Source organism: Mycobacterium celatum, from assembly GCF_002101595.1.
GTDB lineage: Bacteria > Actinomycetota > Actinomycetes > Mycobacteriales > Mycobacteriaceae > Mycobacterium > Mycobacterium celatum.
Map to the genome: position 1 here is coordinate 57502 of NZ_LQOM01000022.1, position 56464 is coordinate 113965.

General features: G+C 68.3%; 58 protein-coding genes and 1 pseudogene (2 of these 59 running past the window's edge). 17 read left to right on the forward strand and 42 right to left on the reverse strand.

Annotation, left to right across the window (positions count from 1 at the left end):
• The 6 genes from carB to pyrR all read right to left on the reverse strand — a co-directional run.
• Positions 1-1245, reverse strand: the beginning of a protein-coding gene (gene carB / locus AWB95_RS07250; RefSeq protein WP_062538727.1) for a carbamoyl-phosphate synthase large subunit. 2103 nt of this gene lie to the left of the window's left edge; 1245 of the gene's 3348 nt are visible here — the first part of the coding sequence; its start codon is at positions 1243-1245; its stop codon lies beyond the left edge, outside the window.
• 86 nt (positions 1246-1331) lie between these two features.
• Complete coding sequence (carA, locus tag AWB95_RS07255) at positions 1332-2450, reverse strand: glutamine-hydrolyzing carbamoyl-phosphate synthase small subunit (protein WP_062538728.1); 1119 nt, start codon at positions 2448-2450, stop codon at positions 1332-1334.
• Positions 2450-2950 carry a PH-like domain-containing protein gene (locus AWB95_RS07260; RefSeq protein WP_062538729.1) on the reverse strand — a complete coding sequence of 167 codons (501 nt, stop codon included), beginning with the start codon at positions 2948-2950 and terminating at the stop codon, positions 2450-2452. The genes carA and AWB95_RS07260 overlap by 1 nt, the downstream gene beginning before the upstream one ends.
• A complete protein-coding gene (locus AWB95_RS07265; protein WP_062538730.1) occupies positions 2947-4239 on the reverse strand; it encodes a dihydroorotase in 1293 nt (430 codons plus the stop codon). The genes AWB95_RS07260 and AWB95_RS07265 overlap by 4 nt, the downstream gene beginning before the upstream one ends.
• On the reverse strand, positions 4236-5183 hold the full coding sequence (locus AWB95_RS07270; protein WP_062538731.1) for an aspartate carbamoyltransferase catalytic subunit: 948 nt from the start codon (positions 5181-5183) through the stop codon (positions 4236-4238). Before AWB95_RS07270 ends, AWB95_RS07265 begins: the two co-directional genes overlap by 4 nt.
• A complete protein-coding gene (gene pyrR / locus AWB95_RS07275; RefSeq protein WP_085167884.1) occupies positions 5180-5743 on the reverse strand; it encodes a bifunctional pyr operon transcriptional regulator/uracil phosphoribosyltransferase PyrR in 564 nt (187 codons plus the stop codon). Before pyrR ends, AWB95_RS07270 begins: the two co-directional genes overlap by 4 nt.
• Positions 5744-5930: 187 nt before the next feature.
• Here pyrR and AWB95_RS07280 point away from each other — a divergent pair, with 187 nt between their 5' ends.
• Positions 5931-7214 carry an HNH endonuclease gene (locus AWB95_RS07280; RefSeq protein WP_062538732.1) on the forward strand — a complete coding sequence of 428 codons (1284 nt, stop codon included), beginning with the start codon at positions 5931-5933 and terminating at the stop codon, positions 7212-7214.
• A 37-nt stretch (positions 7215-7251) separates the two neighbouring features.
• Positions 7252-8457 (forward strand): serine hydrolase domain-containing protein, encoded by a 1206-nt coding sequence (locus AWB95_RS07285; RefSeq protein WP_062538733.1) that lies wholly within the window; start codon positions 7252-7254, stop codon positions 8455-8457.
• Between the two features lie 100 nt (positions 8458-8557).
• Here AWB95_RS07285 and AWB95_RS23640 read toward each other — a convergent pair whose 3' ends face one another.
• The 15 genes from AWB95_RS23640 to AWB95_RS07355 all read right to left on the reverse strand — a co-directional run bounded on the left by AWB95_RS23640 (position 8558) and on the right by AWB95_RS07355 (position 24611).
• Positions 8558-8833, reverse strand: coding sequence for a group II intron maturase-specific domain-containing protein (locus AWB95_RS23640; protein ID WP_274520129.1), 276 nt, complete (start codon positions 8831-8833; stop codon positions 8558-8560).
• Positions 8834-8836: 3 nt separating this feature from the next.
• Positions 8837-9817: a group II intron reverse transcriptase/maturase gene (gene ltrA, locus AWB95_RS07290; RefSeq protein WP_238600941.1), complete on the reverse strand. Its 981-nt coding sequence runs from the start codon at positions 9815-9817 to the stop codon at positions 8837-8839.
• 648 nt (positions 9818-10465) lie between these two features.
• Complete coding sequence (locus tag AWB95_RS07295) at positions 10466-11605, reverse strand: acyl-CoA dehydrogenase family protein (protein ID WP_085167886.1); 1140 nt, start codon at positions 11603-11605, stop codon at positions 10466-10468.
• A 134-nt stretch (positions 11606-11739) separates the two neighbouring features.
• Complete coding sequence (locus AWB95_RS07300; protein ID WP_373280790.1) at positions 11740-12306, reverse strand: TetR/AcrR family transcriptional regulator; 567 nt, start codon at positions 12304-12306, stop codon at positions 11740-11742.
• Between the two features lie 68 nt (positions 12307-12374).
• On the reverse strand, positions 12375-15074 hold the full coding sequence (locus tag AWB95_RS07305) for a fumarate reductase/succinate dehydrogenase flavoprotein subunit (RefSeq protein ID WP_085167888.1): 2700 nt from the start codon (positions 15072-15074) through the stop codon (positions 12375-12377).
• A complete protein-coding gene (locus tag AWB95_RS07310; RefSeq protein ID WP_062541816.1) occupies positions 15071-15808 on the reverse strand; it encodes an ABC transporter ATP-binding protein in 738 nt (245 codons plus the stop codon). Before AWB95_RS07310 ends, AWB95_RS07305 begins: the two co-directional genes overlap by 4 nt.
• Entirely contained in the window at positions 15805-16653 is an 849-nt protein-coding gene (locus AWB95_RS07315; RefSeq protein WP_169714644.1) for an ABC transporter permease, read from the reverse strand. Before AWB95_RS07315 ends, AWB95_RS07310 begins: the two co-directional genes overlap by 4 nt.
• Positions 16650-18005 (reverse strand): ABC transporter substrate-binding protein, encoded by a 1356-nt coding sequence (locus AWB95_RS07320; protein ID WP_062541122.1) that lies wholly within the window; start codon positions 18003-18005, stop codon positions 16650-16652. The genes AWB95_RS07315 and AWB95_RS07320 overlap by 4 nt, the downstream gene beginning before the upstream one ends.
• Before the next feature lie 8 nt (positions 18006-18013).
• Entirely contained in the window at positions 18014-18241 is a 228-nt protein-coding gene (locus AWB95_RS07325; protein WP_062541123.1) for a 4Fe-4S dicluster domain-containing protein, read from the reverse strand.
• Complete coding sequence (locus tag AWB95_RS07330) at positions 18238-18981, reverse strand: GntR family transcriptional regulator (protein WP_062541124.1); 744 nt, start codon at positions 18979-18981, stop codon at positions 18238-18240. Before AWB95_RS07330 ends, AWB95_RS07325 begins: the two co-directional genes overlap by 4 nt.
• A 260-nt stretch (positions 18982-19241) precedes the next feature.
• Positions 19242-22043, reverse strand: a complete 2802-nt coding sequence (locus tag AWB95_RS07335) for an aminotransferase class I/II-fold pyridoxal phosphate-dependent enzyme (RefSeq protein ID WP_062541125.1) — start codon at positions 22041-22043, stop codon at positions 19242-19244.
• Between the two features lie 41 nt (positions 22044-22084).
• Positions 22085-22465, reverse strand: a complete 381-nt coding sequence (locus AWB95_RS07340) for a hypothetical protein (protein ID WP_062541126.1) — start codon at positions 22463-22465, stop codon at positions 22085-22087.
• Positions 22462-22953, reverse strand: coding sequence for a transcription antitermination factor NusB (gene nusB, locus AWB95_RS07345; RefSeq protein ID WP_062541127.1), 492 nt, complete (start codon positions 22951-22953; stop codon positions 22462-22464). Before nusB ends, AWB95_RS07340 begins: the two co-directional genes overlap by 4 nt.
• A 2-nt stretch (positions 22954-22955) precedes the next feature.
• Complete coding sequence (gene efp / locus AWB95_RS07350; RefSeq protein ID WP_062541128.1) at positions 22956-23513, reverse strand: elongation factor P; 558 nt, start codon at positions 23511-23513, stop codon at positions 22956-22958.
• A gap of 15 nt (positions 23514-23528) precedes the next feature.
• Positions 23529-24611, reverse strand: coding sequence for a M24 family metallopeptidase (locus AWB95_RS07355; protein WP_085167890.1), 1083 nt, complete (start codon positions 24609-24611; stop codon positions 23529-23531).
• A 34-nt stretch (positions 24612-24645) separates the two neighbouring features.
• On the opposite strand from AWB95_RS07355, the gene AWB95_RS07360 reads away from it, so the two are divergent.
• Positions 24646-25353, forward strand: coding sequence for a B-4DMT family transporter (locus AWB95_RS07360; protein WP_084707401.1), 708 nt, complete (start codon positions 24646-24648; stop codon positions 25351-25353).
• Here the strand turns inward: AWB95_RS07360 and aroQ are convergent.
• The 10 genes from aroQ to AWB95_RS07410 all read right to left on the reverse strand — a co-directional run bounded on the left by aroQ (position 25344) and on the right by AWB95_RS07410 (position 34850).
• A complete protein-coding gene (gene aroQ / locus AWB95_RS07365) occupies positions 25344-25778 on the reverse strand; it encodes a type II 3-dehydroquinate dehydratase (RefSeq protein ID WP_062541645.1) in 435 nt (144 codons plus the stop codon). The two genes, AWB95_RS07360 and aroQ, sit on opposite strands and share 10 nt — an antisense overlap.
• Complete coding sequence (gene aroB / locus AWB95_RS07370) at positions 25775-26854, reverse strand: 3-dehydroquinate synthase (protein ID WP_062541646.1); 1080 nt, start codon at positions 26852-26854, stop codon at positions 25775-25777. Before aroB ends, aroQ begins: the two co-directional genes overlap by 4 nt.
• Positions 26851-27471, reverse strand: coding sequence for a shikimate kinase (locus AWB95_RS07375; RefSeq protein ID WP_085167891.1), 621 nt, complete (start codon positions 27469-27471; stop codon positions 26851-26853). Before AWB95_RS07375 ends, aroB begins: the two co-directional genes overlap by 4 nt.
• Positions 27471-28679 carry a chorismate synthase gene (aroC, locus tag AWB95_RS07380; RefSeq protein ID WP_085167950.1) on the reverse strand — a complete coding sequence of 403 codons (1209 nt, stop codon included), beginning with the start codon at positions 28677-28679 and terminating at the stop codon, positions 27471-27473. The genes AWB95_RS07375 and aroC overlap by 1 nt, the downstream gene beginning before the upstream one ends.
• A gap of 105 nt (positions 28680-28784) precedes the next feature.
• The gene (locus tag AWB95_RS07385; protein WP_085167892.1) at positions 28785-29192 is read right to left on the reverse strand and encodes a prepilin peptidase; all 408 of its coding nucleotides are present in this window, start codon (positions 29190-29192) and stop codon (positions 28785-28787) included.
• Between the two features lie 10 nt (positions 29193-29202).
• The gene (locus AWB95_RS07390) at positions 29203-29994 is read right to left on the reverse strand and encodes a shikimate dehydrogenase (RefSeq protein WP_238600940.1); all 792 of its coding nucleotides are present in this window, start codon (positions 29992-29994) and stop codon (positions 29203-29205) included.
• A complete protein-coding gene (locus tag AWB95_RS23645) occupies positions 29972-31150 on the reverse strand; it encodes an endolytic transglycosylase MltG (protein ID WP_085167896.1) in 1179 nt (392 codons plus the stop codon). Before AWB95_RS23645 ends, AWB95_RS07390 begins: the two co-directional genes overlap by 23 nt.
• A gap of 40 nt (positions 31151-31190) precedes the next feature.
• Complete coding sequence (ruvX, locus tag AWB95_RS07400) at positions 31191-31691, reverse strand: Holliday junction resolvase RuvX (protein WP_085167898.1); 501 nt, start codon at positions 31689-31691, stop codon at positions 31191-31193.
• Complete coding sequence (gene alaS / locus AWB95_RS07405) at positions 31692-34388, reverse strand: alanine--tRNA ligase (protein WP_062539001.1); 2697 nt, start codon at positions 34386-34388, stop codon at positions 31692-31694.
• A gap of 57 nt (positions 34389-34445) precedes the next feature.
• Positions 34446-34850, reverse strand: coding sequence for a secondary thiamine-phosphate synthase enzyme YjbQ (locus tag AWB95_RS07410; RefSeq protein WP_169714647.1), 405 nt, complete (start codon positions 34848-34850; stop codon positions 34446-34448).
• Positions 34851-35066: 216 nt separating this feature from the next.
• On the opposite strand from AWB95_RS07410, the gene AWB95_RS07415 reads away from it, so the two are divergent.
• The gene (locus AWB95_RS07415) at positions 35067-35690 is read left to right on the forward strand and encodes a hypothetical protein (RefSeq protein ID WP_062538999.1); all 624 of its coding nucleotides are present in this window, start codon (positions 35067-35069) and stop codon (positions 35688-35690) included.
• Positions 35691-35766: 76 nt separating this feature from the next.
• On the opposite strand, the gene AWB95_RS07420 is transcribed toward AWB95_RS07415, so the two are convergent.
• Genes AWB95_RS07420 through AWB95_RS07435 form a run of 4 tightly spaced genes read right to left on the reverse strand, consistent with a single transcriptional unit; the run spans position 35767 to position 39560 of the window.
• Positions 35767-36102, reverse strand: coding sequence for a hypothetical protein (locus AWB95_RS07420; protein WP_062538998.1), 336 nt, complete (start codon positions 36100-36102; stop codon positions 35767-35769).
• Positions 36099-37013, reverse strand: coding sequence for an HpcH/HpaI aldolase/citrate lyase family protein (locus tag AWB95_RS07425; protein ID WP_062538997.1), 915 nt, complete (start codon positions 37011-37013; stop codon positions 36099-36101). Before AWB95_RS07425 ends, AWB95_RS07420 begins: the two co-directional genes overlap by 4 nt.
• 16 nt (positions 37014-37029) lie before the next feature.
• Positions 37030-38214 (reverse strand): CaiB/BaiF CoA transferase family protein, encoded by a 1185-nt coding sequence (locus AWB95_RS07430; RefSeq protein ID WP_062539004.1) that lies wholly within the window; start codon positions 38212-38214, stop codon positions 37030-37032.
• Positions 38214-39560 carry an LLM class flavin-dependent oxidoreductase gene (locus AWB95_RS07435; protein WP_085167900.1) on the reverse strand — a complete coding sequence of 449 codons (1347 nt, stop codon included), beginning with the start codon at positions 39558-39560 and terminating at the stop codon, positions 38214-38216. The genes AWB95_RS07430 and AWB95_RS07435 overlap by 1 nt, the downstream gene beginning before the upstream one ends.
• Positions 39561-39630: 70 nt before the next feature.
• On the opposite strand from AWB95_RS07435, the gene AWB95_RS07440 reads away from it, so the two are divergent.
• Positions 39631-40272: a GntR family transcriptional regulator gene (locus AWB95_RS07440; protein WP_062539003.1), complete on the forward strand. Its 642-nt coding sequence runs from the start codon at positions 39631-39633 to the stop codon at positions 40270-40272.
• Here the strand turns inward: AWB95_RS07440 and AWB95_RS07445 are convergent.
• Positions 40269-41615, reverse strand: coding sequence for a replication-associated recombination protein A (locus AWB95_RS07445; RefSeq protein WP_099539732.1), 1347 nt, complete (start codon positions 41613-41615; stop codon positions 40269-40271). The two genes, AWB95_RS07440 and AWB95_RS07445, sit on opposite strands and share 4 nt — an antisense overlap.
• Positions 41616-41630: 15 nt before the next feature.
• Here AWB95_RS07445 and AWB95_RS07450 point away from each other — a divergent pair, with 15 nt between their 5' ends.
• Entirely contained in the window at positions 41631-42101 is a 471-nt protein-coding gene (locus tag AWB95_RS07450) for a DoxX family protein (protein ID WP_084707454.1), read from the forward strand.
• An 81-nt stretch (positions 42102-42182) separates the two neighbouring features.
• Entirely contained in the window at positions 42183-43166 is a 984-nt protein-coding gene (locus tag AWB95_RS23235) for a hypothetical protein (protein ID WP_085167904.1), read from the forward strand.
• On the opposite strand, the gene AWB95_RS07460 is transcribed toward AWB95_RS23235, so the two are convergent.
• A complete protein-coding gene (locus AWB95_RS07460; protein ID WP_085167906.1) occupies positions 43163-43984 on the reverse strand; it encodes a DUF3097 domain-containing protein in 822 nt (273 codons plus the stop codon). The two genes, AWB95_RS23235 and AWB95_RS07460, sit on opposite strands and share 4 nt — an antisense overlap.
• A 233-nt stretch (positions 43985-44217) precedes the next feature.
• On the opposite strand from AWB95_RS07460, the gene AWB95_RS07465 reads away from it, so the two are divergent.
• The 5 genes and pseudogenes from AWB95_RS07465 to AWB95_RS07485 form a co-directional block, all read left to right on the forward strand.
• Positions 44218-44745: an LGFP repeat-containing protein gene (locus AWB95_RS07465; protein WP_062540144.1), complete on the forward strand. Its 528-nt coding sequence runs from the start codon at positions 44218-44220 to the stop codon at positions 44743-44745.
• 61 nt (positions 44746-44806) lie between these two features.
• Positions 44807-45214 carry an ankyrin repeat domain-containing protein gene (locus tag AWB95_RS07470; RefSeq protein ID WP_062540143.1) on the forward strand — a complete coding sequence of 136 codons (408 nt, stop codon included), beginning with the start codon at positions 44807-44809 and terminating at the stop codon, positions 45212-45214.
• A 24-nt stretch (positions 45215-45238) separates the two neighbouring features.
• Positions 45239-45448 carry a Fur family transcriptional regulator gene (locus AWB95_RS07475; RefSeq protein ID WP_269745738.1) on the forward strand — a complete coding sequence of 70 codons (210 nt, stop codon included), beginning with the start codon at positions 45239-45241 and terminating at the stop codon, positions 45446-45448.
• A gap of 47 nt (positions 45449-45495) precedes the next feature.
• A complete protein-coding gene (locus tag AWB95_RS07480; RefSeq protein ID WP_062540142.1) occupies positions 45496-45885 on the forward strand; it encodes an MmcQ/YjbR family DNA-binding protein in 390 nt (129 codons plus the stop codon).
• Positions 45886-46213: 328 nt separating this feature from the next.
• A pseudogene (locus AWB95_RS07485) lies at positions 46214-46552 on the forward strand (transglycosylase family protein); the annotation flags it as partial.
• 127 nt (positions 46553-46679) lie between these two features.
• On the opposite strand, the gene AWB95_RS07490 reads toward AWB95_RS07485, so the two are convergent.
• A complete protein-coding gene (locus AWB95_RS07490; RefSeq protein ID WP_062540141.1) occupies positions 46680-47072 on the reverse strand; it encodes a PaaI family thioesterase in 393 nt (130 codons plus the stop codon).
• Entirely contained in the window at positions 47059-48843 is a 1785-nt protein-coding gene (gene aspS, locus AWB95_RS07495) for an aspartate--tRNA ligase (RefSeq protein WP_062540140.1), read from the reverse strand. The genes AWB95_RS07490 and aspS overlap by 14 nt, the downstream gene beginning before the upstream one ends.
• Before the next feature lie 65 nt (positions 48844-48908).
• Between aspS and AWB95_RS07500 the strand changes: the two genes are divergently transcribed.
• From AWB95_RS07500 to ypfJ, 3 genes are all read left to right on the forward strand, one after another.
• Positions 48909-49790, forward strand: coding sequence for an oxidoreductase (locus tag AWB95_RS07500; RefSeq protein WP_084707126.1), 882 nt, complete (start codon positions 48909-48911; stop codon positions 49788-49790).
• A 47-nt stretch (positions 49791-49837) separates the two neighbouring features.
• Positions 49838-50341 (forward strand): SRPBCC family protein, encoded by a 504-nt coding sequence (locus AWB95_RS07505; RefSeq protein WP_062540145.1) that lies wholly within the window; start codon positions 49838-49840, stop codon positions 50339-50341.
• Positions 50342-50411: 70 nt separating this feature from the next.
• A complete protein-coding gene (ypfJ, locus tag AWB95_RS07510) occupies positions 50412-51290 on the forward strand; it encodes a KPN_02809 family neutral zinc metallopeptidase (RefSeq protein ID WP_062540139.1) in 879 nt (292 codons plus the stop codon).
• A 6-nt stretch (positions 51291-51296) separates the two neighbouring features.
• On the opposite strand, the gene AWB95_RS07515 is transcribed toward ypfJ, so the two are convergent.
• From AWB95_RS07515 to AWB95_RS07525, 3 genes are read right to left on the reverse strand one after another with little or no spacing between them, the layout of a single operon-like run.
• Entirely contained in the window at positions 51297-52307 is a 1011-nt protein-coding gene (locus AWB95_RS07515; protein ID WP_062540138.1) for an Rv2578c family radical SAM protein, read from the reverse strand.
• Positions 52308-52338: 31 nt separating this feature from the next.
• Positions 52339-53217, reverse strand: a complete 879-nt coding sequence (locus tag AWB95_RS07520) for a dihydrodipicolinate synthase family protein (protein WP_062540137.1) — start codon at positions 53215-53217, stop codon at positions 52339-52341.
• A 10-nt stretch (positions 53218-53227) separates the two neighbouring features.
• Positions 53228-54013: an aldolase gene (locus tag AWB95_RS07525; protein ID WP_062540136.1), complete on the reverse strand. Its 786-nt coding sequence runs from the start codon at positions 54011-54013 to the stop codon at positions 53228-53230.
• Positions 54014-54084: 71 nt separating this feature from the next.
• Between AWB95_RS07525 and AWB95_RS07530 the strand changes: the two genes are divergently transcribed.
• The gene (locus tag AWB95_RS07530; RefSeq protein ID WP_062540135.1) at positions 54085-55641 is read left to right on the forward strand and encodes a purple acid phosphatase family protein; all 1557 of its coding nucleotides are present in this window, start codon (positions 54085-54087) and stop codon (positions 55639-55641) included.
• A gap of 57 nt (positions 55642-55698) precedes the next feature.
• A protein-coding gene (locus tag AWB95_RS07535; RefSeq protein WP_085167908.1) for an acyl-CoA dehydrogenase family protein crosses the window boundary here: on the forward strand, positions 55699-56464 show its 5' portion. Its footprint extends 452 nt past the window's final position; the window shows 766 of its 1218 coding nt (coding positions 1-766); its start codon is at positions 55699-55701; its stop codon lies off the right edge, out of view.

Sequence of the window (56464 nt, forward strand, 5' to 3'; positions counted from 1 at the left end):
TGTCCAGAACCCGGCGCGGCTGGTTTCCAGTGACCGCATCACCTTGCCGAGTGCCTCGACGAAGTTGCGGCCCAACGCCATTGCCTCGCCGACGGATTTCATCGTGGTGGTCAGCGTCGGGTCGGCCCCGGGGAACTTCTCGAACGCGAACCGCGGCGCCTTGACCACGACATAGTCCAGGGTCGGCTCAAAGCACGCCGGGGTCTCCTTGGTGATGTCGTTGAGGATCTCGTCGAGGGTGTAGCCGATGGCCAGCTTGGCGGCGATCTTGGCGATCGGGAAGCCGGTGGCCTTCGACGCCAGGGCGCTGGACCGCGACACCCGCGGGTTCATCTCGATGACGATCAGCCGGCCGTCGCGCGGGTTGACCGCGAACTGGATGTTGCAGCCGCCGGTGTCGACGCCGACCTCGCGCAGGATCGCGATGCCCAGGTCCCGCATCCGTTGGTACTCGCGGTCGGTCAGCGTCATCGCCGGCGCGACGGTCACCGAGTCGCCGGTGTGCACGCCCATCGGGTCGACGTTCTCGATCGAGCACACCACCACGACGTTGTCGTGCCCGTCGCGCATCAGCTCTAGCTCGAATTCCTTCCAGCCGTAGATCGATTCTTCGATCAGCACGTTGGCGCTCGGCGAGGCGGCCAGGCCGGCGCCGGCCATCCGCTCGACCTCGTCGGCGCTGTGCGCCATGCCCGAGCCGAGGCCTCCCATGGTGAAGCTCGGCCGCACCACGACGGGCAGACCGAGTTCCTCGACCGTCTCGCGGACCTCGCCCATCGTGAAACACACTCGGCTGCGGGCGGATTCGCCCCCGACCTTGGTGACGATGTCCTTGAAGCGCTGGCGGTCCTCGCCCCGCTGGATGGCTTCGAAGTCGGCGCCGATCAGCTCGACATCGTAGCGCTCCAGCACCCCGTTCTCGTAGAGCACGACGGCGGTGTTCAGCGCGGTCTGCCCGCCCAGGGTGGCCAGCAGCGCGTCGATCTTGTTGCCGCGCTCGGCCTGCTGGGCGATCACCCGTTCCACGAAGGCGGGGGTGATCGGCTCGACGTAGGTGTGGTCGGCGTACTCCGGGTCGGTCATGATCGTGGCCGGGTTGGAGTTGACCAGGCTGACCTGCAGGCCCTCGGCTTTCAGGACGCGGCAGGCCTGGGTGCCGGAGTAGTCGAATTCGCAGGCCTGTCCGATGACGATCGGCCCGGAGCCGATCACCAGGACGTGGTTGAGATCCGTCCGTCGCGGCATCTAGCGGCCCCCTCCCCTTCGGCCACGAGCGTGCGCAAACCCGGTGAAATGGCCGGCGTGTCGGCCGGGGACACGCACGCTCGCGCTCATTGGTGACCGCCCATCAGGTCGACGAACTGGTCGAACAGGTACTCCGCGTCGTGTGGACCGGCCGCGGCCTCCGGATGGTATTGCACCGAAAACGCTTGTCCGCTGACGAGTTTGACGCCCTCGACCACGCCGTCGTTGGCGCAGGTGTGGCTGACCACTGCAGGGCCGAACGGCGTGTCGAAACGCTGTCCGGCCTCGCCCTCCAGCGCGAAGCCGTGGTTCTGCGCTGTGACGGCGACTCGCCCGGTGGCGTGGTCCATCACCGGGATGTTGATCCCGCGGTGGCCGAACACCATCTTGTACGTCGACAGGCCCAGCGCTCGGCCCAGAATCTGGTTGCCGAAACAGATGCCGAACAACGGGATTCCGGCGTCCAGCACCTGGCGGGTCACGCCGACGACGTGGCCGGCGGTGGCCGGGTCGCCGGGGCCGTTGGACAAGAACACACCGTGCGGCTTGAGCTCGGCGATCTGCTCGAAGGTCGCCGACGACGGCAGTACGTGGCTGCGGATGCCGCGCCGGGCGAAATTGCGCGGGGTGTTGGTCTTGATCCCGAGGTCGAGTGCGGCAACGGTAAACCGTTGTGGCCCTTCGGGTTCCACAACATAGCCGCCCGGGGTGCTGACCTGGCCGGCCAGGTCGGCACCCAGCATCGGCGGCTGCTCGCGGACCCGTGTCAGTAGCTCGTCGGTGTCGGCCAGCGCAGCGCCGGAGAAGACCCCGGCCTTCATCGAGCCAAAGTTGCGGATGTGCCGGACCGCGGCGCGGGTGTCGATGCCGGCGACTCCGACGACGTTCTGGCGGACCAACTCGTCCTCGAGCGTCGTGGTGGCGCGCCAATTCGACGGGCGCGGCGACGGGTCGCGCACCGCATAGCCGGCCACCCAGATCCGCTCGCCGCGGCTCTCGGTGTCTTCGTTGTTCCAGCCGGTGTTGCCGATCTGCGGCGCGGTGGCGATCACGATCTGGCGGTGATAGCTGGGATCGGTCAGCGTCTCCTGATAGCCGGACATGCCGGTGGAAAACACCGCTTCGCCCAAAGTCTCGCCGATCGCGCCGAACGGCTTGCCGGAAAAGACGCGGCCGTCCTCGAGGACCAGTAAGGCTTTGTCCATCATCCGGCCTCCGGTAGCCAGCGGGCGTACTCGTCGCGGTTGTCGCCGCGGAATCCGGTGTCGATCTCGGCCCCCGACGGCAGTCGCCACCGAATCGCCAGTATGCCCGGATGCGTCATGGCTTTACCCAGCATGCCTCGCTCGGTGCGGATGGCCGTGATCGACTCCTGCGGAATCCAGATCGGCCGGGCGCCGCTGCGCTGCACCATGATTCCCTCCGGGTAGCGGGTCAGCACCGCCTTGGTGCGATAGCCCAAATCGCCGACGGCGATGCGGTCGTGCCAGCTGGGCACCAATGTGCAGCCAACATACATGCCGCGGGTGGGCGCGACGATCGGTGCGCCGACGGTGTCGGGCACCGCCGGAAGTGTGCCGACCAGTGCGGCCTGCCGCTCGGCGCGGTGCCGCCAGCCGCGAATCATCAGCTGGATCACGAACGCGATCAGCACCGCCAGTACCGCGGCGAAGATCAGCGACGCGACCAGCGTTCCCGAATTCATGCCGGGCTCTTTCCGTCGCGCGCGGTGACCTTGCCGCGCAACAGCGTTGCGGTCACGGTGGCCGGCAGCGTCATCGACTCGTACGGCGTGTTGGCCGACCGGCTGGCCAGCTCGGCCCCGGCCACCATCCAGGTGGCGTCGGGATCCACCACGGTCAGGTTGGCCGGCTCGCCGACCTCGAGCGGCCGGCCCTGATCGGGCAGCCGGGCGATACGGGCGGGATTCTCGCTCATCACCCGGGCCACGTCCCGCCAGGTCAACAGGCCCGGCTCCACCATCGACCGCACCACCACTGACAACGCGGTCTGCAACCCGAGCATGCCGGGCAGCGCCGCGGCGAACTCGACGCATTTCTCGTGCTCGGCGTGCGGGGCGTGATCGGTGGCCACACAGTCGATTACCCCGTCGGCCAGTGCTTGACGCAGCGCGACGGCGTCGGCGAATTCCCGCAGCGGCGGGTTGACCCGGTTGGTTCCGTCGTAGCTGGCCAGCCTGGCGTCGTCGAGCAGCAGGTGATGCGGGGTGACCTCGGCGCTGATCGAAATACTTTGCTGCTTAGCCCATTTCAGGATCTCGACGGTGCCCGCGGTGGAGGCGTGACAGATGTGTACCCGGGCCCCGGCGTCGCGGGCCAGCAACGCGTCGCGGGCAACGATCGACTCCTCAGCCGCCCGCGGCCATCCCGCGAGGCCGAGCCTCGCGGCGTTAGGCCCTTCGTGGGCGACGGCGCCGACGGTCAGCCTCGGCTCCTCGGCATGCTGGGCGATCAGGACGCCCAGGCCGGTGGCGTATTCGAGCGCGCGGCGCATCACCAGCGGGTCGGCCACGCACTTGCCGTCGTCGGAGAACATCCGCACTTGCGCCGTCCCCGCGGCCATCATGCCCATCTCGGTGAGCTCTTTTCCGGCCAGCCCGACGGTGACCGCACCGACCGGGTGCACGTCGACGAGGCCGACCTGCTGTCCGCGCTGCCAGACGTGGTCGGTGACCACCGGGCTGTCGGCGACGGGGTTGGTGTTGGCCATCGCGAACACCGCGGTGTAGCCGCCGAGAGCCGCTGCAGCCGAACCGGTTTCGATGTCTTCGGCGTATTCGCGGCCCGGCTCGCGAAGGTGGGTGTGCAGGTCGACCAGACCGGGCAGCAGCACCTGCCCGGTGGCGTCGATCACGTCGGCGTCGTCGGGAATCTTTAAGCCGGTGCCGATTTCGGCGATCTGGCCGTCGTCGACCAGCACGTCGACCCGGTCCCCCTCGCCGTAGAGCCGCACACCGCGGATCAGCACGCTCACGCCGCGACCTCCTCAGCCCCCACCAGGAGGTGGAACAGCACGGCCATCCGCACATGCACCCCGTTGGAAACCTGTTGCAGCACAGCTGATTGCGACGAGTCAGCCACCGAGAACGCGATCTCCATGCCGCGCAGCATCGGACCCGGGTGCAGCACCACGGCGTGACCGGGCAGCATCGCCTGGCGCCGGTCGGAGAGCCCGTAGAGCACCGAGTACTCCCGGGCCGACGGGAAGAAGCCGCCGGTCATCCGCTCGGCCTGCACCCGCAGCATCAATACCGCGTCGGCGGCGGGCAATTCGGCGTCCAGGTCATGGGAGACCGTGACCGGCCAGTCGCCCACCCCAACCGGCAGCAGTGTGGGCGGCGCCACCAACACCACCTCGGCACCCAGGGTGTGCAGCAGCATGACGTTGGAGCGGGCGACGCGGCTGTGCAGGATGTCGCCGACGATCACCACCCGCCGCCCCTCGACGCCGCCGAGGCGCTGGCGGATGGTCAAGGCGTCCAGCAGCGCCTGCGTCGGGTGTTCGTGGGTGCCGTCGCCGGCGTTGATCACTGACGGGCCACCGGTTTCCGTGGCGGTCCAGTCGGCCAGCAGATGCGCCGCGCCCGAGGCTGGATGCCGGATGATCAGCGCGTCGGCGCCTGCGGCCCGCAGCGTCAGCGCGGTGTCACGCAGCGACTCCCCTTTGGCCACCGAAGATCCCGTCGAGCTGACGTTGATCACGTCGGCGCTCATCCATTTGCCGGCCACCTCGAACGACACCCGGGTGCGGGTGGAGTTCTCGTAGAACATCGTGATGATCGTCCGCCCGCGCAGCGTGGGCAGCTTGCGCACCTCGCGGCCGACCAGCGCCTGCGCGAACCGGTCGGCGTCGTCGAGGATCGCGGTGGCGTCGTCGCGGGACAAATCGCCGGCCGCCAGCAGGTGTCGGGGGCTCATCGCGAGATCACCACCCCGTCGCGGTCGTCGTGTTCGCGCAGCAGCACGTGCACGCTCTCGGTGCGCGAGGTCGGCACGTTCTTGCCGACGTAGTCGGCGCGCAGCGGCAGTTCGCGGTGGCCGCGGTCGACGAGGACGGCCAGCTGCACGGCCCGGGGCCGGCCCAGGTCGCGCAGCGCGTCCAGCGCCGAGCGCACCGAGCGCCCGGAGTACAGCACGTCGTCGACCAGGATCACCAGGGCGTCGTCGATGCCGCCGGCCGGGATCGAGGTGGCTTCCAGCGGGCGGGGCGGTTTTTGCATCAGGTCGTCGCGGTACAGCGTGATGTCCAGCGCACCGTGAGCCACCTGAACACCGCTGAATTCGGCGATGTGGGCGGCCAGCCGCTCGGCCAAGATCACGCCGCGCGTGGGGATACCCAGCAACACGACGCGCGGCGCGTCGGGTCCGTCCAATGCGGTTTTTTCGATGATCTGGTGCGCGATCCGAGAAATGGTGCGGCCCACGTCGGCCGCCGACATCAATTCGCGGCCGGTGCCGGTGTCACCCGCTGCACCCATGCGAGACCCTGACCTCCTTCTCCGCCTCACCGGACGGATCGTTAAAGGATGTCGACTGCCGGGCAGCGTAGCACTCCGCCTCGCGAACGTGCGGAACACATGCCTGTCTGGCGCCGAGCGAGTACGTGTGCACAGGGTGGGCTTCGGCTTCGACTCTATGTCGGCGGCCTCGTCTACTATCGAAAATATGTTCGAAACCATGGCCGCCATCGATCCCTTTGCCGACGAGGCGTGGCTGATCGAGCGGATAGCCGAGCTGGAGCGGGCGAAATCGGCTGCAGCAGCGGGCCAGGCGCGGGCGGCCGCGGCGTTGGACGCGTTGCGTCGCGCTCATGAGGCTGATGCCGGCGTTCCGTCGGCTCAGCGTGGTCGCGGGTTGGGCACCGAGATCGCGCTGGCGCGACGGGATTCGCCGGCCCGGGGTGGACGGCACCTGGGATTCGCGAAGGCACTGGTCCATGAGATGCCGCACACGCTCGCTGCGCTGGAGGCCGGGCAGTTGTCCGAGTGGCGGGCCACCCTGATTGTGCGGGAGTCTGCCTGCTTGGACGTCGAGGACCGCCGTGCGCTGGATGCCGAGATGTGCGCCGACATGGCCGCATTGGACGGGGTGGGCGATGCGCGGATAGCCGCCGCGGCAAAGAAGATCGCCTACCGGCTCAACGCGCAGGCGGTGGTCGATCGGTCCGCGAAGGCCGCGTCGGAGCGCACGGTGACGATACGCCCGGCTCCGGACACCATGACCTGGGTGACGGCATTATTGCCGGTCGCGCAGGGCGTCTCGGTGTATGCGGCGCTCAAGCGGGCAGCAGACACCACATTCGACGGCCGCACGCGTGGCCAGGTGATGGCCGACACGTTGGTCGAACGCATCACCGGACGACCCTCCGATGTGCCCGAACCCGTTGCGGTCAACCTGGTCATTTCCGACGAGGCGCTGCTCGGTTGCGACGATGCCGCGGCTGTGGTCGACGGGTACGGCTTGATCCCGGCGGCCGTGGCTCGTGGTCTGGTCAGCCAGTCCGTGACGGACGCCCGCTCGCGGGCCACGTTGCGCAGGCTTTATAAGCACCCGACGTCGGGTGCGCTGGTCGGGATGGAGTCGCGAGCGCGCCGGTTCCCAAAGGGGCTGGCCGCCTTTATCGGGTTACGCGATCAGCGATGTCGTACGCCATACTGTGACGCCCCGATCCGACACCGCGACCATGCCCGGCCGCACCATCGCGACGGGCCCACCAGCGCCGAGAACGGGCTCGGTTCGTGCGAGCGTTGCAACTACGTCAAGGAATCACCCGGCTGGCACGTCAGCACTAAGTTGGACGAAACTGGCCGACACACAGCCGAATTCATCACGCCCACCGGGATGCATTACCACTCGTCAGCACCACCGCAACCCGGGCCGCTCACGGTTACTATCAGCGAAATCGAAACCCGGATCGGTATTGCCCTCAGTCGGCCTCACGCCGCCTGACAGATCGACCGCCACGCCGGGCGGCTACCCTGACGGCGTGAATCTCGACGGCAATCAGGCCTCGATCCGTGCGGCCTGCGATGCCGGGCTGCTGGCCGGCGCGATCACGGTGGTGTGGCAGCGCGGAGAAGTGTTGCAGGTCAACGAGATCGGCTATCGCGACATCGACGCCGGGCTACCGATGCAGCGCGACACGCTGTTTCGTATTGCGTCGATGACCAAGCCGGTCACGGTCGCCGCGGCGATGACGCTGGTCGACGAGGGCAAGCTGGCGCTCGGTGACCCGGTCGCGCGCTGGCTGCCCGAGCTCGCCGACATGCGGGTGCTCGACAACCCCAGCGGTCCGCTGGACCAGACTCATCCGGCGCAGCGTGCGATCCTGGTCGCGGACCTGCTCACCCACACCAGTGGGCTGGCGTATGGATTCTCGGTCGGCGGGCCGATCTCGCGGGCGTACGTTCGGCTGCCGTTCGGGCAGGGGCCCGACATCTGGCTGGCCGCGCTGGCCGAGTTGCCACTGGTTCATCAGCCCGGCGAGCGGTTGACCTACAGCCATTCGATCGACGTGCTCGGGGTGCTGGTCTCCCGCATCGAGGGCAAGCCGTTCCACCAGGTGCTCGACGAGCGGATCCTGCAGCCGCTCGGCATGGTCGACACCGGCTTCTGCGTCTCGGCCGAGGGCCGCCGCCGGGCCGCCACGATGTACCGGCTCGACGAGAACAACCGGCTTCGCCACGACGTGATGGGGCCGCCGCATCTGACGCCGCCGGCATTTCCCAATGCCGGCGGCGGCTTGTGGTCGACCGCCGACGACTATCTGCGGTTCGTCGAAATGCTGTTGCGCGGCGGGGTTCTCGACGGGGTGCGGGTGCTGTCGGAAGAGTCGGTGCGCGCGATGCGCACCGACCGGCTCACCGACGAGCAGAAGCGGCATTCGTTCCTGGGTGCGCCGTTCTGGATCGGCCGCGGGTTCGGGTTGAACCTGTCGGTGGTCACCGATCCGGCGAAGGCGACGCCGCTGTTCGGGCCCGGCGGGCCCGGAACGTTCAGCTGGCCGGGCGCTTACGGCACGTGGTGGCAGGCCGATCCGGCAGCCGAGCTGATTCTGCTGTATCTGGTGCAGAACATGCCCACCCTGTCCGCCGATGCCGCCGCAGCCGTCGCCGGCAACACCTCCCAGGCGAGACTGCAAGCGGTGCAACCGAAATTCGTCCGCCGCACCTACCAGGCGCTGGGGCTGTAGCGTTTAGCGGCGAGGTCGGGTAGCCGGAGGGGATTTCACCCTCCGGCTCCCACAGATCCGTACGTGAGCCTCTCGGTTCATACGGCTCTTGTCACCTTGATCACCAGACTTTCGGGACAGCGGTGGCCCATGCCCAGTGGGCGAAGAACCGCGGGTGCTGGGTGGTGACCCGCCGCCACGCCTGTTGGAAGGCCCCGCGGGCCCGAAACCGCCGGTATTTCTTGCGGACCCACCGCATCAGGTAGGCGTTGATGCGTGTCAGGAGGGGATACAGTGCCGATCGGTAGAAGGCCCCGTAGTAGTTCATCCAGCCCCGCACGATGGGGTTGATCCATCGTGCAAGCTCACCGAAGGATTGACCGGTGCGATGGTGCAGCCGCTACGACCGCACCTTTGCACCGATCTTGTTCAAGGCGGCCCTGCTGATCGCGGGGGTAAACGAGACGAACATGCGCCCGTTTTTAGTCCGCGCTTCGCGCGGGCGGAACGTGAAGCCCAGAAACGTAAACGACGTGTGCGCATAGTCTCCGCGCCGTTTGTCGTCCTTGCAGTACACGATCCGGGTCTTGTCGGGCTGCAACCGCAACCCGACTTCGACCATCCTGTCTTGCAGCGCGGCCAACACTTGGTGGGCTTGGCGCTCGGTGACGCAGTGCACGACCGCGTCATCGACATAGCGTTCGAACCGCACGGTCGGGAACTCCCGGGCCATCCACATATCAAACGCGTAATGCAGGAACAGGTTTGCCAGCACGGGCGAGACCGGCGACCCCTGCGGGGTGCCCCGGTCCCGCTGCAGGGCGCCGTCGGGCAACTGCACCGGCGCGTGCAGCCACCGGCGCACATACAGCGCCACCCACGGCAAATCGGTGTTGGCTTGCACCGCTTTGAGCATGAGATCCCACGACACGCTGTCAAAGAACTTCTGGATGTCCAAATCGATCACCCAGTCGGTCTTCCAGCAGCGCTGCCGGCACACGCCTACCGCATCGACCGCCGAACGGCCCGGCCAGTAACCATAGGAGTCGTCGTGAAAGATCGCCTCGACCTTCGCTTTCAGCTCCTCGGCCACCACCGCTTGCGCCACCCGGTCAGCCACCGTGGGCAACCCCAGCATCCTGGTCCCTCCCCCATGCGGCTTGGGTATCTCCACCGCACGCACCGGAGGCGGAAAGTAGGAGCCCGACGACATCCGATTCCACACCTTGTACGGATTGTTGTGCAGGTCGGCCTCGAACTCCTCGATCGACACTCCATCCACGCCCGGCGCGCCCTTGTTCGCCTTGACCTTCTCCCAGGCCTCCCGAACCGCCCACTTCGAAATCTCGAACGGCTTGCCCGGCGACTTCAACTCGCCCATGCGACTCCTCCCGAACCCCAACAGGTCCGGTTGATCCCACCAACACAGCCACACATGACCCAGCCCCTTCGCTCCACCCCCATTACAGGAGCTTCACCACTACTACGAGCCAGTCCGCCAGCCGAACCCGCCACGGTACTCACACCCACGCTCAGGCGCGGGCTACTCCCTCTCGCCCACCCTCAACCGCAATGGGCGGTGTCGGATTCGACCTTCTCCCGTTCCATGCAAAAGCCGCAGACCGGGCTCGCGTCGCCTCCCTGCCGGACACCACCTGGCCAATCAACGGGCACCCGCCAGACTCATCCCGGGATCCGTCTGACACCCCGGTTTTGATGTCACCTGATTTTGTTTCGACACGTCAACAGCGATTCGCTTGCGCTCGCCTTCCCGATCCCCACCTGACACATCACGCGCGCCTTTTCCACATCGCTCACCACGGTCGCGTTACCACTCCCGCAGCATGTGGCGGTTTGAAGCCTCCCCCCGCAGGGCGACTCCGAAGGGCCAACAATCCTTCATCTCCTGCACAGCACCGCATCCAGGGAGCTACCTACATCGACACTCCCTTCTACGTGCGGGACACACCAGACGCAAAAGTCTCCGAAAACCCTTGGTTTTGGGGGCTTTTGCGTCTGCTCGCCGAACCTAGATCATCGCGATCGGCGAGACTTTGGCGCCGACCTCCAGCGCGCCGGCGAGTTCGCGGCTGACGTCGTAGTCGAACACCACGTGCCCGGAGATCACGTCGACATCCCGCTTGGCGCGCTGTAACGGGTTGTCCAGGAACTGCGCGCTCGCCCCGGATGCCTCCAGCAGGTCGGCGATCACCGACCGGGACTCGTGCACGATGTGCGCGGCAGCGGCCCGCGCGTCGGCGCGGGCCGCGCGGCTGACCCGCTGACCGGCGCGCACTGCGGACTGGATCCGGTTTGCGGTGTCGTCGAGCAAGGCGTGCAGGGCGCGCAGTCGCACCCGTGCCTCGCCCAGCCGTATCTGCGCGGCCGGCTGATCCTTTTGCGCCACACCGGAATACGCCAGCACCCGCTCGCCGAGCCGACGAGCGTAGGTGTCGGCGACCAATTCGGCCGAGCCCAGCGCCGGCATCGCAGCGGTCAACGCCAGTGCCGGCACCATCGGCCAGCGGTACACCGGGGCGTCGTGCAGCGCGGCGCCCGGCGTGGTCCCGCTGTAGATGTCGATCACCTGGACCAACCGGTGGCCGGGCACCCACACGTCCTCGACGACGACGTCGTTGGAGCCGGTGGCGCACATCCCGGCGACATGCCAGACATCCTCGACCCGGACGTCGGACACCGGCAACAGCACCAGCGCCGGATACGGGCTGCCCTCGGGGTCGCAGATCGCGCCGACCAGCACCCAGTCGGCGTCCATCACGCCGGTGGCCCAGGACCACCGCCCGCTCAGCCGGATGCCGCCGTCGACCGGCACCCCTCGCCCGGTCGGCGCCAGCGGCGCCGGGCACAGCACCGGACCGTCGGCGAACACCTCGTCCTGTGCCTGCTCGCTCAGCAACGCGAGCATCCAGTTGTGCAGGGTGTAGAAGCCCAGCGTCCAGGCGCTGGAAGCACATCCGTGCGCCATTTGCCGCACCACGCCGAAGATTTCGGGAAACTCCGCCTGCCGCCCGCCGTAGCGCGCCGGCATCAGCAGTCGCGCCAGCCCCGATTGGCGGTACTCGTCGACGGTGGCCTGCGGCAGGCGTCGCAGCTTTTCCGCGTCGCCCGCCCGTTGCGCCAGGCTGGCGACAAAGTCTGCGGTAACCATGGCCAGGACCGTACCATACCTTTTGGTATGGTACGCGAGGGACCGAGACTGCGGTCACGGCGTAAACGCGCGAAAAATTGCACACTGTACGCAGTTTCGGCGCTGTCAGCGCGGTGTCAACGGCCGCTCGGCCGTCAGTGCCGCAGCATCACTTCGATGAAATCTTCGCGACGGCCAGCCGCCCGGGGACTCGGCCGCGACCCGGACAGGTGCAAGAACCCGATGCCGGCCGCGAACGTCGCGTTGGCGCGCATGTCTGCCTCTTCGGGGTCGAAGCCCTCGTCGAGGAACGCCTGCCGGACGGCGTCGACCACCCGCTCATCGGATGCGCGTACCGCCTTGGCCACCGCCTCCTCCGAGCGCGCCCATTCCCGCATGGCACGCTCCAGCATCCAGTGCCGGGGGCCGACCAGCGCCGTCATCATCCGGGATAGTCGCTGCCGGGGCGGGTCGCCGGCCAGGTCGTCGAAGTACCAGCGGTCCTCGTCGCGGACCGCCGCCCAGGTGTCGACCAACGCTTTGCGGTAGGCCTTCATGTCGCTGAAGTGCCAGTAGAAGCTGCCCTTGGTCACGCCAAGCCGCCGGCACAGCCGGTCCAGGGTCAGCCCCTTGAGGCCATCCTCCGCGAGCACCCGGAAGCCTTCCTGCACCCAGTCATCCACGGACAGCCGCGAATTGGACGAGCCAGCCGATGTCACCACGTTGATTAAGCGTAGTGATTTCTGCGGCCCCTGATTGCACTAATTTGACGCGAATGTCATACGGCGGATCATACGGCGGAAGATGAGGCGGCCAACGCGCGGCGAGCGTAGGCCCGAACGTCGGCATCGTCGTCTTTGAGCGCGCTGCCCAGCGCATCCCGCGCGGCGACGTTCGCCTCGGCCCACCGGGTCAGGCTCAGTACCGCCGCCTTCCGCACGTCGAGGTGCTCGTCGGTCAGCGTCTGGGTGAGCCGGGGAACCGCGACTTCTGCCGCGGCGCCCGCCAGCGCTTTCGCGGCGCCTTCGCGCACCTGCCAGGCCGGCGCCCGCAGCGCCTGCTCGACGGCGGCCACATCGTCGGCGCCGCAACCCAGTTCGCCGAGCGCCGCCAGTGCGGCCGCGCGCACCAGCGGATCCGGGTCGGCGATCAACGCGCGGACGGTGACCGCGCCCGCGCGCAGCGTGGCCAGGCCGTTGGCCGCCGCGATGCGGACCTCCCGGTTGTCGTCACCGGCGGCGACGGCGACTCCGTCCGCGTCGTCGACGGACACCAGCGCGCGTACCGCCTCGATCCGCACCCGGTGATCGGCGTCGTCGAGTGCCCGCCGGTACTGCCCGACCTCGCCGGCGCGGCGCGCGGCCAGCAAGTAGACGGCCACGGCCCGAACCAGCGGATCGGCCGACGCCAGATACCCGCGTCCGGCTTCGGGTTGCGGCAGCACCTCGACCAGTTCGCGCACACCGTCGGCGGCGACCCGGCGCACGCCCGGGTCGGGGTCGTCGAGCGCAGCCAGCAGCGCCGCGGCGTAGCCATCGGGTGTGTTTTCGGTCAGCACGCTCACCGCCGTGCGCCGCACTCCGGCGTCCGAATCGGCAAGAAAATCAGCCAGGTTCGCGACGGTCGGTTCCTCGAGCGCTAGCACTGCGGCGATCCGCGGCGACGGCGGTTCGGTGGGCGCTGCGACGCTGATCCGTGAGCGGGTGGTGTCGGGCGCCTGACCGCCGACCGACGGTGGCTGCTCCACCGCGTATGCGGTTTGATCGACGGGCGGCACGACATCCAGTCCGGGCACCGCGATGAAATAGGGCGCCACCGGGCGCTTGATGAACTGCATCGACCCGTCGGCGCCCTTGTGCACGTTGAGGTGATAACCCCAGTGCTGATCGTCGCGTGCCGGCAGGTCGGAGCGCTGGTGGTAGAGGCCCCACCGCGACTCGGTGCGAGTCAGCGACGAGCGGGCGGCCAGCTCGGCGCAGTCCCGGATGAACGACACCTCCACCGCGCGCATCAGCTCATGCGGCGTACGGGCACCCATCTCGGCGATCTCGTCACGCATGCGCTCGAAGGTCCGCACCGCGATCGACAGTTTCGCCGCCGTCTTGGGCGGTGCCACATAGTCGTTGACGAACCGCCGCAGCTTGTACTCCACCTGCGGTTGCGGCGGTCCGTCCGGATGGCGCAGCGGACGATAGATCAGCTCGTGGGCCTCGCGCAGTTGCTCCTCCGGAAGCTGTTGCGGTGCAGCAATGTCGTCCAACGTGGACGCCGCGTGTGCGCCGGCCAGGTCACCGAAGACGAAAGCCCCGATCATGTAGTTGTGCGGCACACAGGCCAGGTCCCCCGCGGCGTACAGGCCCGGCACCGTGGTGCGTGCATGCTCGTCGACCCATACTCCTGACGCGGAATGCCCCGAGCACAAACCGATTTCGGAAATGTGCATCTCGACGTCGTGGGTGCGGTAGTCATGCCCGCGGTTGGCGTGGAAGGTGCCGCGGGTGGGCCGTTCGGTGGTGTGCAGGATGTTCTCCAGCGCGGTCAGCGTCTCGTCCGGCAGATGCGACACCTTCAGATAAATCGGCCCGCGCGCGGATTCGATCTCGCTGCGCACCTCGGCCATCATCTGACCCGACCAGTAGTCGGAGTCGACGAACCGCTCCCCCAGCGCGTTCACCTGATACCCGCCGAACGGGTTGGCCACGTAGGCGCACGCCGGTCCGTTGTAGTCCTTGATCAGCGGGTTGACCTGGAAACACTCGATGCCCGAGAGCTCCGCTCCGGCGTGGTAGGCCATCGAGTATCCGTCGCCGGCATTGGTCGGGTTCTCATACGTGCCGTACAGGTATCCCGAGGCGGGCAGGCCGAGCCGGCCGCACGCCCCCGTCGCCAATATCACCGCCTTGGCGCCGACGGCGACGAATTCGCCTGTGCGCGTGTGCAATGCGGCTGCTCCCACCGCGCGGCCGTCCTGGACCAGCACCCGCACCGGCATCAGCCGGTTCTCGATTCGGATCTTCTCGCGCATCGAGCGCTGCCGCAGCACCCGGTACAGCGCCTTCTTGACGTCCTTGCCCTCGGGCATCGGCAGCACGTAGGAGCCGGAGCGGTGTACCCGTCGTACCGCGTATTCGCCGTGCTCGTCCTTCTCGAACTTGACCCCGTAGCGCTCGAGCCGCTGCACCATCGCGAACCCGCGGGTGGCTGTCTGATAGATGGTGCGCTGGTTGACGATTCCGTCGTTGGCGCGGGTGATCTCGGCGACGTAGTCCTCGGGTTCGGCCTTGCCGGGGATGACGGCGTTGTTGACGCCGTCCATGCCCATTGCGAGCGCGCCGGAGTGGCGCACGTGCGCCTTCTCCAGCAGCAGCACGTTCGCGCCGTGCTCGGCTGCGGCGGTGAGCGCGGCCATGGTGCCGGCGGTGCCGCCGCCGATGACCAGCACGTCGCAGTCCAGCCTGGTGGGTGCTGCAGGGTCGGGGATTTCTGTCATGCCGCTACCGAATACTCCAGTGCGGCAATGATTTCCGTCCGCAGCGCGGGCTGCTCGGCAGCGTGCCGTGGACTGGGCACGTCGACGAGCGCGCGCAGGGGTTGCCCGGCCCGGCCCAGCACCGCGACCCGATCGCCGAGCGTCAGCGCTTCGTCGACGTCGTGGGTGACGAACACGATCGTCGTCGGGTGCGTGCGCCAGGCGTCGAGCAGCAGCCGCTGCATGGCGGCGCGGGTCTGGGTGTCCAGCGCGCCGAACGGCTCGTCCATCATCACCGCCCGAGGCGCGCCGGCCAGGCCGCGAGCCAGCTGAACACGCTGTCGCATCCCGCCCGACAGATTCTTGGGCAGGTAGTCGCCGAAGCCGGTCAGTCCGAGCTCGGCGATCCACCGGTCGGCCTGGGCGCGCCGGGTGGCCCGCGGCTCGCCACGCAGCTTCAGCGCCAGTTCGATGTTGGAGCGCACGCTGCGCCACGGCAACAGCGCGTTGTCCTGGAACACCACCCCGCGTTCGCCGGAGGTGGCGGTGACCTCGGCGCCGTCGGCCAGCACCCGGCCGGCCTCGGGCCTCAGCAGCCCGGCCAGTGCGCGCAACACCGTGGTCTTGCCGCAGCCCGACGGTCCGGTCAGCACCAAGATCTCCCCCGGCCGCACAGTCAGGCTGAGGTCTTCAATGACCGGTGTTCCGTTGTAGGACAATCGAATTCGATCCAATTCAAGGCTCATACCGGTCATCGGGCGTTCTCCTCACCGCGCGGCAGCCACCTGGTCACCCGGCGGCCGACCAGTTCGACGGCCGCCGAGGTGGCGAATCCAAGCACCCCGATCGTGATGATGCCGACGAACACGTCGGGATAGGCCAGCACCGTGTAGGACTGCCAGGTGCGATACCCGACACCGAGGCGGCCGGAGATCATCTCGGCGGAGATCACGCAGATCCAGGCCACGCCCATGCCCACCGACAGGCCGCCGAACACGCCGGGCAGGATGCCGGGCAGCACCACCCGGATCAGCACGTCCCACCGGCCGCCGCCCAGGGTGCGCACGGAGTCCTCCCACAGCGTGAGCAATGCCCGGACCGCATGCCGGGTGCTGACCATGATCGGGAAGTAGGCCGCCAGGAAAGTGATGAACACGATCCCCGCCTCGTCGGTGGGAAACAGCAGGATCGCGACCGGAACCACGGCAATCGCCGGGACCGGCCGGGTCAACTCGGTCAGCGGGCCGAACACGTCGGCGAACATCCGGGACCGCCCCAAGAGAATGCCGGTCGCCACACCGGCCCCCGCGGCCAGCCCGAAGCCGGTGAGGATGCGAATCAGCGACTGCCCCAAGTCAAGCCAGTACTCGTCGGTGGCCAGCCGGCGGGTCAGGGCGGCGACGATCTCGGTGACGGTGGGAAGCGTGTCGAACCGCAGCCACAGCCGAGCCTTGCCGGCGGTGAGCAGCTGCCATAACCCGATCGCGGCGGCCACCGACGCGGTCCGCAGCAGGCGCGACCGCCACGGCGAGGGGCCTCGGCGCGGCAGGACGGTGACGGGCGTGATCGCCGCCGGGGCACTGATCTCGACGGCGGTCACGCCGCACCCGCCAGGGCTTGCTGATAGTCGACGGCGACGCTGCCCGGGTGCGCGGCGACGTAGCGGTGCGCGCCAGCCGTGGTGTCGAACGGCAGGTAGTTCTGGCCGTCGCGGACCCATACTGATTTGTCGGCGAACCAGCGGGTGCCCAGTCCGGCGTCGTGCACGTAGGCCGCGCGCACGTGCCCGCCGTGAGCGGTGGCGTCCCGCACGGCTTTGAGTAGGGCCGTCGGGTCGGCAAGCGATTGGGTGGTGTCCGATCCGTCCAGCCACAGCTCGCCGCCGGTCAGCGACGGGTGGTCGATTTGGTTGACTGCCTTGCCGTAGTCGAGCTTTCGGGTGGCGAACGCCGCCCGCAGCGGCGCGTCCTGCACAAAGCCGCCGACGTCGAGGTCCGCGAAGTCGCCGATCGACTTCAGGTACGGCACATCGCCTTTCAGCGCGTCGACCAGCGGCGCCTTGAGCGTGGTGTCGAACGATGTGCCGCCGGGGCCGTTGTAGAGGTAGACGACTTCTGGCGGCAGTCCGCTGCCCTCGGCGACGATGCGCGCCGCGTCCAGCGGTTTGGTGTTGATGAAGTCGGTGGCGTCGAGCTGCGCCTGCAGGAAGGCGTCGAGCACCTCCGGGTGGGCGGCTGCGTAAGCCCGGCGCACCACGACGCCGTGCAGCGTCGGGTAGTTCAGCTCGGCGCCGTCGTAGAGCAGCTTGGCCTTGCCCTGGTAGACCAGCAGACCGGGCCAGGCCACGAACTGCGAGAGTGCTTGCACCTGACCGGATTCCAGCGCCGAGGCACCGACCTGCGGCTGCTGGTTGAACACCTCGACGCCAGTGGCCGGGTTGATCCCGGCATTCGACAACGCCCGCACCAGGGTGCCGTGACCGGCCGATCCGATGCTGGCGGAGACCTTCTTCCCGGACAGGTCGGTGATCGCCCCGGCCGTCGACGCCGGCGTCACCACCACCATGTTCAGTGCGCCCTTGGGCTGGTAGCCGGTTACCGAGACGATTTCGGTGCGGGCGCGCTCGTTGGCCAGCGTTTTGGAGCCGTTGATCAGCATCGGGTAGTCGCCCATCGAGCCGATGTCGATCTTCTCGGCGACCATCTGGGCGGTGATCGGCGCACCGGTGTCGTAGTCCTGCCACGTGACACGGTATTTCGTGCCGGTGCGTTTGGTGATGTCGTCGAGTCGGCGCTCCAGATAACCCTGGGCGCGCAACAGCGTGCCTGCGGTCACCGTGTTGATGGTCTTGGACTGATAGCCGACGACGACGTTGACGGCATCGGTGGAGTTCAGCGTGCAACCGGCGGCAACCAGCGTCAGCGCCGCCAGCAAGGTGGCGGTTCTTCTCATGAATTGTCCTAGCGGATCAAGTAGGGCATGTTGACGGTCACCGCGCCTGTCGGGCAGCGGGCCGCGCACGGGCCGCAGTACCAGCATTCGTCGACGTGCATGAAGGCCTTCCCGGTCTCGGGGTTGATGGCCAGCGAGTCCAGCGGGCAGATGTCGACGCACAGCGTGCAGCCGTCGATACACAGCGACTCGTCGATGGTCACCGGGACGTCGGCGCGCTGATTGACCAGTGTCACGTCGAACTCCTAACGAGGCTGCCGCGCATGGTGATTCGATCACCGCGCATCCGGATATATTCCAGGTCAACGGGTCTGCCGTCGTCGAGACTGGTGAGCCGTTCCAGCATGAGCAGCGCCGCACCGTCAGGCACCTGCAGCGCCGCCGCGGAATGGGGGTCGGCGGGAATGGCCTCCAGCGCCAGGCCCGCCGAGCCGAGCCGATGCCCGCTGACTTGCTCGATGAGCTCGAACACGTCGTTGGTCTCCAGCGGCTGGGCCAGGATCTCGGCGCCGACGTCAGGCGCGAGGTAGGTCAGGTCCAGGCTCAGCGGCAGCCCGCCGAGGTAACGCAGCCGTTCGATGAACACCACCTGCTGGCCCGGCGCCAGTTGCAGCCGCTGTGCCACCGACGGCGGGGCGGCGATCGTTATTGCCGCACGCACCTCGTTGCGGACGTCGCCGTAACCTTTGAAGGTTTCCTTCAGACCCAAGAGCGTGTCGAGACCGTGGTCGTATTTGCGTTGCGCCACATGGGTTCCGACGCGCGGCCCGCGATCGATCAGCCCCTCGTTCTTCAGGACGGCAAGCGCATCGCGAATCGTGTTGCGGGAGACGAAGAACTCGCTCGCCAGCTGCTGCTCGGTGGGCAGCCCGTCATCGTAGGCGCCGCTGTGGATCTGATGGCGCAGCACGTCGGCGACCTGGCGCGCGCGGTCGGCGCGGGGCCGGCGGATCGGCAGCGGTACGGCTAAGGCCACGCCGTCACGCTATCGGCGCACCGCAGGTGTCCTGGCCGGCCGAAATGGCCGCGGCGAGGCGACCGGATGCATTGCGCCGCCCGGTACTGCGGTACTACCAGCCGAAACTCGGGATCAGCCGGCGATTGCGCCACCTCACCCCGGTAGTCAGGCTTTCGACTCCCGATGAGTCGAACTCTCTGCGCGGCGAGCGTGCGTGATCCCGCGACAATTGCCGGCGTGTCGACCGGCGACACGCACGCTGACGGCAAAAAAGGGGGCTAGCCGAGGACGGCACGGGTGGAGGCCACCGCGACCTCCGAGGCCCTGCCGTTTCCGCTTGCCTCGGCGACGGCGCGCCTGGTGGTGGCCATCCGCTGCAGTGCTGCCTCGGTGAAGACCGACAGCCCAAGCTCCGGGTTGTAGCCGTGGATCTCCTTCACGTCGATCTCGGCGAGGAAATACAGGATGTCCTTGGAGATCACCTGGCCCGGAACCAGCACCGGAAAGCCCGGCGGGTAGGGCACCACAAAAGTGGTGGACACCAACGGCTTTCCCTCCACAAGCCGCCTCCCGGCGGCGCCGAGCTGGACGTGTTCGCGGTCGGAATCCTCGTATCCGGCGTAGAACGCCGACCGCATGTCGCCGAACGAGCAGGTTCCCTCGGGACGGAATGCGCTGTCGAATTCGCTGAAATCGGGCAGCGCCGGCAGATCCTCGGTGATCTCCTCGACCCGGCGCTCGTGCAGCGTGCGATCTTCCTTGCCCGCCGCGGATTGGGTTCGCTCGAAATCGGCGGCCACCCGGCGCAGCGCGTCGAGCAGGTAGTGCACACTCGACCAGGTGACGCCGATCGTGAAGATCAGCAGCACGCTGTTGATCGACGTCTTATTGATCTGGATGCCGAACCGGTTCATCAGGATTTTCTCGCGGAACTCGTAACCGTTCATGCCGGTCTTCCCGATGAACAGGGTGACGCGGGTGGGGTCCAGCACGAACTGATCCGAACGCCACGCTTCGTTCCACTCGGCCAGCGCGCCCTGGCGAACCTGGCGGTAGGAGCTGACTTTCGACAGCCGGAACTCGTCGGGCACCAGGTCGGATTCGTCGAGGATGCGAAACCACTTGCCGATCAACCGGTCTTTGCGGACCCGGTGACGAAACACCAGTGCCATGTCGTAGACGTAGCGGACCATCTCGAAGCCCTCGATGTCGACCTGCCGGCGCGCCAGGTCCAGCGACGCGAGCAGCTGCTGATTGGGCGACGTGGAGGTGTGGGTCAGAAACGCCTCGGCGAACGCGTCGCGGCTCTGCGCCGCGAAATCCTGGTCGCGGATGTGGATCATCGACGCCTGTCGAAGCGCAGATAGCGACTTGTGCGTGGAATGTGTTGCGTAGACCCGGATCCGAGCGCGATGGGGGTCCGGCAGCAGCCGGTGGTTGACCCACTCCGCGCGCTCGACCCCTTCCATCGACGCAGTCCACTTGCGGTACTCCTCGGCGTAGGCCGGAGACGACAGCATCGATTCGAGTTGCTCGGCGGCGACCATCGCGGTCCGCTGTCGTGCCCACGGCACCGCGGTGGCGAACGCGTACCACGCCTCGTCCCACAAAAAGCAGATGTCCGGCTTGATCGCCAGCACCTCCTCCATCACGCGCCGCGGGTTGTAGACGACGCCGTCGAACGTGCAGTTGGTCAGCAGCAACATGCGCACCCGGTCCAGCTGTCCGACGGCCTCGAGGTCGAGCAGTGCCTGTTTGATTGTCTCCAGCGAGACCGCGCCGTAGATCGCGAACGGCTGCAACGGATATGCGTCCAGATACAGCGGGTAGGCACCGGCCAGCACCAGGCCGTAGTGATGCGACTTGTGGCAGTTGCGGTCGATGAGCACGATGTCGCCGGGCCGGGTAAGTGCCTGCACGACGATCTTGTTGGCGGTCGACGTGCCGTTGGTGACGAAGTAGGTCGAATTGGCGTTCCAGGTCACCGCGGCCTTGTCCATCGCCGCCCGGATGGCGCCGTGCGGGTCCAGCAGCGAGTCCAGCCCGCCCGACGTCGACGACGTCTCGGCCATGAAGATGTTGCGGCCGTAGAACTCGCCCATGTCGTGCAGCGACTTGGAGTTGAAGATGCTGGCGCCGCGCGCGACGGGCAGGGCGTGGAACTGGCCGACCGGTGCGGCGGCGTAAGCCCGCAGCGCGTCGAAAAACGGTGTGGCGAACCGGTTCCGGATGCCGGCAAGCACCGTGCTGTACAAGTCGGTGACGTCGTTGAGCCGGTAGAACGTGCGGTCGTAGACGTTGGGCTCATCCTCGGTCTCGGCGGCGATCGACTCGTCGGTGAGCAGATACAGGTCGATGTGCGGCCGCAGTTCACGGATCCACTCGCCGCACTCGACCCAGTCGTGGGTGCGGTCGGTGGCCACCACGTCGTCGTTGGCGCCGAGCAGTGTGGTCATCAACGGCACCCGGTCGCGGGACCGCAGCGGCAGGTCGTGGCGGATGATCGCCGCCTGGATTTCACCGTTGAGGGCGACGGCGGTGATCGCGTCCTCGACGCTGGTCACCACCAGCAGTTCGATCTGCACGTCGTCGGACGGGTCGCGAAGCGCGCGCAGGCATTCGGCCAGGCTTTCCGGGGCCGTCGTCGGGGAGTCGTCGGCAAGCAGCACGGTGTAGAACTGTTGTTCCTTGGCCCGCGCCACCAGCTCCTGGTCGGCCAGCGACCCGGACGTGTCGAACAGCGCCGCCCGGTCGCCGTATTCGGAGAGCAGCCGCACCGCCAGCGACACCTCGTCGGCAAGGCTCACCGTGGCAAGGTTGTCGAGATAGCTGCGGAATGCCTCCAGGTTCTCCGCACCCGGGTACAGCCAATAGCGTTCGTAGGCCGCGAGCCGCTTGAGCAGGCGCTTGACCCGGGCCACCTCGTGTGTCGTGTCCAGCCCCGCCCGGTTGACGACGGTGAGCTGATGGCAGGCGTCGTCGAGCAGATTCCAGGTATCCAGCCGCGAATACGACGGGTTGGCTACCGCCGCCAGCGCGGAAACACGAAGCCGTCTCGGGCGCCTGCCGTCACGGTCCATGTCGCCAGTGTGTCCCTCCGTCGAACGGCGTGGGGGTGGTTTCAGCCGTCGAGGTCGTCGTCGCCTGACGGCCTGGCCCGGTTGATCGCCATCCACCGGCGCACCGGCAGATCCCAGCGCCGCGACCCGACCTCGGTGACGTCGGACAGCGATCGGACCACGGCCTGGGTCAGCCCCATGATCGCGGCCATCACCGGAAGCAGCGGCGCGAAAGGCCGGGCCACCGAACGAACCGTGCTGATGCGCCGCGCCACCACGTAGCGCTCGATGCAGTGATAGAGCCAGGCCCCCACACCCAGCGCGTAGATCGCCAGCGCCGCCGCGATCGCGGCCTGCCCGTACGCGGCGCACACCACCGCGCCCAGCACGACGGTCGCCGCCAGCACGCCGGCGATGACGACCCGCAGCTCCAGCCGGGTCATGACTCGCGGTTCTGGACCGCTTGGGCAGCGGCCCGGATCTGCGGCGTCACCAACATCACTTGGCCCAGCACCCCGTTGACGAAGCCCGGCGAATCGTCGGTGGACAGCTCCTTGGCCAGCTCCACCGCCTCGTCGACGGCAACCGGCTCCGGCACGTCCTTGGCGTGCAACAACTCCCACACCGCAACCCGCAGGATCGCCCGGTCCACCGCCGGGAGCCGTTCCAGCGTCCAGCCCTGCAGGTGCGACGAGATCAGGTCGTCTATATGAGCGCTGTGCGCGGCCACGCCACGCGCCACGGTCTCGGTGTAGGGATGCAGCGGCGCCACATCCGGTTTCGCCTCCGCCAAAGCGGCGCGGGCCTCGGCCGCCTCGACAGGGGTCAAGCCGCGCGCCTCGGCCTCGAACAGCAAGTCGACGGCGCGCTTGCGGGCCTGATGCCGCCCTTTAACAGCCCTCGCAGGCCTCGCCGGCTTGGCCTCAGGCATCGTCAAGCACGGCCCAGGTAGCTGCCGTCGCGGGAGTCGACCTTCAACTTGTCGCCCGTGTTGATGAACAACGGGACGTTGATCTGCGCGCCGGTCTGAAGCGTCGCCGGCTTGGTGCCCGCGCTGGACCTGTCGCCCTGTAAACCGGGCTCGGTGTGGGTGACCTCCAACTCGACGGTCACCGGCAGCTCGATGTACAGCGGCGAGCCGTTGTGGAAGGCCACCTGCACCGGCATGCCCTCGAGCAGGAACTTGGCCGCGTCGCCGACCAGCGACTCCGGCAGGTGATGCTGCTCGTAGTCCTCGCTGTCCATGAACACGAAGTCCGAGCCGTCGCGGTACAGGTAGGTGGTGTCGCGGCGGTCCACGGTGGCCGTCTCCACCTTCACCCCGGCGTTGTAGGTCTTGTCCACCACCTTGCCGGAGAGCACGTTCTTGAGCTTGGTGCGCACGAACGCCGGGCCCTTGCCGGGTTTGACGTGCTGAAACTCGACGATTTGCCACAGCTGGCCGTCGATCGCCAGCACCAGGCCGTTCTTGAAGTCGGCAGTAGTTGCCACGGTCTTCTACGTCTCCTAGAGGATGGCCAGTTCCTTGGGGAACCGGGTAAGTAATTCGGGGCCCTGCGTTCCCACGACCAACGTGTCCTCGATGCGGACGCCGCCACGGTCGGGCACATAGACACCGGGCTCCACCGTCACCACGGAGCCCGCACGTAGTGTACCGGCGGCGCTGGCGCTGATCCCCGGCGCTTCGTGGATCTGCAGGCCCACCCCATGGCCCAGGCCATGCCCGAAATGGTCGCCGTGGCCGGCGTCGGCGATCACCCGCCGCGCCGCGCCGTCCACCTCGGCCAGCTCGGCGCCCACCCGGAGCGCTTCCCGGCCGACGCGCTGCGCCTCGGCGACCAGTCGGTAGATGTCGCGCTGCCAGTCTGCGGCCTTGCCCAGCACGAAGGTGCGGGTCATGTCGGAGTGATAGCCGGCCACCAGTGCGCCGAAGTCGATCTTGACGAAGTCGCCGGCGGCCAGCACCGCGCCGGTGGGCCGGTGATGCGGGATCGCCGAATTGGCTCCGGCGGCAACGATTGTCTCGAACGACGGCCCGTCGGCGCCGTGGTCGAGCATCAGGGCCTCCAGCTCGCGGCCCACCTCGCGTTCGGTCCGGCCCGGCCGCAGCCCGCCTCGCTCGACTAGGTCGGTCAGCGCCGCGTCGGCGGCCTCGCACGCCAGGCGCAGCAGCGCCACCTCGCCGGCGTCCTTGACCTCGCGCAGCGCCTCGACCGTGCGTGGCGCGCGGACCAGTTCGGCGCCGCCCGCCTCGTCGGCCAGGACGTCGAAGCCGTCGACGGTGACGACGTGGCTTTCGAAGCCCAGCCGCTGCACGCCGGCGGCCGCGGCGCGCCCGGCCAGGTGGCGGCCGCAGGCCCGCTCGATGACCACCTCCAGGTCGGGTGCCTGTTCGGCGGCTTGAGTGCGATAGCGGCCATCGGTGGCCAGCACCGGCGGCCGGTCGTCGGCGAAGACGAGCAAGGCGGCGTTCGAGCCGGTAAAACCGGACAGGTAACGGACGTTGACCAGGTCGGTCACCAGCATCGCGTCCAGCCCGGCGGCGCCGATCCGCGAACACAGATTGTGCCGACGCTGGGAATGTGTCACGCCCGACGACGGTACTCGTCTACGCTGTGGCCCCATGAGTAACTGGATGCTGCGCGGTCTGGTCTATGCCGCCGCGATGGTCGTCGTCCGCCTGTTCCAGGGGACGTTGATCAACGCTTTTCAAACCCAGGCCGCATTGATCAGCATTGTGCTGCTCATCCTGTTCATCATCGGGATCGTGGTGTGGGGCATACGAGACGGCCGCGCCGACGCGTGGGTGCAGCCCGACCCGGACCGTCGCGGTGACCTGGCCATGGTGTGGCTGCTGGCCGGCCTGGTGGCCGGCATCGTCAGCGGCGCGGTGGCCTGGCTGATCTCGCTGCTCTACAAGGGCCTGTACGCCGGTGGTCTGATCAACGAGCTCACCACGTTCGCCGCGTTCACCGCCCTGCTGGTGTTCCTGGGCGGAATCGGCGGGGCGACGCTGGGCCGCTGGCTCATCGACCGCAAGGGCAACTACGCGCCGCAGCCCCGCGGCGGCGGTGAGGAGGACCGCGTGGACACCGACGTGTTCGCCGCGGTACGGCCTGACGACACCGCCACCCAGGGCGGTGCGATGCACCAGCAGCAGGCGTCCTCGGTGGCCACGGCCGAACGGGAAGCGACCACGGCGCCGCAGCCGGCCTACAGCGAGTCGCCGACCGAGGAAATCAAGCTGTCCGACGTCGAAGCGCCCACCGAGGCGAAGCCGGCCGAAGCCGAGGCTCAAACCGAGAAGGCCAAGCCCGAAGATCAGCGGTAGACGCTGGACAGATACTTCAGCGCCAGCAGGTAGCCCTGCACGCCCAGACCGACGATGACCCCCGTCGCTATCGGGCTCAGATAGGAATGGCGCCGAAACTCTTCGCGGGCATACACGTTGGAGATGTGCACCTCGATCAGCGGTGCCCGCAGCTCGGTGCAGGCGTCGCGTAACGCGACCGACGTGTGCGTCAGCCCCCCGGCGTTGAGAATCACCGGCTGTTGCGCATCGGCCGCCGAATGGATCCACTCCAGCAATTGGGCTTCGCTGTCGCTTTGCCGCACAACAACTTTCAGGCCGAGTTCGGTAGCCTCCCGCTCGATCATGGCGACCAGGTCGTCGTGGCTGGTGTCGCCGTAGACGTCGGGCTCCCGCCGGCCCAGCCGGCCGAGGTTGGGTCCGTTGATGACGTTGACTTGTGTCATGCACCGACCTCCGCGTAGGCGGCGGCCAGTAGCGCCGGGTCCGGACCCTCGAGCCGGCCGGGTTTGGCCAGCCCGTCGAGAACGACGAATCGCAGTACCCCTGAACGAGTTTTCTTGTCGCCGGCCATGTATTCCAGCAACTCCGGCAGCGCGTCGGCGTCGTAGCTGACCGGCAACCCCAGCGAGGTCAGGATGCTGCGGTGCCGCGCGGCGGTGCCGTCGTCGAGCCGTCCCGCCAGCCGGCCCAACTCGGCAGCGAACACCAGACCCACCGACACCGCCGCGCCGTGGCGCCACCGGTAGCGTTCCCGGCGCTCGATGGCATGGCCCAAAGTGTGCCCGTAGTTGAGGATTTCGCGAAGCTGCGATTCCTTCTCGTCGGCCGCGACAACCTCCGCCTTGACCGCGACCGCACGCCGGATCAGCTCCGGCAGCACCTCGCCGGCCGGGTCCAGGGCGGCCTGCGGGTCGGCGTCGATCAGATCGAGGATCACCGGATCGGCAATGAAGCCAGCCTTCACGACTTCGGCCATCCCCGCGACAATCTCGTTGCGCGGCAACGTCTCCAGCGTCGCCAGGTCGACCAGCACGGCGGCCGGCTGGTGGAACGCGCCGACCAGGTTCTTGCCGGCGTCGGTGTTGATCCCGGTCTTGCCGCCGATCGCGGCGTCGACCATGCCGAGCAGCGTGGTGGGCACGTGCACGATGTCGACGCCGCGCAGCCAAGTGGCGGCGGCAAACCCGGCGACGTCGGTGGCCGCGCCCCCGCCCAGGCTGACCAGAGCGTCCTTACGGCCAATGCCGATGCGGCCCAACACTTCCCAGATGAATCCCACCACCGGCAGGTCTTTGCCCGCTTCGGCGTCCGGGATTTCGATGCGGTGTGCGTCAATGCCTTTGTCCGCCAGGCTCTTCCGGATTGCCTCAGCGGTGGCCGATAGCACCGGCTGGTGCAGGATCGCGACGCGGTGCCGGCCGGCGAGCAGCTCTTGGAGCTCCCCCAGCAGACCGGTGCCGATCACCACCGGGTAGGCCGGGTCGACGGCCACCTGCACGGTGACCGGTGCGCCGCTCATTTGCCCGCCTCGGCGCGGCGGGCGGCCGCCAGGGTGGCCGGAGTGACCGGGGTGGGCGGCGGCCCGGGTTCGGCGTCGAGGCGGCGGCGCCCGCACCGCCGGGTCTTGTCGCGATTCTCCAGCCGCGACACGATGTAGCGCACGACGGCGCCGGGGTTACGGCGGTTGGTGTTCACCCGGAGGGTGGCGACCCGGCGGTACAGCGGTACCCGCTGCGACATCAGCGCCCGGAACTTCTCGGCGCGGTCGGAGCCGGCCAGCAGCGGGCGGGTCGTGTTGCCGCCGGTGCGCCGCACCCCTTCGGCGGCGGTGATCTCCAGGAAGATCACGGTGTGGCCGTCCAGCGCTGCGCGGACGCCGGGGGTGGTGACGGCGCCGCCGCCGAGCGACAGGACGCCGTCGTGCTCGGCCAGCGCCCGGCGCACCACCTGTTCCTCGATGCGACGGAATTCCTTCTCGCCGTCGGTGGCGAAGATGTCGGCGATGCTGCGGCCGGTCTGCGCTTCGATCGCGGCGTCGGTGTCGAGCAGCTCGACACCGAGCGCCTTGGCAAGCCGCCGGCCGATCGTGGACTTGCCCGACCCGGGCAAGCCCACCAGCACCGCCTTCGGCGCCATTAGCCGGACGCCCGGACTTCGGTGGCGGGTTCGCGTTCGGCGACCGAACGGAGGTAGCCCTCGGCGTTGCGGCGGGTTTCGGCCAGCGAGTCGCCGCCGAACTTCTCCAGCACCGCGCGGGCCAGCACCAGGGCCACCATGGTTTCGACCACCACCCCGGCGGCCGGCACCGCGCACACGTCCGAGCGCTGGTGGATGGCGACGGCCTCGTCGCCGGTGGCCATATCGACGGTCGCCAGCGCCCGCGGCACCGTGGAGATCGGCTTCATCGCGGCGCGCACCCTCAAGGGTTGGCCGTTGGTCATCCCGCCCTCCAGACCGCCGGCCCGGTTGGTCGAGCGGACGACACCGTCCGGCCCGGGGTACATCTCGTCGTGGGCGCGGCTGCCGCGGCGCCGCGCGGTCTCGAAGCCGTCGCCAATCTCCACGCCTTTGATCGCCTGGATGCCCATCACAGCCGCGGCCAGTTGGCTGTCGAGCCGGTTGTCGCCGCTGGTGAACGACCCGACGCCGACGGGCAAGCCGTAGGCGACCACCTCGACGACGCCGCCGAGCGTGTCGCCGTCCTTCTTGGCGGCCTCGATCTCGGCGATCATGGATTTTTCAGCCTCTTCGGCAAACGCACGCACCGGGCTGGCGTCGATCGCGGGCAGGTCGTCGGGTTGTGGCGGCGGGCCGTCGTAGGGATGGGATGCGCCGATCGAGACGACGTGGGAGAGCACTTCGACGCCGAGCGCCTGCTTGAGGAACTGCCGCGCGACGGTGCCGGCCGCGACGCGGGCCGCGGTCTCGCGGGCGCTGGCCCGCTCCAGCACCGGGCGGGCGTCGTCGAAGCCGTACTTGAGCATGCCGGCGTAGTCGGCGTGGCCGGGCCGCGGCCGGGTCAGCGGCGCGTTGCGCGCGACCTCGCTGAGCACCGCGGGGTCGACCGGGTCGGGGGCCATCACGTCTTCCCACTTCGGCCATTCGGTATTGGCGATCTCGACGGCGATCGGGCCGCCCAACGTGCTGCCGTGCCGCACCCCGGCCAGCACGGTCACCTGGTCGCGCTCGAATTTCATCCGGGCGCCGCGGCCGTAGCCGAGCCGGCGGCGGGCCAGCTGGGCGGCGATGTCCTCGGAGGTGACGCTCACCCCGGCGACCATGCCTTCCAGCACGGCCACCAGCGCGCGGCCGTGGGATTCACCGGCAGTGGTCCAACGCAACACGTGTCCCATCTTCCCATGCCGCACATCAGCCCACGCCCAACGTGTACCCACGGCGGAGAACCGCCGCGAAATTCACCGTCAGCGCACGTTCGGCGAGCCGGTGGACTACAGAACTGCCAACCCGACCGCCATCCCGGTGGCCAGGCACATCGACGGGCCGTGCGGCACACTGCGCGCACCCAAAGCCAGCGCGACCAGCGCCGTCAGCAGCGGCGCTCCGAGCGCCGCCAGCACCCACACATCGACACCGAACCAGCCGGTCAATGCGCCCAGTCCGAGCGCCAGCTTCACGTCGCCGGCTCCCATCGCCGTCGGCGACACCAGATGCACCGTGAGATACACCGCCGCCAACGCGAGCGCCCCGCCCAGCGCCGGCACGCCGCGCCCGCCCAGCGTCGCGGCCAGCAGGATCCCGGCGCCCCCGGGCACAGTGAGCCAGTTGGGCAGCCGTCGCCGCGCGATGTCGTAGCAGCCAAGCGCCGCCATCCACAGCAGCACCGCCCCCGCCAGCATGCGCGGCAGGCTAGCCGAGGGCAGCCGCCATTGCCGCTCGGGGCGCGGGCCGGCCTGTGAACAGTTCCACCTGCGCGAACGCCTGGTGCAGCAGCATCTGCAGCCCGCCGATCACCCGTCCGCCCGTCGCGATCACCGCCTCGGCCAGCGGTGTCGGCCACGGGTCGTAGATCGCGTCCAAGAGCACCGGGACCCGCGCCAGGCTCTGCGCATAGCGTGCCGCGACGTCGGCCGGCAGCGTGCTGACCAACACCGTCGCCTCGTCAAGCGGCGCGCCCAGCTCGCGGAACCGGGTCGGCACCCCGACCTTCGCGCCCAGCTGCATCAGCCGGGCGGCCTTGTCGGGATTGCGCGCGACGACGGTGATGCCGCTGACACCCAGTTCGGCCAAGGCCACCACCACCGCCGGTGCGGTGCCGCCTGAGCCCGCGACAACCGCCTGCCCCGACGCCGCGCCGAGCGCTCCCGTCACGCCGTCGATGTCGGTGTTGTCGGCGCGCCAGCCACGCGGCGTCCGCACCAGCGTGTTGGCCGAGCCGACCAGTTCCGCGCGCGCCGTGCGCTCGTCGGCGACCCGAAGCGCGGCGAACTTGCCCGGCATCGTCACCGAGACGCCGACCCACTCCGGACCGAACCCACGAACCACACCAGGCAGTTCGTCGGCGTCGCACTCGATGCGCTCGTAGGTCCAGTCCTCCAGGCCCAGCGCGCGATAGGCCACCAGGTGCAGTTGTGGGGAACGTGAATGCGCAATCGGCTTGCCGAGCACGCCCGCCCGTCTAGCGGGCGCTGTCGAGGACACCGTTGTGTTGGGCCAGCTCGATGTTGGCCAGATGCTGCTGGTAGTCGCGGGTGAACAGCGTCGTCCCCTGCGCGTCGATCGTGACGAAGTACAGCCAGTCACCCGGTTCGGGATGCTCGGCGGCGGACAGCGCATCGCTACTCGGCGAACAGATCGGCGTTTCCGGCAACCCCTCGGACACGTAGGTGTTCCACGCCGTCGGCTGGGCCCGGTCGGCATCGGTGGTGGCGACCTCGCGGCGATCCAGCGGATAGTTCACCGTCGAGTCGAACTCCAACGTGCGGTGCTCGGCCAGCCGGTTGTAGATGACTTGGGCGACCTTCGGGAAGTCCTGCGGCTTGGCTTCGCGCTGCACCAGCGACGCCACCACCAGCACGTCGTACGACGACATGTTCATCGCCTTGGCGGTGTCGACCAAACCCGACTTCACATAGTCCACCGCGCTGGAGCTGATCAGCGTCGAGAGGATCTTCTGCGGCGAGGCCGACGGGTTCACGTTGAACGTCCCCGGCGCTATCAGGCCCTCGATCCGGCGATGGTCGCTGCCCATCCGGTTCACCGGGTCGACGGCCCATCCGGGCACCGCCAGCAGGGCCGGCGGTGTACTGGCGGCGGCGCCGCGCAGATCGTTGACCGGAACGCAGTGCTTGTCGCCGTCGAGGTCCACGCACGTGGCCCGGGAGATCAGGGTGAAGATGCCGGGCGTGACGGCGTTGGTCTTCACGTCGGTGGTGTCGTCAAGCTGGCGGCCCTCGGGGATCACCAGCTTGCCCACCCGGCTGTTGGGGTCGGCGAGTCGCGCGACGGCCGACGACGCCGGGATTTCGGTGCGCATCCGGTAGTAGCCGGGCTGGATCGACGAGATCGCGGCGTTGCCGTGCGCCGCGTCGACAAACGCCCGGACCGTGCGGACCACGCCGCGGTCGTGCAGGGTCTCGCCGATCGCAGTGGTCGAGTCGCCGGCGTGGATCTGGATCACGACGTCCTGTTTGCCGCTGCCGCGGTAGTCGTTCTGCGAGCCGAACATGTGCCACAGCTTGGAGCCGACGAACACGGCAGCGACGACCACCACGACGAGCACGGCGGTGGCGAGCGCACTGACGACACGCCGACGGCGACGACCGCGCTCGGCGCGGATCCGATCGGCGCGGCTCATTTTGCGACGGGCCGCGCCGACCGACGCGGGCTGGGCTCGCTCACGCACCGGAAACCTCCCCCGGCAGGACGGCGCGACGTTGGTCGAGCCAGCTTTGCAGGATGGCCACCGCGGCGGCCTGATCGATCATCCCGCGTTGGCCCTTGGCCCGCACCCCCGCTTCGCGCAGCGACCGCTGCGCGCTCACGGTGGTCAGCCGCTCGTCGGCCAGCCGCACCGGGATCGGCGCGACCCGCCGGGCCAGCACATCGGCCAGGTCAATCGCGTCACGGGCCGACGGACCGGTGCGGTCGGCCAGCGTGCGGGGCAGCCCCACGATCACCTCGACGGCGTCCAGCTCGGCGACCAGCTCGGCCAGCCGGCGCACATGCCGGCCGGACCGTTCCCGACGAACGGTCTCGAGTGGGGTGGCCAGGATGCCGTTGGGGTCGCTGGCGGCCACGCCGATGCGCACGCTGCCGACGTCGACGCCCAGCCGCCGTCCGCGTCCGGGATCGTCTCCGCCGGGCCGGTCCGGCCGGCGGTGTTGCGAAGATTCCACTCAGCTGACCCGCGCTATCTCTGCCCGTACCGCGTCGAGCGCCGCGTCGATGCCCGACGGGTCCCTCCCTGAGCCCTGCGCGAGGTCGGGCTTGCCGCCGCCGCGCCCGTCTACCGCCCCGGCCAGCTGCTTGACCAGGTCATTAGCCCGAAGGCCCAGCTCCTGGGCCGCGGGATTGGCGGCGACCGCATACGGCACGGTGCCGCCCTCCCCCTCAGCGATCAACGCGACCACCGCGGGGTCGCTGCCGAGCTTTCCGCGGACGTCGCCGACCAGCGAGCGCAGGTCACCGGCGGTCATCCCCGCCGACATCCGCTGCGCCACCACACGCACGTTACCGATACGCTGCGCACCTGCCGCCGCGTTGGTCGCGGCGGCGCGGGCGTTGGCCAGCCGGACGCGCTCGAGTTCTTTCTCGGCCGCCTTCAGCCGCTCGACCAGAGTGGCCACCCGCGCGGGCACCTCGTCCGACGGCACCTTCAGCGACGACGCCAGCCCCGCCATCAGCGCGCGCTCCTTGGCCAGGTGCTTGAACGACTCCAGCCCGACGTAGGCCTCCACCCGGCGCACCCCTGAACCGACCGACGATTCGCCCAGGATGGTGACCGGGCCGATCTGCGCCGAGTTGTGCACGTGGGTGCCGCCGCAGAGCTCCAGCGAGAACGGCCCGCCGATTTCGACGACGCGAACCTCGTCGGGGTAGCTCTCCCCGAACAGCGCCAACGCGCCCATCGCCTTGGCCTTCTCGAGCTGCTCGGTGAAGGTGTGCACCTCGAAGTCGGCCTGCACGGCCTGGTTGGTCACTTCTTCGATCTGGGTGCGCTGCTCCTCGGTCAGCGGCCCCTGCCAGTTGAAGTCGAAACGCAGATACCCCGGCCGGTTCAGCGAGCCGGCCTGAACAGCATTGGGGCCCAGTACTTGTCGCAGTGCGGCGTGCACCATATGGGTGCCTGAGTGGCCTTGGGTGGCGCCCTTGCGCCAGCCGGGATCCACGGCTGCGACGACGGTGTCGCCCTCGACGAATTCGCCGGATTCCACGTTGACCCGATGCACCCACAGGGTTTTGGCGATCTTCTGCACGTCGGTGACAGCCGCCCGGGCGCTCTCCCCGGCGCCGGTCCCGCTGATTGTCCCCACGTCGGCGACCTGCCCACCGGATTCGGCGTACAGCGGCGTGCGGTCCAGCACCAGTTCGACGCGATCGGCTGCGACAGCGTCGTCGTGCGCCACCACCGGCACCCGCCTGCCGTCGACGAAGATGCCCAAAATCCTTGCCTCCGAGGATAATTCGTCGAAACCGGTGAACTCGGTAGGCCCGGCGTCGACCAGCTCGCGGTAGGCGGACAGGTCGGCGTGCGCGTGCTTTCGCGCGGCGGCGTCGGCTTTGGCGCGACGGCGCTGCTCGGCCATCAACTCGCGGAAGCCGGCCTCGTCGACCTTCAGACCCGCTTCGGCGGCCATCTCGAGGGTCAGCTCGATCGGGAACCCGTAGGTGTCGTGCAGCGTGAAGGCGTCCGAGCCGGACAGCACTGCGGCGCCGGACGCCTTAGTGGCGCCGGCCACCTCCTCGAACAGCTTCGAGCCCGACGCCAGCGTGCGGTTGAACGCGGTCTCCTCGGCGACGGCGATCCGGTTGATCCGCTCGAAGTCGGTCACCAGTTCGGGATACGACGGGCCCATCGCGTCGCGCACGCATGCCATCAACTCACCGACGATCGGGCCGTCGATGTCCAGGAGTTTGGCCGAGCGGATCACCCGGCGCAGCAGCCGGCGCAGCACATAGCCACGCCCGTCGTTGCCGGGGCTCACGCCGTCACCGATCAGGATCGCCGCGGTGCGGCTGTGGTCGGCGATGATCCGGTAGCGCACGTCGTCGTCGTGGTTGCCGACGTCGTAGCCGCGCGGCGCTCTGCGGGCCACCGTGTCGATCACCGGGCGCAGCAGGTCGGTCTCGTAGACGTTGTGCACGCCCTGCAACAGCACCGCGACCCGCTCGACACCCATCCCGGTGTCAATGTTCTTGCGCGGCAACGGCCCCAGAATCGGATAGTCGTCTTTGGTGGTGCCCTCGCCGCGCTCGTTCTCCATGAACACGAGATTCCAGATCTCGATGTAGCGCTCCTCGCTGGCCAGCGGGCCACCCTCCGGGCCGTATTCCGGGCCGCGGTCGTAATAGATCTCCGACGACGGCCCACACGGTCCGGGGATGCCCATCGACCAGTAGTTGTCGGCCATCCCGCGGCGCTGGATCCGCTCCGCCGGCAGCCCGGCCACCTCCTGCCACAGCCCGGCGGCTTCGTCGTCGTCCAAATAAACGGTGGCCCAAAGCTTTTCGGGATCGAACCCGTAGCCGCCGTCATCGAGCGAGTTGGTCAGCAACTTCCAGGCCAGCTCGATAGCGCCGCGTTTGAAGTAGTCGCCGAACGAGAAATTGCCGGCCATTTGGAAGAACGTGTTGTGCCGGGTGGTGATCCCGACCTCGTCGATATCGGGAGTGCGGATGCATTTCTGGATGCTGGTGGCGGTCGGGTACGGCGGGGTGCGCTGGCCGAGGAAAAACGGCACGAACTGCACCATGCCGGCATTGACGAACAGCAGGTTGGGGTCGTCGAGGATCACCGAGGCACTCGGCACCTCGGTGTGACCCGCTTTCACGAAATGATCGAGGAACCGCTTCCTGATCTCGTGTGTCTGCACGTTGTCGTCGCTGTCCTTCTCGCCAATTTGATCGCACTACCTTACCGGTCTGCAGGATCAGCCCTCGACGAAGCTCAGCCGCACCGACCGTCGCGGATTGTCCCGATTGAGGTCGACGAGCACCACGCTCTGCCAGGTGCCCAGCAGCAGTTCGCCGCCGGCCACCGGGACCGTCACCGACGGCGACACGATGGCCGGCAGCACATGGTCGGCGCCGTGACCGGGCGAGCCGTGTGCGTGCCGGTAACGGTCGTCACGCGGTAACAGCCGCTCCAGCGTGTCGACGAGGTCGTCGTCGGAACCGGCGCCGGTCTCGATGATGGCCACCCCGGCAGTCGCGTGCGGGACGAACACATTGCACAGGCCGTCGGCGCGCGGGCCCGCGGCTCGCGACGAGCAGAAAGCGCGCACCTCGTCGGTCAGGTCGACGATCCGGCGACGCGTGGTGTCCACATCCAGCACATCGGTATCCACGTCACCCAGGGTACGGCGATCGCAAGCACGGCGAAGCCGGGCGCAGCGGGTCGCCGTCACCGACCCCCGGCGATCGCAAGCACGGCGAAGCCGGGCGGGCAATCCGTGGCAAAAGCATTGCGACGCTTACCTGGTTGGAGGATGGTGTTCATAGGACCGGTGGCGCCACCGGGGCGCTGCCCCCGAGCAAGGAGGGGTTGAATCGTGTACGCGCGCTCTACCACAATCCAGGCGCAACGGTCGTGCATCGACGCCGGCATTGCGCATGTTCGCGACGTGGTCATGCCCGCCCTGCAGGAGTTGGACGGGTGCGTGGGACTGTCGCTGCTCGTCGACCGTGAGTCCGGCAGATGCATCGCCACCAGCTCCTGGGATTCGGAGAAAACAATGCACGCCAGCGGCGAGCAGGTCCGGCCGCTTCAGCAGCGGGCCGCGGAAGTGTTCGGCGGCGGCACCCCCATCGTCGACCGTTGGGAGATCGCGGTGCTACACCGCGACCACCGCTCCGGGCCTGGCGCCTGTGTGCGGGCCACCTGGCTCAAGATCCGGCCCGAGCAGTTCGACAACGCGATCGGGTTCTACCGGGAGTCGGTGCTGCCGGCGATCGAGGAATTCGACGGTTTCTGCAGCGCCAGCCTGATGCTGGACCGCACGACCTGCCGTGCGGTGTCCTCGTCGACGTTCGACAGCATGGAGGCGATGCGGCGCAATGACGACCGGGCCCGCTCACTGCGCACCGGCTTACTTCGGGACCTGGGTGCCGACCAGATCGACGTGGGCGAGTTCGAGCTGGCGATCGCTCAGCTGCGGGTGCCCGAGCTGGTCTGACGATTTGTTGCCCCGAGATCGACGTTTTGCAGGCCGCCTCTCACGCTTTGTCTGCAAAACGTCGAAATCGGCGTGGCTACGGCAACGAGTCGCCCGGAAATCCCCGGCAGGGGTGCACCTCGAAGGTGAACACCCCGGCCTGCACGCCCGGATCGTCGTCCATCACTGCGGTGGTCTCCTCGACGGTCCCGGTGAACACGCCGACACCGCACACCTGCGAGCCGTCAGTGACCGGCAACACCACCGGCAGCACGCCTTCGTGGCGAAGCGCGAAGTTGCGCCGGCCGTGCTCCCAGATGATCGCCGGAGTGTCGTCGCCGCCGAAGTTGGGTCCCCGCTTGAGGATGACGACGCTGTAAGTCTTGGCGGCCGGGAGCATGGCGTTCATCTCGTCGTCGGTGAAGGTCTTCATCCGCTTCCCCTGTCGCCGTCGATCAGCGCGGCGCGCTCCAGCGTCGCCTGCGCCATCTTGACATGGGCGGCGTCGACCAGGACACCGTTCAGCCCCACCGCACCAAGCCCTTGCCGCTCGCCGTCGCGGTAGGCGGCGACGTTGCGTTCGGCCCGGGCGATCTCCTCGGCGGTGGGCGAATACACCCGGTTCGCGACCGGCACCTGACTGGGGTGAATCGCCCATTTGCCGGTGTATCCGAGCAGTCCGGCGCGGCGGGCGTCGCGCTCGTAGCCGTCGAGGTCGCGGTAGTCCGGGTAGGGTGCGTCGATCGCGTCGATGCCGGCGATCCGCGCGGCGACGAGCACCTTGGTGCGGGCGTAGTGCCAGAAGTCGCCGGGGTAGTCGCCGAGCGGGACGAAGTTGGTGTCCACCCGCGCACCCTGCGACAGCGAGTAGTCGCCGACGCCGAAGATCAGCGCGTCCAGCCGGGTGCTGGCCGCCGCGATCTCCTCGGCGTTGGCCAGCCCCTGGACCTCCTCGATCAGCACCTCAAGCCGAATCGGGCGGGACCGCTCGAGCTTCGCTTCCAGCTGGGTCAGCAGCACGTCGACCCACCAGACGTCGCGGGCGGTGCGCACCTTGGGGACGATGATCGTGTCGAGGTTTTCGCGGGCCTCGGTGACCACGTCGATGATGTCGTCGTGGCACCAGCGGGTGTCCAGGCCGTTGATCCGGATCGCCCGCACGGTTCGCCCCCAGTCGAGTTCTCGCAGTGCCGCAATGGCTTTGGCGCGCGCGGTCTGCTTGTGTGCGGGTGCGACGGCGTCTTCGAGGTCGAGGAAGACCAGGTCGGCTCCCGAGGCGGCGGCGTGGGCGAACATGTGGTCGTTGCTGGCGGGCACGGCCAGCTCGGAGCGGCGTAACAACATCGGCGGTCTCCTTGGTTTACAGCACACTGCGGGCGTGCAGGTCGTCGATTTCGTTGGGGGTCAGGCCGAGCAGCTCGCCGTACACCTCGGCGTTGTGTTCGCCGAGCCGTGGGCCGAGGTGCGCGACACGCCCCGGAGTGTCCGAGAACCGCGGCACGGGTGCTTGCACTGTCATGGCGCCGAGCTCGTCGTCGCCGACCTTGACGAAGACTTCGCGGTGCGCCAGCTGCTCGTCGGCAACCAGGTCGGTGATGTCGTAAACCGGTGCGGCGGCGACGTTTTCGGCGTCGAGGATGGCCATCGCCTCGGCAAGCGTCTTGCCGGCCACCCAGTCGGCGACCACCTGGTCGACTTCGCGGGCTCTGGCCAGCCGTCGCTGCGGGTCCGCGAAGTCGGCGTCCTCGACCAGGTCGGCGCGTCCGATCGCCCGAAACACCCGCAGCGCCAACGCCGGTGAGCTGCCCGACATCGCCAGCCAGCGGCCGTCGGCGGTGCGGTAGGTGTTGCGCGGCGCGGAGATGTCCCAGCGATTGCCGGCCCGGGTCGGCACCAGGCCGAGCTGGTCGTAGCCGAGCAGCGTCTGCTCCAGCAGCCGCGCCAGCGGGTCGATCAGGTTGACGTCGATCAATTGCCCGGGCGCGCCGTGCACGTCGCGGTGATACAGCGCCAGCATCACCGCGTAGGCGGCGTTCAGCGACGCCACCCCGTCGGCCAGCATGAACGGCGGCAGGGTGGGCGGCCCGTCGGGCTGGCCGGTGATGTGCGCGAAGCCGCTCATCGCCTCGCCGAGCGTGCCGAAACCGGGCCGGTCGCTTTTCGGCCCGGACAGGCCATAACCGGTGATGTGCAGCATGACGATGCGGTCGTTGACCGCGCGCAGCGCGTCGTAGTCCAGCCCCCAGGACCGCAGCGTCGACGGCCGGGTGTTGGCGATCACCACGTCGGCGTGCCCGGCCAGCCGGCGCAGCAGCGCCTGACCTTCGGTGACGCGCAGGTCGAGGGTGACCGAACGCTTGTTGCGCGACACCGACTTCCACATCAGCCCGACGCCGTCGCGCTGGTGCCCCCAGCCACGGATCGGGTCGCCGGTTCGGGGTTGCTCGACTTTGATGACGTCGGCGCCGAACTCGCCGAGGTAGGTGGCGGCCAGCGGCGCCGCCGCCAGCGTGGCCATGTCGAGAACCCGGATGCCGTCGAGCATCATGCGCCGACGCACGCCGGCCGCGGCAGGCCAAGGTGATCGCGCAGCGTCGCGCCGTCGTAGGAGGTGCGAAACAGGCCGCGCCGCTGCAGTTCCGGGACCACCATTCGCACCACGTCTTCGAATGCGCCGGGCAAATGCGTTGCGGCCAGGACGAATCCGTCGCAGGCGCCGCCGTGGAACCACTCCTCCATCTGGTCGGCGACCTCCACTCCGGTGCCGACGAAGCGCGGACCTTGCAGCAGGGTGGCGCGGTGGCCGGCCAGGTCGCGCAGTGTGACGGTGTCGCCGCCGATATGGGTGCGCAGGTTCTGCACCAGGCCGCGGATACCGGACACCGAGGCAAGGAGCTCGTCGGTGATCGGGTCGTCCAGATTGTGTTGGGAGAAGTCGTAGTTCATCAGCTCGGAGAGCAGGGTGAGCGACGCCATCGGGTGCACCAGGTCGTTGAGGAAGACCTGCTCGCGGTGCTTGGCGTGGTCCTCCGACTCGCCCACCACGGCGTAAGCCATCGGGCAGAGCTTAACGGTGCGGGGGTCGCGGCCGGCAGCGGCAATCCGCTCCTTCTGGTCGGCGTAGTGGCTGCGCGCCACCTCGATGCCTGGGTCGCCGGTGAAGATCAAATCCGCCCAGCGCGAAGCGAATTCGCGGCCGCGCCCGGACGAGCCCGCCTGGATGATCACCGGCCGGCCCTGCGGACCGCGCGGCACGGTCAACGGACCGCGCACCGAGAAGTATTCGCCGACGTGGCCAAGCTCGTGCACCTTGGCCGGGTCGGCATAGCGACCGCCCGCCCGGTCGTGCAGCACGGCGCCGTCCTCCCAGGTGTCCCAGAGGCCGACGACGGCGTCGAGGAATTCGTCGGCGCGGTCGTAGCGGGCGTCATGGCCCAAATGTGCGTCCACGCCGAAGTTTTGGGCCTCGCTGTCGTTGACCGAGGTGACCACGTTCCACGCCGCGCGACCCCCCGACAGGTGGTCGAGGGTGGCGAACGTGCGCGCCACGTGAAACGGCGGGTAGTAGGTGGTCGAGCAGGTCGCGCCCAGCCCGATGCGCGACGTCGCCTGCGCCAGCACGCCCAGGACGATGGACAGGTCCAGCTTCACCGGCCGCGCGCCGTAGCGCACGGCGTCGGCGACCGAGCCGCCGTAAATGCCCGGCATCGCCAGCCGGTCGTCGAAGAACATCAGGTCGAAGCAACCCTCTTCGAGTTGCCGGCCGATTTTGGCGTAGTAGGAAGCGTCCAGGTAGCCGTGCTCGGTGGCCGGGTGACGCCACGAGCCCGCATAGACCGAGGTGTTGCCCGCTTGCATGAAGGCGACGAGCGCCATCTGTCGTGTGGTCATGGCTTGATGTCTAACATCTGATATATCAGATTTCAAGTGTTAGATGCTGGCGTGCTTTACAGTCGGCGTCATGCCCAGCCCCGACATCGCCGGCACCGTCCGCGAGCGCGCCGCCCGCGAACTGCGCGACCGCATCCTCACCGGCGCGCTGCCCGCGGGCACCCGCCTCGACCTGGACGCCATCACCACCGAGTTCGCCACCAGCCGCACACCGGTCCGCGAGGCGTTGCTGGAGCTGTCCTACGACGGGCTGGTGCGGGTGGCCCCGCGCAGCGGCATCACGGTGATCGGCGTCAGCCCCGACGACGTGCTCGACAGCTTCACCATTCTCGGCGTCCTGACCGGGCAAGCCGCGGCATGGGCCGCGCAGCGGGTCACCCCGGAGGGCATTGAGCGGTTGCGCGCTTTGGCCACCGACGTGGAAGCCCACTCCGGCGAAGGCCGCATCGTCGACGCGAATTGGCGCTTCCACCGGGAGGTCCACCGCGCCGCCCACTCGCAGCGGCTGATGGCACAAATCCGGCAGGCCGTGCGGGTGGTGCCGTCGAATTTTCTGGCGGCATTCCCCGAGCACGAGCACCACGCGCTGGAGGACCACCAGGCGCTGGTCGACGCGCTCGCCGCGCGCGACGCCGAACGCGCCCGCGACATTGCCGAGCGCCACGTGCTCGACGCCGGCCGCTCACTGGCAGACGCGCTGCAAGACCGCTAGCGGCGCTTGCCGCGGATGATCGCCCGCAGCTTCTCCAGCCTGCCGGCGATTTCGCGTTCGGCGCCGCGGCCGGTCGGGTGATAGTAGTCCACGCCGACCAGCTCGTCGGGCGGATATTGTTGTGCCACAATGCCATCCGGGTCGTCGTGGGAATACCGATAGCCCTGTGCGTTACCCAGCGCGGCGGCACCCGAGTAGTGGCCGTCGCGCAGATGCGCGGGCACCAGCCCGGCCTTGCCCGCCTTGATGTCGGCCATCGCCGCGCCCAGCGCAGTGGTCACCGCGTTCGACTTGGGCGCGGTGGCCAGATGCACGGTGGCGTGCGCGAGCGTCAGCTGGGCCTCGGGCATGCCGATCAGCTGCACGGTCTGCGCGGCGGCCACCGCGGTCTGCAGCGCAGTCGGATCGGCCATGCCGATGTCCTCGCTGGCCAGGATCATCAGCCGACGGGCGACGAAACGCGGATCCTCGCCGGCGACCAGCATTCGGGCCAGATAATGCAGCGCGGCGTCGACGTCGGAGCCGCGCACCGACTTGATGAATGCGCTGATCACGTCGAAGTGCTGGTCGCCGTCGCGGTCGTAGCGGACCGCCGCCTTGTCCAGCGATTGTTCGATGGATTCGACGGTTACCCGGTCGCTGGCTTCGGCGGCCACCTCCAGCGCGGTCAGCGCGCGGCGGGCGTCGCCGGCGGCCAGCCGCACCAGCAGGTCGACGGCGTCGGGGTCGACCTGAACGCGTCCGGCCAAGCCGCGCGGGTCATCGATCGCGCGCTGCACCACCGCGCGCACGTCGTCGCCGCTCAACGGATGCAACTGCAGGATCAGCGAGCGCGACAGCAGTGGCGCCACCACGGAGAACGACGGGTTCTCCGTGGTGGCCGCGACCAGCAACACCACCCGGTTCTCCACCGCGGACAGCAGCGCGTCCTGCTGGGTCTTGGAAAAGCGGTGCACCTCGTCGATGAACAGCACGGTCTGCTCGCCGTGCGCGGCGGCCCGGCGCGCCAGGTCGATAACGGCCCGGACCTCCTTGACGCCGGCCGACAGCGCCGACAGCGCCTCGAACCGCCGGCCGGTGGCCTGTGAGATCAGCGCCGCCAGCGTGGTTTTCCCGCTGCCCGGCGGGCCGTAGAGGATGACCGACGCCACCCCCGAGCCCTCGACCAGACGGCGCAGCGGCGAGCCCGGTTGCAGCAGGTGGTCCTGCCCGACCACCTCGTCGAGCGTGGCCGGGCGCATCCGCACCGCCAGCGGCGCAGCGGCCGACCCGCCCTGCGGGCGCTCGGCGAGCCCGCCCGCGTCGGGGACGTCGAACAGACCGTCGGACACGGTTTCAGGCATACCACGGCGGCGCTGATGAGAACTGCGGGCCGACGTGGTCTGCACATCGACAGCCCCCTGAAGAGAGGAACAACCGTGTCCGAACCCACCCCGATACGCGGGTCCCGCGGCCGCACCGTCGGAATCGTGATCAGCGCGCTGCTCGCGGCATTCCTGGCGTTCGACTGCATCACGAAAATCGTCGGCGTCGAAGCCAGCCGCAAGGGGACCGCGGAGCTCGGGTTTCCGGTCGAGCAGACCCCGGTGATCGGTTGGGTGCTGCTGGCCTGCCTTGTGGTCTTTCTCATTCCGCGTACGGCGGTGCTCGGCGCGATCGGCATCACCGCCTATCTCGGCGGCGCGGTGACGGCCAACATGCGCGCCGAAAAGCCCGTCGCCACCTTCGTATTGTCGGCGGTTTACGTCGGCGTGCTGCTCTGGATCGGATTGATGCTGCGCCGGCCGGAACTGCTACGCATCCTCGGCCTGCGAGGGCGGGCGGACTGACGGCGCGTTTCCGGCGGCGCCGCCGAATACTTGCTAAGTTCTGCGAGCGCATACTTCACGCCGACGAAGTAGGAGCGGGACATGAGCCAACCACCGGAGCAGTCCGGGAGCCCCACCGACCCGCAGCCCGGTGGCCCCGGCTTTCCGCCACCCGGTTTCCAGCCACCGCCACCGCCGCCCGGCTACGGCCCACCTCCCGGCCCCCCGCCGGGTTACGGTCCGCCGCCCGGACCGCCTCCGGGGTACGGCCCGCCGCCGGGGCCGCCGCCCGGCTACGGTGCACCGCCGCCACCGCCGCCTGGTTACGGCCCGCCCCCCGGATATGGGGCGCCGCCCGGGCCGCCTCCCGGCTACCAGCAGGGCTATCCGCCCCCGGGTTACCCGCCGCACGGCTATCCGTCGAGTGAGTTCAGGGTCGGTGATGCGTTCTCCTGGGCGTGGAACAAGTTCGGCAAAAACGCACTGCCGCTGATCGTTTCGTTCCTGGTCTATGCCGTGATCGGTGTGCTGTTGCACTTGCTGGTATTTGCTCTGCTGGGCGACACCTCCGCGAGCGGCAACGGAATGTTCGCCGCCAGTCTCGGAACCACCGGCACGATCGTGTTAGAGGTCGTGAGCTTCGTCTACGGCACGTTCGTGCAGGCGGCCACGTTGTCCGGAACGCTGGATATCGCCGACGGCAGGCCGGTGACCATTGGCTCGTTCTTCAAACCCCGCCACTTCGGCGGCGTGATCCTGGCGGCACTGCTCGTCGGCGTGCTCACCGCAATCGGGTATCTGCTGTTCATAATCCCGGGCCTCATCTTCAGCTTCTTCGCCCTTTTCACGGTCGCGTTCGCGACCGACCGCGGACTGCCTGCGTTTGAAGCGCTGAAGGCCAGCTTCACCACCGTCAGGTCGAATATCGGTGGCGCGCTGCTGTCGTGGCTGGTGCAGTTCCTGGTTGTGCTGGTCGGCGCGCTGTTGTGCGGCATCGGGGTCATCGTCGCTGCGCCGGTGGCGCTGCTCATCCAGACCTACACGTACCGCCGCCTCTCCGGCGGGCAGGTGGCGCCGACGAGCTAACCCGTCACGAAGTCGATCAACTCCTCGACCCGGCCGATCAGGGCCGGGTCGAGGTCGTTCCAGTCCCGGACGCGGTCGCGGATGCGCCGCCACGCCGCCCCGGTATCGGGCTGCCAGCCCAGCGCTTCGCACACGCCGCGCTTCCAGTCCACTCCGCACGGAATCACCGGCCAGGCTTGCAGCCCAAGGCGATTCGGTTTGACCGCCTGCCAGATGTCGACGAACGGGTGACCGACGACGAGTGTGTGCGCGCCGCCCGGGCCCTGGCGCACCGCCTCGGCCAGTCGCGCCTCCTTCGACCCCGGCACCAGATGGTCGACCAGCACGCCGAGCCGCCGGCCCGGGCCCGGCCGGAACCGCTCGACCACACCGACCAGGTCGTCGACGCCGCCGAGGTGCTCGACCACCACGCCCTCGAGCCGCAGATCGTCGCCCCACACCTGCTCGACGAGCTCGGCGTCGTGGCGGCCCTCGACATAGATCCGGCTGGCCAGCGCCACCCGGGCGCGTTCCCCCGCGACCGCCACCGAGCCCGACGCGGTGCGAGCGGGCGTCTTGGGTAGCGGGCGGCGCGGCGCGGTCAATATCACGGGCCGACCGTCGATGAGGTAACCCGGCCCGATCGGGAAAGGTTTCGTGCGACCGTGCCGGTCTTCGAGTTCCATGCGGCCGTACTCGATTCGCACCACGGCGCCGACGTAGCCGCTCTGCGCGTCTTCGACGACCATGCCGAGCTCCACCGGCAGTTCCGTGGAGCGCGGCCGTCGTGATCGGTGCGGGTCGTTGGCCAAAACGTCGGTTCCGTAGCGGTCGGTCACCGGAGCGATCCTAAGGAGAATCGCGGCCGTATCCCGGTTCGCCACACCGCATACCAGACACGTGTACATCTGCCGCATTTTCGTCCGAACCCTTGACAATTCTCCGAATAATGTCCAAGGATTCCAGAGGTTGGCGGATCGCGGTCGCTACCAGGGGGTTGATTGCGATCCGTCAACTTTGGGGGTTCGCGTCGCCGAACTCGTGGGGAAGCCGGTACGGAGGGGACGTCGCCATGAACCGCACGCGGCAGGCCGCTGCCCTTTTCACAGCGGTGGCCGCGCCGCTGGCCGGATGTTCGAGCAGCCCCACCGCCGATGCCAACAACACCGCCGCCCCCGACGACCCGATGGCCGCGGGCATTGAGGCCGCGCCGGAGCCGGATGCGCATTCCGCCGGCACCGAAAGCACGAAAATCGCCACACCGAGCGGTGAGTTCGCCTTGCAGGGTGCGATTCTGCAGAAATACAACTCGATCGGCGGGCCGAACGGTCCGCTGGCACTGCCGACGGCCAGCGAGCAACCCGGCCCGGGCGACGGCCAATACAGCACTTTCGGCGGCGGCGCTATCTACTGGTCGCCCAACACCGGCGCACACGTACTGTGGGGCGGGATCGGCGACGCCTGGCAACAACACGGCGGCGCGGCCGGCCAATTGGGCTACCCGACCAGCGACGAGCAAACGATTCCGGGCGGCTGGGAGCAGCACTTCCAGCACGGCACTATCACGTACACAGACGGCCCGCGCATCAAAATCAGCTAACGATGTTGCGGTAAACCCTTGACTGCGTTGACGATCCGACGGCCGACTATCTGGGGGTAAGATGACGCAAAGCTCGTCGATCAATGGTGCGGCGCTGATCGGCGCCGAGGAAATCAAAGAACAGATCGATGACGGCCGCCTCGACGTGGACGCGGTCGACGACGACGGCAGAACGCCGCTGCACCGCGCAATCGATCTCGGCGCTCAGGATCTCGCCGTATTCCTCGTGAGCATCGGGGCGGATGTGAACCTGCGCGACCGGTGGGGCAACACCCCGCTGTGGCGAGCGGTGTACCACGCTCCGGGAACCGAAGCAATCGTTGATCTGCTCTTGGAGCGCGGCGCGGACCCCGCCGCGAAAAACAACCACGACGTCAGCCCGATCGACTTGGCGCACAAGATGACCGACGACGACGAAACGGCCGGGCTGCTTCCCACGCTTCAGGCTGCGCTGAACACAGATGACTGACCGGGTCTGCTGCGCCAGACGCTGCTGAGCTACCTCGCCGACGCCAGGCGCTCACTGACCACGGCCCAACTACGCGAACACACCGAAGAACACTTCCGCCAACCGATCGTCATCGAGACCGTGTACCGCAGCCTCACCGTGCTCGGACGCCGTGGAGATGTCAAGCGCCGCAACACATCCGGACGGCATACACATTGGGTCCGCAGCTCAGAAGCGCGGCTCGGCCGGAAATAGCCGTCGCTGAGCTACCCTAACCCGCTCCGCGGGAGCACAATCGCATTGTGGCCACGTGGGACGACGTTGCGGGCATCGTCGGCGAGCTGCCGCTCATCGAAGAGCGCTCGCCTCATGACTGGCGAATCGGCAAGAAGCTGGTCGCCTGGGAACGACCGCTGCGCAAGTCCGATCGAGAAGCGTTGGCGGCACAGGGAATTGAGCTGCCTGGCGGCGATATCCTCGGGGTCCGGGTGGCCGATGAGGGCGTCAAGTTCGCATTGATCGCCGAGGAGCCCGGGGTGTATTTCACGACCCCGCATTTCGACGGCTATCCGGCGGTACTGGTGAAACTGGCCGAGATCGACGAGCTCGGGCTGCGCGAGGTGATCACCGAGGCCTGGCTGACACAGGCGCCGAGGCGTCTCGTCGAGGAGTTTCTCGGGGAGGCGACGTGATGACCGCGTCCAGGTCGTCCAGACAGGTCTGCACGACGGAAGCCGCCGCCCCGCGGTTGCGGGCGCCGTGGGCAGGGGCCGAGGCGTGGCGCCGGGTTACCGGTCACGCCTCATAGACATCACACGCAACATCAACAACATTAGTTAACTATTACCTCACTAAGTCGATCTAAAAACAATTACCACATTGATAGCTTCAGTATCATTTGCATCAATAACACTTCTATTAACTCATGACTACTCAAAACGCCGGGACACCATCAATCTCGCTAAATAAAAATTGACTCATCTGTTGACAATTTTCACGATCATTTGTTACAGGTGTTAAATGGCACGATTTGGTGGAGCACTCAATGCAGAAACCTGGTGCAAGTCATTGGTGAAGGCGGCAGTCGTCGTCGTCGCCATCTCCCTGGTCGTCGACCCCGCCACCGGCGTGGCATATGCCGACAGCGTCAACTGGGATGCGGTGGCCGAATGCGAGTCAGGCGGCAACTGGTCGGCCGACACCGGCAACGGGTTCTACGGCGGCCTGCAGTTCAAGCCGTCGACCTGGGCCGAAAACGGAGGCGTCGGCTCGCCGGCCGATGCCACCCGCGAGCAGCAGATTGCGGTGGCCGAACGCACCCTGGCCACCCAGGGGCCGGAAGCGTGGCCGAAGTGCGGACCCGACCAAACACTGTTCCCGACCGAGGTGGTCAACATCCTGCGATCCGGGCATCCGGTGCGCACCACGCTGCACAAGCTCTGGTCGAAAGCAATACCGCACTAGCGAATAAGCCTGGACGCGAGTCCTATTCCGTCAGTACCGCCTGGGTCTGGGTAACCTGCGCGACCAACTTGTCGCGGTCGTCGGTCAGGTTGGTCTGCGCGACGATCGTGCTGCGGCCGACGTGCAGCGGCTCGCTGACGGCGGTGACGACACCCGACCGCACCGCGCGGAAGAAATTCGTCTTCGACTCGATTGTCGCGGTGCCGGCGCCCGGCGGCAGGTTGGCCACCGCGCAGAGCGCGCCGATCGTGTCCGCGAACGCCATCAGCGCTCCGCCATGCAGGATCCCGCCGCTCGTGCACAGTTGCTCGGCCCAATTCATCGTCGCCGTCACGCGCTGCGATGTGACCTCGCTGACGTCGATGCCAAGGGTGGCCGCCAACGGGATGGCGGACGCGAGGTCATTGGTGTTCACGACTGCCTCGGGGCGGCGGCACGACGTCGATGCCGGCTTCCTTGCGCTGCTGCGCGGTGATCGGGGCGGGCGCGTCGGTCAGCGGGTCGACGCCGCCGCCGGACTTCGGGAAGGCGATCACCTCGCGGATGGAGTCGGCACCGGCCAGCAGCGCGTTGGTCCGGTCCCAGCCGAACGCGATGCCGCCGTGCGGCGGCGCGCCAAACGTGAACGCCTCCAACAGGAATCCAAACTTCTCTTCGGCTTGCGCCTTGTCGAGGCCCATCACCGCGAACACTTTCTCCTGAATGTCGCGGCGGTGGATACGAATTGAGCCGCCACCGATTTCGTGTCCGTTGCAGACGATGTCGTAGGCGTCGGCCAGCACGGCCCCCGGGTCGGTGTCGATGCGCTCGGCATACTCCGGCTTGGGCGCGGTGAACGCGTGGTGCACCGCGGTCCACGCACCGCCGCCGACGGTGACTTCACCGGCGGCGGTGGCCTCGTCGGCCGGTTCGAACAGTGGCGGGTCGACCACCCAGACGAACGCCCAAGCGTCGGGGTCGATCAGGTCGAGCCGCCGGGCGATCTCATTGCGGGCCGCGCCCAGCAGTGCGCGCGACGGCTTCGGCGGACCGGCCGAGAAGAACACGCAGTCGCCGGGTTTGGCGCCCACATGCGCGGCCAGTCCGGCGCGCTCTGCCTCGGACAGGTTCTTTGCGACGGGCCCGCCCAGCGTGCCGTCGTCGCCGACCAGCACATAGGCCAGTCCCTTGTGTCCGCGCTGCTTGGCCCAGTCCTGCCAGCCATCCAGCGTGCGCCGTGGCTGTGACGCCCCGCCCGGCATCACCACCGCGCCGACGTAGGGCGCCTGGAACACCCGAAATGGCGTGTCCGAGAAGAACTCCGTGCACTCGACCAGCTCCAGGCCGAAACGCATGTCGGGCTTGTCGGACCCGAACCTGCGCATGGCGTCCGCATAGGTGATCCGCGGAATCGGCGTCGGCAGTTCGTATCCGATCAGCGACCACAGTGCAACGAGGATTTCCTCGGAGACCGCGATGACGTCGTCGGCGTCGACGAAGCTCATCTCCATGTCGAGCTGGGTGAATTCCGGCTGGCGGTCGGCGCGGAAATCCTCGTCGCGGTAGCACCGGGCGATCTGGTAATAGCGCTCCATCCCGGCGACCATCAACAGCTGCTTGAACAGCTGCGGGCTCTGCGGCAGGGCGTAGAACGAGCCGGGCTGCAGCCGCGCCGGCACGAGGAAATCGCGGGCCCCTTCCGGAGTGGAACGGGTCATCGTCGGCGTCTCGATCTCGACGAAGTCGTGACGTGCCAGCACGTCGCGCGCAGCGGCATTCACCTTGGAGCGCAACCGAATTGCCGCGCCGGGACCGTCGCGGCGCAGGTCGAGGTAGCGGTATTTCAGCCGCACCTCCTCGCCGGCGGGCTCGTCGAGCTGGAACGGCAACGGCGCGCACTCACCGAGCACGGTCAACGACGTGGCGTTGAGTTCGATGTCACCGGTGGCGATCTCGGGATTGGCATTGCCTTCAGGCCGGATCTCGACGACACCTTCGACGGCGATACAGAATTCGGCCCGCAGCCGGTGCGCCTGCTCCAGCACGTCGGCCGCGCGGAACACCACCTGCGAGACCCCCGTCGCGTCGCGCAGGTCGATGAAGATGACCCCGCCGTGGTCGCGGCGGCGTGCCACCCAACCGGCCAGCGTCACCTTCTGGCCGGCGTCGGCGGCGCGCAACGAACCTGCGGCGTGACTGCGCAGCACGACTACTCCTCTGGAAACGGTGAGAACGACTGCCCAGTCTAGAGGCGGTAATTTCGGGGATCGTCATGCATATCGCAGTGGTGGGTCCCGGAGCGGTCGGTACGACGGTCGCGGCCCTTCTGCACGCGGCTGGCCACCGGGTACTGCTGTGCGGGCGCACCCCGCGCGACCGGATCGAACTGCGGCCTGACGGAGCCGATCCGATCGTGGTGCCCGGTCCGGTGCGCACCGATCCGGCCGAGATCTACGGCGCGGTCGACGTGGTGATCCTGGCCGTCAAAGCCACCCAGAATTACCAGGCCGGCGGCTGGCTTTCCCGGCTGTGCGATGAACACACCATTGTCGCCGTGCTGCAGAACGGTATCGAACAGGTCGAGCAGGTGCAGCCGCTCTGTCGGTTGTCGGCGGTGGTGCCCGGCATCGTCTGGTACAGCGCCGAGACGGAGCCCGACGGCGGGGTGCGGCTGCGTACCGAGGCGCGGCTGGTGCTGCCCACCGGACCAGCCGCGCAGACGGTCGCCGAGTTGCTGCGCGGCGCCGGCTGCGCAGTGGACTGCGACCCGGACTTCACCACCGCGCTGTGGCGCAAGCTGCTGGTCAATGCGCTGGCCGGGTTGATGGTGCTGACCGGACGGCGGTCGGGCATGTTCCGCCGAGACGAGGTGGCCGCGCTGTCACGCGCCTACCTGGCCGAGTGCGTGGCCGTGGCGCGCGCCGAGGGCGCGCACCTGGGCGAGGATGTGGTCGACGAGATGGTCGAGATGTTCCGCCGCGCGCCCGCCGACATGGGCACGTCGATGCTCGCCGACCGCGAGGCCCGTCGCCCGCTGGAATGGGACGTGCGCAACGGCGTGATCATCCGCAAGGCCCGCCGTCACGGCATCTCCACGCCGATCAGCGACATCCTGGTGCCGCTGCTGGCCGCCGCCAGCGACGGGCCGGGCTGACTTCGATCCCCTGCTCAATTTCATCCAAAGGAGTGCCGATGCCGAAAATGCTTCCCTGCGAACGCGTCGACCCGAGCTTCACCGAGACCGCGCCGTATCGGTTCGCGAACAGCGTCGACCTGGCGATCACACCCGAGCAGCTCTTCGAAGTCCTCGCCGACGCCGAATCCTGGCCCCGCTGGGCATCGGTGATCACCAAGGTGACCTGGACCAGCCCCGAGCCGCGCGGCGTCGGCACCACCCGCGTCGTGCACATGCGCGGCGGCATCGTCGGCGACGAGGAGTTCCTGGTCTGGGAACCGTTCACCCGCATGGCTTTTCGGTTCAACGAATGCTCGACGCGGGCGGTCGCCGCATTCGCGGAGGACTACCGTGTCGAAGTCATTCCTGGTGGCTGTCGGCTGACCTGGACGCTGGCGCAACAGCCCGCCGGCCCGGCGAAGCTGGCGATGTTCGTGCTTCGGCCGCTGTTGAACCTCGCGTTCCGGCGATTCCTGACCAACCTGCGCAGCTACACCGACACCCGGTTCGCCGCCAGCCGACAGCGCTAACCTCGGGGCACGCCGAACCGCGCTGTGGGAAGCTTGTGCAAGCCACCACTGAGATGCAACGGAGCGTGCGATGACCTTCAACGAGGGTATGCAGATCGACACCAGCACCACGTCGTCGTCGGGCGGCGGCGGTCGCGGGATTGCGATCGGCGGCGGCCTGGGCGGACTGCTGATCGTGGTGGTGGCCATGTTGCTCGGCGTCGACCCCGGCAACGTGATCAACCAGCAGACGGTCAACACCCGCGAGGACGTGGCCCCGGGTTTCGACCTGAACAAGTGCCGGACCGGAGCCGACGCCAACAAGTACGTCCAGTGCCGCGTGGTGGCCACCGGCAACTCCGTCGACGGGGTGTGGAAGCAGCTGATGCGCGGATACACCCGCCCGCGTGTTCGGCTGTTCAGTGGGCAGGTCGGTACCGGGTGCGGCTCGGCCACCAGCGACGTGGGGCCGTTCTACTGCCCGGTGGACCAGACCGCCTACTTCGACACCGACTTCTTCCAGGTGCTCGTCGACCAATTCGGTTCCAGCGGTGGGCCATTGGCGCAGGAGTACGTGGTGGCTCACGAGTTCGGGCACCACGTGCAGAACCTGCAGGGCAATCTCGGACACGCCCAGCAGGGCGCGCAGGGCGCCAGCGGCAACGGCGTGCGCACCGAACTGCAGGCCGACTGCTACGCCGGCGTGTGGGCGCACTATGCGTCGATCACCAAGCAGGAGAGCACCGGTGTTCCGTTCCTGGAACCCTTGAGCGACAAGGACATCCAGGATGCACTGTCGGCGGCCGCGTCGGTGGGCGACGACCGCATCCAGCGGCGGGCCACCGGGCGCACCAATCCCGAGTCGTGGACGCACGGATCCTCCGAGCAACGGCAGCACTGGTTCACCGCCGGTTATCAGACCGGCGACCCCAACCAGTGCGACACCTTCCGCGCCGCCCAGCTCGGATAGCCCCCGTTAGAACAGCGTCGGCTGCAGTGGAGCGGCGGCTGCCGGCGGAGCCGGCCGACCGGAGAGCCGCCGATCACCGCCGAGCCGATACTTCGCGAGAAGCGGTGCCGCGCGAGCCTTGAGCTCGTCGCGGTAGTGCTGCGGCAAATAGGCACCGAAGCGATACAGGTCGCGATACCGGGCGACCAGGTCCGGGTGAGCTCGCGCCAGCCACGACATGAACCAGCCTCGTGTCGAACCGCGCAGGTGCAACCCCATCACCGTTGCCCCGGTGGCCCCGGCCGCGGCGATCTGGCCCAGCAGGTCGTCGAGGTGCTCGACGGAATCGGTCAGATGCGGCAGCACCGGCGCCACCATCACATGACAGTCCAGCCCGGCGTCGCAGATCGCCGTGATCAATGCGAGCCGGGCTTGGGGAGTCGGCGTCCCGGGTTCGACGTCCCGGTGCAACTCGGGATCGCCGACGGCCAGCGAGACCGCCAGCCGGACCGGCACCCGCGCGGCGGCGTCGGCGATCAATCCGAGGTCGCGGCGCAGCAGCGTGCCCTTGGTCAAAATCGACAGCGGTGTACCCGAACCGGCGAGTGCCCCGATGATTCCGGGCATCAGCGCATAACGCCCCTCGGCGCGTTGGTAGGGGTCGGTGTTGGTGCCCAGCGCGACGGTGTCGCGCCGCCACGATGGCCGGTGCAGCTCACGACGCAGCACGTCGACGACGTTGGTCTTGACGATGATCTGGGTGTCGAAGTCGTTGCCGCAGTTCAATTCCAGATACTCGTGGCTGGGACGGGCGAAGCAATAGCGGCACGCGTGCGAGCAGCCCCGGTAGGCGTTGACGGTGTAGTGAAAAGGCAGGACAGACGCGTCCGGGACCTTGTTCAGCGCCGACTTGCACAACACCTCGTGAAACGTGATGCCGTCGAAGTGCGGTGTGCGCACGCTGCGGACGAAACCGATGCGCTCCAAGCCCGGCAGCGCCCCGTCGTCGACGGCGATCCCCTGCTGGTCCCACCGCATACACCTATTCGAACTGATGTTCGGATCTAAGTCAAGCTTCGGCCAGCAGCTCGCGCAGCCTGGCCCGGCCCGCGTCGTCGAGCGGCAGTAACGGCCGCCGGGGATCTCCCACGCCGGCGCCCAGTAGTTCCAGGCCCGCCTTGACGGTGGTGGCCAGCCCGCCCGCGACGATGAACTCCAGCAGCGGCTTGAGCTCGTCGTAGATCTTCTGGGCTTTGTCCAGATCGCCCGCACGCACTGCGTCGTACAGGTCGATGCAGGGCTGCGGTCGCAAACACGGTGCGGCAGTGCACCATCCGGACGCGCCGGCCCGCAGCGCGTCGAGCACCAACGGGTTGCTGCCGTTGTAGAACGGCAGTTGTCCCCCACTGAGCTTGTCGATGCGTTGCATGCGCGACAGGTCGCCGGTGGACTCCTTGACCATCGTCAGGTTGTCGATGGTCTCGAACATCGCGACCAGTAGCTCCGGGCTCATGTCGATGCCGCTGGTGGCCGGGTTGTTGTACGCCATGATCGGGATCCCGATCGACTCGCCGATGCTGGTGTAGTGCGCCACGATCTCGCGTTCGGTCAGCTTCCAGTAGGACACCGGCAGGATCATCACCGCGTCGGCGCCGGCCTTCTCGGCGTACTGCGCGCGCCGAATCGTCTTGGCGGTGGTCAGATCCGACACGCCGACCACGACGGGCACGCGACCGTCGACGGCCGCAATCGTGGTGTCGACGACGGTGTCGAACTCGGGTTCGTCGAGGTACGCCAGTTCGCCGGTGCTGCCGAGGGGGGCGATCGCGTGAACTCCCGAACTCACCAGCCGATCCACCAGCGCGGACAGCGCTCCGGTGTCGATGCCGCCCGAATCCGAATCGAACGGGGTTATTGGGTAGGCGATGATGCCGTGAATTGTGGGCACTGCGGGCTCCTCAGCTGGTCAGGACATCGGGGTGGCGGGCCAGCGCGCGGCGGGCATAGTAGGCGAAATTCGCCCGGCTGCGTTCGGGTCGGAGCGTCCAGTCGTGCGCCTCGCGGGCCAGCTTCTCCGGAAGCTCTTTGATGGTGCCGGCGGCCATAGCGGCCAGTTGCAGCTTGGCAGCCCGCTCGATGAGCACCGCTAGCGAGCAGGCCTCTTCGATGCTGGCCCCGGCCACCACCTGGCCGTGGTGTGCGAGCAGGATGGCCTTCTTGTCTCCGAGAGCGGCGCTGATGATCTCGCCCTCCTCGTTGCCGACCGGAACGCCCGGCCAGTCGGCCAGAAACGCACAATCGTCGTAGAGGGGGGTGGTGTCCATCTGTGAGACCACCAACGGCACCTCGAGCATGGCCAACGCCGCGGCGTGGAAGGCATGGGTGTGCACGATGCAAGCCACGTCGGGCCGCGCCCGGTAGATCCAGCTGTGAAAACGATTGGCCGGGTTGGCCATTCCGTCGCCGTCCAGCACGTTGAGGTCCTCGTCGACCAGCAGCAGGTTGGCGTCGGTGATCTCGTCGAACCCCAGGCCCAGCCGCTGCGTGTAGTACGTCCCCAGCTCTTCGGCACGCGCGGTGATCTGGCCGGCCAGGCCCGAATCGTGTCCGGCGTCGAACAGCGCCCGGCAGGTCAGCGCCAACTTCTGGCGGGTGGTCAATTCCGACTCGCCGACGTTGGCGGCAAGAGCGTCCTGGGCCCGTCGCATCAAGTCGGCCTTGGAATCAGTGAACGTGGTGGCCATGTCTACCAGGCTACTTGGCTGCCGAGTGTCGGATTGGCCCACACTCGGCGGACATCCGGTAAGAAACAGGAATGAGCGAAGAACCCGGCGGCATCAGCCGGCGAACGGTGTTGACGACGGGCACGGCGGCGATCCTCGGCGTGGGAGTGGGCGGCGCCGCGGCCACGCTGCTGCAGTCACGGAGTCCCGCACTGTGGTCGCAACCCGATCGCAGCGGCGCGGCGCCGGTGAACGGTCTGCACCTGCAATTCGGCAAGAATGCCTCCAGCGAAGTGGTGGTGTCGTGGCACACCACCGACCCGGTGCACAACCCGCGGGTGATGCTGGGTACCCCGGCGTCGGGCTTCGGCCGCACCGTTCCGGCCCAGACCCGCACCTATCGAGATGCCAAGTCGCGCACCGAGGTTCGCGTCAACCACGCGGTGCTGGACAACCTAGCACCCGACACCGAGTACGTCTACGCGGCGGTGCACGACGGCACCAGCCCGGAGCTTGGAACCGTGCGCACCGCCCCGTCGGGCCGGAAACCGTTGTCCTTCACCAGCTTCGGCGACCAGGCCACCCCGACGCTCGGCAGGCGGATGGCCAACAGCTACACCAGCGACAACCTCGGCTCGCCGGCCGCCGGCGACACCACCGCCGCGATCGAACGCATTGCTCCGCTGTTCCATCTGGTCAACGGCGACCTGTGTTACGCCAACCTGGCCACCGACCGGGTCCGGACCTGGTCCGACTGGTTCGAGAACAACACCCGCTCGGCGCGCTACCGGCCGTGGATGCCCGCGGTCGGCAACCACGAAAACGAGCTGGGCAACGGCCCGGTCGGCTTCGCGGCCTACCAGGCCTTCTTCGGGTTGCCCGACTCCGGGGCCGAGGCCGAGCTGCGCGGCCTGTGGTATTCGTTCACCGCCGGTTCTGTGCGGGTGATCAGCCTGTCCAACGACGACGTCTGCTTTCAGGACGGCGGCAACTTCTACGTGCACGGCTACTCCGGTGGGGCGCAACGTCGTTGGCTGGAAAGCGAACTCGCCGACGCGCGGCGCGATCCCGACGTCGACTGGGTGGTGGTGTGCATGCACCAGACGGCGATCTCGACCGCCGACCGGACCAACGGCGCCGACCTCGGAATCCGCCGGCAATGGCTGCCGCTGTTCGATCGCTACGGCGTCGATCTGGTGGTGTGCGGCCACGAACACCACTACGAACGCTCGCACCCGGTACGCGGCACGGTCGACAACGAGACTCGCACACCGATTCCCGTCGACACCCGCGGCGACGTCATCGACACCAGCAAGGGAACCGTGCACGTGGTCATCGGCGGGGGCGGCACGTCGGCGCCGTCGAACACGATGTTCTTCCCGCAGCCGCGCTGCCGGGTGCTGACCGGCGTCGGCGGATTCGACCCGGCACGTGGCCGCAAGGCGCCGATCTACCTGACCGAAGACGCGCCGTGGTCGGCGTTTCGCGACCGCGACAACCCGTACGGCTTCGTGGCCTTCGACGTCGATCCGGGCCCGGCGGGGGGCAACACGTCGATCACGGCGACGCACTATGCGGTGACCGGGCCGTTCGGCGCGATGGCCGTGGTGGAGAAGTTCGTCCTCACCAAGCCCCGCGGCGGGTCGTGATCGCCGATGGTAATGTCATTTCCGTTTTAGACGAATGACACTCTCGAGAGGCGTCGCATGCCCGCAGAATCGGTGGCGCAGTTCGCCGAGCGCGCCCGCGCGTGGCTGGCCGACAACATGCCGCGCATCGACCCCGACAATCCGCCGTTCGCCGACCGCGGCGAGGAAGCGTCGTGGCAGCGGGCCCGCGAACTGCAGCGCCGGCTCTACGACGGCGGGTTCGCCGGGATCTGCTTCCCCCGCGAATACGGCGGGCTGGGGCTCGACATCGAGTATCAGAAGGCGTTCGACGCCGAGTGCCGCGGCTATGAAATGCCGCTGATCCTCAACACGCCGACGTTCACGATCTGCTGCGCGACCATCCTCGACACCGCCAGCGAAGAGCAGAAGCGCCAACACATTTCGGCGGCGCTGCGCGGCGACGAGGTGCTCGTCCAGCTGCTCTCCGAGCCCAGCGGCGGATCGGATCTGGCCGGGGTGATCACCCGCGCCGAGCGCCGCGACGGCAAGTGGGTGGTCAACGGCGCCAAAACCTGGAGCACCGGCGCGTTCGCCGCCGACTACGGACTGCTACTGGCGCGCACCAACTGGGACGTGCCCAAACACGACGGGCTGACCATGTTCCTGGCGCGCATCGACAGCCCCGGGATCACGTTGCGCCGCATCACGCAGGTGAACGGGTCGACGGAGTTCTGCGAGGAGTTCTTCGACAACCTGGAACTGAGCGACGACGACGTGGTCGGCGAAGTCGACCGGGGCTGGGACGTGGCGTCACGCCAGCTCTATCACGAGCGGCGTGCGGTCGGCGGCGGCTCGGAGTTCG

Bases quoted from the DNA above. Each gene is read 5' to 3' on its own strand.
- AWB95_RS07320 (WP_062541122.1), bottom strand. From the start codon at position 18,005: ATGAGAAGAACCGCCACCTTGCTGGCGGCGCTGACGCTGGTTGCCGCC.
- AWB95_RS07525 (WP_062540136.1), bottom strand. From the start codon at position 54,013: ATGGCCACCACGTTCACTGATTCCAAGGCCGACTTGATGCGACGGGCC.
- AWB95_RS07505 (WP_062540145.1), top strand. From the start codon at position 49,838: ATGCTTCCCTGCGAACGCGTCGACCCGAGCTTCACCGAGACCGCGCCG.
- AWB95_RS07260 (WP_062538729.1), bottom strand. From the start codon at position 2,950: ATGAATTCGGGAACGCTGGTCGCGTCGCTGATCTTCGCCGCGGTACTG.
- AWB95_RS07305 (WP_085167888.1), bottom strand. From the start codon at position 15,074: ATGACAGAAATCCCCGACCCTGCAGCACCCACCAGGCTGGACTGCGAC.
- AWB95_RS07445 (WP_099539732.1), bottom strand. From the start codon at position 41,615: ATGCCTGAAACCGTGTCCGACGGTCTGTTCGACGTCCCCGACGCGGGC.
- AWB95_RS07385 (WP_085167892.1), bottom strand. From the start codon at position 29,192: ATGCTGGCGGGGGCGGTGCTGCTGTGGATGGCGGCGCTTGGCTGCTAC.
- AWB95_RS07530 (WP_062540135.1), top strand. From the start codon at position 54,085: ATGAGCGAAGAACCCGGCGGCATCAGCCGGCGAACGGTGTTGACGACG.
- AWB95_RS07375 (WP_085167891.1), bottom strand. From the start codon at position 27,471: ATGGCGCCGAAGGCGGTGCTGGTGGGCTTGCCCGGGTCGGGCAAGTCC.
- ltrA (WP_238600941.1), bottom strand. From the start codon at position 9,817: ATGGGCGAGTTGAAGTCGCCGGGCAAGCCGTTCGAGATTTCGAAGTGG.
- aroB (WP_062541646.1), bottom strand. From the start codon at position 26,854: ATGAGCGGCGCACCGGTCACCGTGCAGGTGGCCGTCGACCCGGCCTAC.
- AWB95_RS07280 (WP_062538732.1), top strand. From the start codon at position 5,931: ATGTTCGAAACCATGGCCGCCATCGATCCCTTTGCCGACGAGGCGTGG.
- AWB95_RS07465 (WP_062540144.1), top strand. From the start codon at position 44,218: ATGAACCGCACGCGGCAGGCCGCTGCCCTTTTCACAGCGGTGGCCGCG.
- carA (WP_062538728.1), bottom strand. From the start codon at position 2,450: ATGGACAAAGCCTTACTGGTCCTCGAGGACGGCCGCGTCTTTTCCGGC.
- AWB95_RS07470 (WP_062540143.1), top strand. From the start codon at position 44,807: ATGACGCAAAGCTCGTCGATCAATGGTGCGGCGCTGATCGGCGCCGAG.
- AWB95_RS07515 (WP_062540138.1), bottom strand. From the start codon at position 52,307: ATGCGGTGGGACCAGCAGGGGATCGCCGTCGACGACGGGGCGCTGCCG.
- AWB95_RS07500 (WP_084707126.1), top strand. From the start codon at position 48,909: ATGCATATCGCAGTGGTGGGTCCCGGAGCGGTCGGTACGACGGTCGCG.
- AWB95_RS07440 (WP_062539003.1), top strand. From the start codon at position 39,631: ATGCCCAGCCCCGACATCGCCGGCACCGTCCGCGAGCGCGCCGCCCGC.
- AWB95_RS07335 (WP_062541125.1), bottom strand. From the start codon at position 22,043: ATGGACCGTGACGGCAGGCGCCCGAGACGGCTTCGTGTTTCCGCGCTG.
- AWB95_RS07360 (WP_084707401.1), top strand. From the start codon at position 24,646: ATGAGTAACTGGATGCTGCGCGGTCTGGTCTATGCCGCCGCGATGGTC.
- pyrR (WP_085167884.1), bottom strand. From the start codon at position 5,743: ATGGGTGCAGCGGGTGACACCGGCACCGGCCGCGAATTGATGTCGGCG.
- AWB95_RS07310 (WP_062541816.1), bottom strand. From the start codon at position 15,808: ATGACCGGTATGAGCCTTGAATTGGATCGAATTCGATTGTCCTACAAC.
- AWB95_RS23645 (WP_085167896.1), bottom strand. From the start codon at position 31,150: ATGAGCCGCGCCGATCGGATCCGCGCCGAGCGCGGTCGTCGCCGTCGG.
- AWB95_RS07420 (WP_062538998.1), bottom strand. From the start codon at position 36,102: ATGAAGACCTTCACCGACGACGAGATGAACGCCATGCTCCCGGCCGCC.
- AWB95_RS07295 (WP_085167886.1), bottom strand. From the start codon at position 11,605: ATGGTTACCGCAGACTTTGTCGCCAGCCTGGCGCAACGGGCGGGCGAC.
- nusB (WP_062541127.1), bottom strand. From the start codon at position 22,953: ATGCCTGAGGCCAAGCCGGCGAGGCCTGCGAGGGCTGTTAAAGGGCGG.
- AWB95_RS07340 (WP_062541126.1), bottom strand. From the start codon at position 22,465: ATGACCCGGCTGGAGCTGCGGGTCGTCATCGCCGGCGTGCTGGCGGCG.
- AWB95_RS23235 (WP_085167904.1), top strand. From the start codon at position 42,183: ATGAGCCAACCACCGGAGCAGTCCGGGAGCCCCACCGACCCGCAGCCC.
- AWB95_RS07435 (WP_085167900.1), bottom strand. From the start codon at position 39,560: ATGACCACACGACAGATGGCGCTCGTCGCCTTCATGCAAGCGGGCAAC.
- ypfJ (WP_062540139.1), top strand. From the start codon at position 50,412: ATGACCTTCAACGAGGGTATGCAGATCGACACCAGCACCACGTCGTCG.
- AWB95_RS07430 (WP_062539004.1), bottom strand. From the start codon at position 38,214: ATGCTCGACGGCATCCGGGTTCTCGACATGGCCACGCTGGCGGCGGCG.
- AWB95_RS07270 (WP_062538731.1), bottom strand. From the start codon at position 5,183: ATGAGCCCCCGACACCTGCTGGCGGCCGGCGATTTGTCCCGCGACGAC.
- AWB95_RS07450 (WP_084707454.1), top strand. From the start codon at position 41,631: ATGAGAACTGCGGGCCGACGTGGTCTGCACATCGACAGCCCCCTGAAG.
- AWB95_RS07425 (WP_062538997.1), bottom strand. From the start codon at position 37,013: ATGTTGTTACGCCGCTCCGAGCTGGCCGTGCCCGCCAGCAACGACCAC.
- aroQ (WP_062541645.1), bottom strand. From the start codon at position 25,778: ATGACACAAGTCAACGTCATCAACGGACCCAACCTCGGCCGGCTGGGC.